The 57,671-nt window shown below is 33.4% G+C and carries 52 protein-coding genes and 2 pseudogenes (2 of these 54 running past the window's edge); 7 read left to right on the forward strand and 47 right to left on the reverse strand.

The genetic code is table 11. From position 1 onward, the window contains the following. The 5 genes in view from KO172_RS00650 to cysS are tightly spaced (at most 19 nt apart) and all read right to left on the reverse strand, a layout consistent with a single transcriptional unit that may run on beyond the window. Window positions 1–1,257: the 5' portion of an S-layer homology domain-containing protein gene (locus tag KO172_RS00650; protein ID WP_215491678.1), read on the reverse strand. 438 nt of this gene lie to the left of the window's left edge; only the first 1,257 of its 1,695 coding nucleotides appear in the window; its start codon is at window positions 1,255–1,257; its stop codon lies beyond the left edge, outside the window. A gap of 19 nt (window positions 1,258–1,276) precedes the next feature. Next, the gene (locus KO172_RS00655) at window positions 1,277–1,795 is read right to left on the reverse strand and encodes an NYN domain-containing protein (RefSeq protein ID WP_215491679.1); all 519 of its coding nucleotides are present in this window, start codon (window positions 1,793–1,795) and stop codon (window positions 1,277–1,279) included. Further along, complete coding sequence (gene rlmB, locus KO172_RS00660) at window positions 1,776–2,522, reverse strand: 23S rRNA (guanosine(2251)-2'-O)-methyltransferase RlmB (protein ID WP_215491680.1); 747 nt, start codon at window positions 2,520–2,522, stop codon at window positions 1,776–1,778. The genes KO172_RS00655 and rlmB overlap by 20 nt, the downstream gene beginning before the upstream one ends. Before the next feature lies 1 nt (window position 2,523). Continuing rightward, window positions 2,524–2,940, reverse strand: coding sequence for a Mini-ribonuclease 3 (locus tag KO172_RS00665; RefSeq protein WP_215491681.1), 417 nt, complete (start codon window positions 2,938–2,940; stop codon window positions 2,524–2,526). After that, window positions 2,925–4,337, reverse strand: coding sequence for a cysteine--tRNA ligase (cysS, locus tag KO172_RS00670; RefSeq protein ID WP_215491682.1), 1,413 nt, complete (start codon window positions 4,335–4,337; stop codon window positions 2,925–2,927). Before cysS ends, KO172_RS00665 begins: the two co-directional genes overlap by 16 nt. A gap of 354 nt (window positions 4,338–4,691) precedes the next feature. Between cysS and KO172_RS00675 the strand changes: the two genes are divergently transcribed. Continuing rightward, window positions 4,692–5,996: a CAP and S-layer homology domain-containing protein gene (locus tag KO172_RS00675; protein WP_215491683.1), complete on the forward strand. Its 1,305-nt coding sequence runs from the start codon at window positions 4,692–4,694 to the stop codon at window positions 5,994–5,996. Window positions 5,997–6,123: 127 nt separating this feature from the next. On the opposite strand, the gene KO172_RS00680 is transcribed toward KO172_RS00675, so the two are convergent. From KO172_RS00680 to KO172_RS00750, 15 genes are all read right to left on the reverse strand, one after another. Next, a complete protein-coding gene (locus tag KO172_RS00680; protein ID WP_215491684.1) occupies window positions 6,124–6,735 on the reverse strand; it encodes a class I SAM-dependent methyltransferase in 612 nt (203 codons plus the stop codon). A gap of 261 nt (window positions 6,736–6,996) precedes the next feature. Then, window positions 6,997–7,197, reverse strand: coding sequence for a hypothetical protein (locus KO172_RS08280; protein WP_445080623.1), 201 nt, complete (start codon window positions 7,195–7,197; stop codon window positions 6,997–6,999). A gap of 233 nt (window positions 7,198–7,430) precedes the next feature. After that, window positions 7,431–9,161, reverse strand: coding sequence for an ABC transporter ATP-binding protein (locus KO172_RS00690; RefSeq protein WP_215491685.1), 1,731 nt, complete (start codon window positions 9,159–9,161; stop codon window positions 7,431–7,433). A gap of 14 nt (window positions 9,162–9,175) precedes the next feature. Beyond that, window positions 9,176–10,897: an ABC transporter ATP-binding protein gene (locus tag KO172_RS00695; protein ID WP_215491686.1), complete on the reverse strand. Its 1,722-nt coding sequence runs from the start codon at window positions 10,895–10,897 to the stop codon at window positions 9,176–9,178. Window positions 10,898–10,909: 12 nt separating this feature from the next. Then, the gene (locus KO172_RS00700) at window positions 10,910–11,488 is read right to left on the reverse strand and encodes an MptD family putative ECF transporter S component (RefSeq protein WP_215491687.1); all 579 of its coding nucleotides are present in this window, start codon (window positions 11,486–11,488) and stop codon (window positions 10,910–10,912) included. A gap of 18 nt (window positions 11,489–11,506) precedes the next feature. Next, on the reverse strand, window positions 11,507–13,672 hold the full coding sequence (locus KO172_RS00705; RefSeq protein WP_215491688.1) for an ATP-binding cassette domain-containing protein: 2,166 nt from the start codon (window positions 13,670–13,672) through the stop codon (window positions 11,507–11,509). Window positions 13,673–13,676: 4 nt separating this feature from the next. Beyond that, the gene (locus KO172_RS00710) at window positions 13,677–14,303 is read right to left on the reverse strand and encodes a TetR/AcrR family transcriptional regulator (RefSeq protein ID WP_215491689.1); all 627 of its coding nucleotides are present in this window, start codon (window positions 14,301–14,303) and stop codon (window positions 13,677–13,679) included. A 188-nt stretch (window positions 14,304–14,491) separates the two neighbouring features. Further along, window positions 14,492–14,785, reverse strand: a complete 294-nt coding sequence (locus KO172_RS00715) for a hypothetical protein (protein WP_251320099.1) — start codon at window positions 14,783–14,785, stop codon at window positions 14,492–14,494. Between the two features lie 345 nt (window positions 14,786–15,130). Next, entirely contained in the window at window positions 15,131–17,026 is a 1,896-nt protein-coding gene (locus tag KO172_RS00720) for a recombinase family protein (protein ID WP_215491690.1), read from the reverse strand. 661 nt (window positions 17,027–17,687) lie between these two features. Next, window positions 17,688–18,104, reverse strand: coding sequence for a sigma factor-like helix-turn-helix DNA-binding protein (locus KO172_RS00725; protein WP_215491691.1), 417 nt, complete (start codon window positions 18,102–18,104; stop codon window positions 17,688–17,690). A gap of 261 nt (window positions 18,105–18,365) precedes the next feature. Next, on the reverse strand, window positions 18,366–18,599 hold the full coding sequence (locus tag KO172_RS00730) for a hypothetical protein (protein ID WP_000908215.1): 234 nt from the start codon (window positions 18,597–18,599) through the stop codon (window positions 18,366–18,368). Between the two features lie 12 nt (window positions 18,600–18,611). Then, window positions 18,612–20,633, reverse strand: coding sequence for a ferrous iron transport protein B (feoB, locus tag KO172_RS00735; protein WP_215491692.1), 2,022 nt, complete (start codon window positions 20,631–20,633; stop codon window positions 18,612–18,614). A gap of 3 nt (window positions 20,634–20,636) precedes the next feature. Continuing rightward, window positions 20,637–20,861 carry a FeoA family protein gene (locus KO172_RS00740; RefSeq protein ID WP_002416391.1) on the reverse strand — a complete coding sequence of 75 codons (225 nt, stop codon included), beginning with the start codon at window positions 20,859–20,861 and terminating at the stop codon, window positions 20,637–20,639. Then, window positions 20,848–22,596 (reverse strand): ABC transporter ATP-binding protein, encoded by a 1,749-nt coding sequence (locus tag KO172_RS00745; RefSeq protein ID WP_002841636.1) that lies wholly within the window; start codon window positions 22,594–22,596, stop codon window positions 20,848–20,850. Before KO172_RS00745 ends, KO172_RS00740 begins: the two co-directional genes overlap by 14 nt. Further along, window positions 22,589–24,355 (reverse strand): ABC transporter ATP-binding protein, encoded by a 1,767-nt coding sequence (locus KO172_RS00750; protein WP_215491693.1) that lies wholly within the window; start codon window positions 24,353–24,355, stop codon window positions 22,589–22,591. Before KO172_RS00750 ends, KO172_RS00745 begins: the two co-directional genes overlap by 8 nt. Window positions 24,356–24,571: 216 nt before the next feature. Here KO172_RS00750 and KO172_RS00755 point away from each other — a divergent pair, with 216 nt between their 5' ends. From KO172_RS00755 to KO172_RS00765, 3 genes and pseudogenes are all read left to right on the forward strand, one after another. Next, window positions 24,572–25,543 (forward strand): helix-turn-helix transcriptional regulator, encoded by a 972-nt coding sequence (locus tag KO172_RS00755; protein WP_000376298.1) that lies wholly within the window; start codon window positions 24,572–24,574, stop codon window positions 25,541–25,543. Window positions 25,544–25,806: 263 nt separating this feature from the next. Beyond that, complete coding sequence (locus KO172_RS00760) at window positions 25,807–26,163, forward strand: plasmid mobilization protein (protein WP_215491694.1); 357 nt, start codon at window positions 25,807–25,809, stop codon at window positions 26,161–26,163. A 2-nt stretch (window positions 26,164–26,165) separates the two neighbouring features. Then, a pseudogene (locus tag KO172_RS00765) lies at window positions 26,166–27,497 on the forward strand (relaxase/mobilization nuclease domain-containing protein). A gap of 25 nt (window positions 27,498–27,522) precedes the next feature. Here the strand turns inward: KO172_RS00765 and KO172_RS00770 are convergent. From KO172_RS00770 to KO172_RS00830, 13 genes and pseudogenes are all read right to left on the reverse strand, one after another. Next, window positions 27,523–29,205 carry a coiled-coil domain-containing protein gene (locus KO172_RS00770; RefSeq protein ID WP_215491695.1) on the reverse strand — a complete coding sequence of 561 codons (1,683 nt, stop codon included), beginning with the start codon at window positions 29,203–29,205 and terminating at the stop codon, window positions 27,523–27,525. Beyond that, window positions 29,205–30,233, reverse strand: coding sequence for a DUF4297 domain-containing protein (locus KO172_RS00775; RefSeq protein WP_215491696.1), 1,029 nt, complete (start codon window positions 30,231–30,233; stop codon window positions 29,205–29,207). The genes KO172_RS00770 and KO172_RS00775 overlap by 1 nt, the downstream gene beginning before the upstream one ends. Window positions 30,234–30,253: 20 nt before the next feature. Beyond that, window positions 30,254–30,358 carry a helix-turn-helix domain-containing protein gene (locus KO172_RS08285; protein WP_445080630.1) on the reverse strand — a complete coding sequence of 35 codons (105 nt, stop codon included), beginning with the start codon at window positions 30,356–30,358 and terminating at the stop codon, window positions 30,254–30,256. 318 nt (window positions 30,359–30,676) lie between these two features. Next, window positions 30,677–30,868 (reverse strand): type II toxin-antitoxin system YafQ family toxin, encoded by a 192-nt coding sequence (locus KO172_RS00785; RefSeq protein ID WP_374047634.1) that lies wholly within the window; start codon window positions 30,866–30,868, stop codon window positions 30,677–30,679. 77 nt (window positions 30,869–30,945) lie between these two features. Then, window positions 30,946–31,218 carry a type II toxin-antitoxin system RelB/DinJ family antitoxin gene (locus KO172_RS00790; protein ID WP_215491697.1) on the reverse strand — a complete coding sequence of 91 codons (273 nt, stop codon included), beginning with the start codon at window positions 31,216–31,218 and terminating at the stop codon, window positions 30,946–30,948. 253 nt (window positions 31,219–31,471) lie between these two features. After that, window positions 31,472–31,935: pseudogene (tnpA, locus tag KO172_RS00795) on the reverse strand (IS200/IS605 family transposase). Between the two features lie 86 nt (window positions 31,936–32,021). Continuing rightward, the gene (locus tag KO172_RS00800; protein WP_445080624.1) at window positions 32,022–32,207 is read right to left on the reverse strand and encodes a hypothetical protein; all 186 of its coding nucleotides are present in this window, start codon (window positions 32,205–32,207) and stop codon (window positions 32,022–32,024) included. A gap of 259 nt (window positions 32,208–32,466) precedes the next feature. Beyond that, complete coding sequence (locus tag KO172_RS00805) at window positions 32,467–34,215, reverse strand: ABC transporter ATP-binding protein (RefSeq protein WP_215491698.1); 1,749 nt, start codon at window positions 34,213–34,215, stop codon at window positions 32,467–32,469. Further along, window positions 34,215–35,984, reverse strand: coding sequence for an ABC transporter ATP-binding protein (locus KO172_RS00810; RefSeq protein ID WP_215491699.1), 1,770 nt, complete (start codon window positions 35,982–35,984; stop codon window positions 34,215–34,217). The genes KO172_RS00805 and KO172_RS00810 overlap by 1 nt, the downstream gene beginning before the upstream one ends. Before the next feature lie 101 nt (window positions 35,985–36,085). Then, complete coding sequence (locus KO172_RS00815; RefSeq protein WP_215491700.1) at window positions 36,086–37,051, reverse strand: helix-turn-helix domain-containing protein; 966 nt, start codon at window positions 37,049–37,051, stop codon at window positions 36,086–36,088. A 10-nt stretch (window positions 37,052–37,061) separates the two neighbouring features. Continuing rightward, window positions 37,062–38,510: an ABC transporter ATP-binding protein gene (locus KO172_RS00820; protein WP_215491701.1), complete on the reverse strand. Its 1,449-nt coding sequence runs from the start codon at window positions 38,508–38,510 to the stop codon at window positions 37,062–37,064. Between the two features lie 18 nt (window positions 38,511–38,528). Then, window positions 38,529–39,248: an energy-coupling factor transporter transmembrane component T gene (locus KO172_RS00825; protein WP_215491702.1), complete on the reverse strand. Its 720-nt coding sequence runs from the start codon at window positions 39,246–39,248 to the stop codon at window positions 38,529–38,531. Further along, on the reverse strand, window positions 39,248–39,844 hold the full coding sequence (locus KO172_RS00830; protein ID WP_215491703.1) for an MptD family putative ECF transporter S component: 597 nt from the start codon (window positions 39,842–39,844) through the stop codon (window positions 39,248–39,250). Before KO172_RS00830 ends, KO172_RS00825 begins: the two co-directional genes overlap by 1 nt. A gap of 433 nt (window positions 39,845–40,277) precedes the next feature. Between KO172_RS00830 and KO172_RS08290 the strand changes: the two genes are divergently transcribed. Next, the gene (locus KO172_RS08290) at window positions 40,278–40,472 is read left to right on the forward strand and encodes a plasmid mobilization protein (protein WP_445080625.1); all 195 of its coding nucleotides are present in this window, start codon (window positions 40,278–40,280) and stop codon (window positions 40,470–40,472) included. A gap of 295 nt (window positions 40,473–40,767) precedes the next feature. On the opposite strand, the gene KO172_RS00840 is transcribed toward KO172_RS08290, so the two are convergent. From KO172_RS00840 to KO172_RS00890, 11 genes are all read right to left on the reverse strand, one after another. Continuing rightward, the gene (locus tag KO172_RS00840; RefSeq protein ID WP_215491704.1) at window positions 40,768–42,024 is read right to left on the reverse strand and encodes a hypothetical protein; all 1,257 of its coding nucleotides are present in this window, start codon (window positions 42,022–42,024) and stop codon (window positions 40,768–40,770) included. A gap of 581 nt (window positions 42,025–42,605) precedes the next feature. Next, window positions 42,606–42,920, reverse strand: a complete 315-nt coding sequence (locus KO172_RS00845; RefSeq protein WP_251320100.1) for a type IV toxin-antitoxin system AbiEi family antitoxin domain-containing protein — start codon at window positions 42,918–42,920, stop codon at window positions 42,606–42,608. 556 nt (window positions 42,921–43,476) lie between these two features. Beyond that, window positions 43,477–45,318 carry a hypothetical protein gene (locus tag KO172_RS00850; protein ID WP_215491705.1) on the reverse strand — a complete coding sequence of 614 codons (1,842 nt, stop codon included), beginning with the start codon at window positions 45,316–45,318 and terminating at the stop codon, window positions 43,477–43,479. Between the two features lie 708 nt (window positions 45,319–46,026). Continuing rightward, window positions 46,027–46,557 (reverse strand): GNAT family N-acetyltransferase, encoded by a 531-nt coding sequence (locus KO172_RS00855; RefSeq protein WP_215491706.1) that lies wholly within the window; start codon window positions 46,555–46,557, stop codon window positions 46,027–46,029. Between the two features lie 137 nt (window positions 46,558–46,694). After that, a complete protein-coding gene (gene rlmD, locus KO172_RS00860) occupies window positions 46,695–48,053 on the reverse strand; it encodes a 23S rRNA (uracil(1939)-C(5))-methyltransferase RlmD (RefSeq protein WP_215491707.1) in 1,359 nt (452 codons plus the stop codon). Next, window positions 48,043–49,158 carry an MGDG synthase family glycosyltransferase gene (locus KO172_RS00865; protein WP_215491708.1) on the reverse strand — a complete coding sequence of 372 codons (1,116 nt, stop codon included), beginning with the start codon at window positions 49,156–49,158 and terminating at the stop codon, window positions 48,043–48,045. Before KO172_RS00865 ends, rlmD begins: the two co-directional genes overlap by 11 nt. Window positions 49,159–49,171: 13 nt before the next feature. Continuing rightward, the gene (gene mgtE / locus KO172_RS00870) at window positions 49,172–50,545 is read right to left on the reverse strand and encodes a magnesium transporter (RefSeq protein ID WP_251320101.1); all 1,374 of its coding nucleotides are present in this window, start codon (window positions 50,543–50,545) and stop codon (window positions 49,172–49,174) included. A 34-nt stretch (window positions 50,546–50,579) separates the two neighbouring features. After that, the gene (gene ftcD, locus KO172_RS00875; RefSeq protein ID WP_215491709.1) at window positions 50,580–51,461 is read right to left on the reverse strand and encodes a glutamate formimidoyltransferase; all 882 of its coding nucleotides are present in this window, start codon (window positions 51,459–51,461) and stop codon (window positions 50,580–50,582) included. Between the two features lie 3 nt (window positions 51,462–51,464). Next, window positions 51,465–52,121 (reverse strand): acyl-ACP thioesterase domain-containing protein, encoded by a 657-nt coding sequence (locus KO172_RS00880; RefSeq protein WP_215491710.1) that lies wholly within the window; start codon window positions 52,119–52,121, stop codon window positions 51,465–51,467. Between the two features lie 43 nt (window positions 52,122–52,164). Then, window positions 52,165–52,350 carry a DUF1858 domain-containing protein gene (locus KO172_RS00885; RefSeq protein ID WP_215491711.1) on the reverse strand — a complete coding sequence of 62 codons (186 nt, stop codon included), beginning with the start codon at window positions 52,348–52,350 and terminating at the stop codon, window positions 52,165–52,167. A gap of 34 nt (window positions 52,351–52,384) precedes the next feature. After that, window positions 52,385–53,581 carry an FprA family A-type flavoprotein gene (locus KO172_RS00890; protein ID WP_215491712.1) on the reverse strand — a complete coding sequence of 399 codons (1,197 nt, stop codon included), beginning with the start codon at window positions 53,579–53,581 and terminating at the stop codon, window positions 52,385–52,387. A gap of 143 nt (window positions 53,582–53,724) precedes the next feature. Between KO172_RS00890 and KO172_RS00895 the strand changes: the two genes are divergently transcribed. Continuing rightward, window positions 53,725–55,149, forward strand: coding sequence for a UDP-N-acetylmuramoyl-L-alanyl-D-glutamate--2,6-diaminopimelate ligase (locus KO172_RS00895; protein ID WP_215491713.1), 1,425 nt, complete (start codon window positions 53,725–53,727; stop codon window positions 55,147–55,149). Beyond that, window positions 55,139–56,338 carry a D-alanyl-D-alanine carboxypeptidase family protein gene (locus KO172_RS00900; protein ID WP_215491714.1) on the forward strand — a complete coding sequence of 400 codons (1,200 nt, stop codon included), beginning with the start codon at window positions 55,139–55,141 and terminating at the stop codon, window positions 56,336–56,338. The genes KO172_RS00895 and KO172_RS00900 overlap by 11 nt, the downstream gene beginning before the upstream one ends. Before the next feature lie 61 nt (window positions 56,339–56,399). Here the strand turns inward: KO172_RS00900 and KO172_RS00905 are convergent, their stop codons facing one another. The 3 genes from KO172_RS00905 to KO172_RS00915 form a co-directional block, all read right to left on the reverse strand. Further along, window positions 56,400–56,828, reverse strand: a complete 429-nt coding sequence (locus KO172_RS00905) for a DUF3021 domain-containing protein (RefSeq protein WP_215491715.1) — start codon at window positions 56,826–56,828, stop codon at window positions 56,400–56,402. 9 nt (window positions 56,829–56,837) lie between these two features. Beyond that, window positions 56,838–57,272 carry a LytTR family DNA-binding domain-containing protein gene (locus tag KO172_RS00910; protein WP_215491716.1) on the reverse strand — a complete coding sequence of 145 codons (435 nt, stop codon included), beginning with the start codon at window positions 57,270–57,272 and terminating at the stop codon, window positions 56,838–56,840. Window positions 57,273–57,406: 134 nt separating this feature from the next. Next, on the reverse strand, window positions 57,407–57,671 hold the 3' portion of the coding sequence (locus tag KO172_RS00915) for an ABC transporter ATP-binding protein (RefSeq protein WP_215491717.1). Its footprint extends 755 nt past the window's final position; the window shows 265 of its 1,020 coding nt (coding positions 756–1,020); the start codon falls outside the window, past its right edge; it ends in the stop codon at window positions 57,407–57,409.

The raw sequence follows: 57,671 nt of genomic DNA on the forward strand, positions 1-57,671 counted from the left end.
TATTGATATAGGTGAGTAGACGTTGAGTCCGTTTTGAAGTTCATAGTTACCTGATTTGTATTGATCGTAGGCATATTTTGTCTTATTAACTATCCAGTCATGTATATACTTTACTTTGTCGTAGTCGCTTCTGCCATTAAGCTCGCGAACCATATCATCGATTTGGCTTAGATACGTCTCTAGTTCATCTTTTGATACTGGATACTCATACTTTAGTGTTACTTTATTACCGCTTTCGCTATAGCTTTTGGGTACGGCTCCAAAGTGTTCTTTGAATTTTACTGCATCGGTTGCTAAGAAAGCACTTGAGTACTTACTCTTGTATGCATATGGGTTGTATGTGAATGTAAATGTCTCTTCACGGTTTCTAAGTGCTACTCTTAGTTTTTCTAGAGCTTCTTCATATGAGTTTACAAAATCTTTTGATTCACGAGCTTTTTCAAGTTCACTTTTTTGGGATATCTCACTTTGGTTTTGCACATTATTTTCTTGTGTAGTATTTGTATCGTTATCCATAAAATTAAAGAGATTTTGTTTAAATTCATCTATCATATTGTTAAGGTCGTTCGCTGCTCCAACATTGTAGTTTTCTCTTAATCCTACTACGTTAAAATCGAAATTAAAAAGATTGTTTTCTTTAGCATGATTTAATTCGTCCCTATCTATGAAGATGTTTTTTGTTTGCATATTATATATAAGACTTGCGACTTCAGCTCTCGAAAGTGGACTTGCTGGATTAACTTTATTTTTGTTATCTCCTCTAACGATGCCCATGTCTTTTAAAATGCAAAAATCTCTCACACGTTTAACTAGCTTACTATCGTTAAATGTTAAATTTGCTTGCGGCGTTTTATTTGGAAATAATTGCCCAAGTAGTCCAAAAGCTTCGTCTCTTGTAATCAAAGCACTGCCATCAAAGTAAATTCCATTTTTTATAAGTCCTAAGGCTACCAAATCATTTAAATATGCTGAGAACCAATCGTTTGGAACAACATCTTGTGACTGAAGAATGTAGTCTTGATTGTCAAAACCTTTTAGTTTTGCAAGTATCGTTACGAACTCTGCTCTTGTAATCTTTTTGTTCGGTTTGAATGTACCGTCTTGGTATCCTGTGAAGTATCCAAGATTCGATGTGTACTCTATATATGGTTTTGCCCAATGCTTTGCTACATCGGTAAATGTTTGTGCGTCTGTCTTATTAGTGAATGTGCAAAGAAGTACAAATGCTAGCAATGCGAGTATAAATTTTTTCTTCATAATTACCTCCAAAGTATATTTATAAATTTAAATCTTTTAGCTTTTCTAGTTCTGTCTCATCGATGCCGGATATCTTCATATTGTTTATCATGTTAATCTTCTTCGAAATTCTCTTTTGTGTTCGCTTTGAGTTCTCTATCTCTATTGCAAGCTCTCTAGAGCTAAGTCTTGAAGCGCCTCTTTGAAAGATGAGGCTCTGCTCTGCAAGGTCACTGGTTGCGACTCTGATTCTATAGCCATATGGCATATTCGCAACTTCTCTTTCGATATATGAGTCTGCTGTAATATTCTCTTTAGTAAAAACTATCTCAAGACCCTTGACTATTTTCTTTTCGCCTTGATTGCCTTTAATGAGGTGACCGTCGTAGACTAGTATGATGCGTTCTTTGTTGTAGCGCATGTACTCTTCTAGGATGTTCTCTAATTCATCGCGAGCTGCCTCTAGCGACTCTTCCTTTCTATCTCTCAAATGCTCCCAAGAGTTGATGATGTTGTAGCCATCAACAAAGAGTATCTGCCTAAGCTTTTTCTTTTTCATCCTTTTGTCTTAAGATTTCATACATGGCAATAGCTGCCGCATTTGATGCGTTTAGTGAGTTTGTTTTGCCAAACATAGGTAGGCTAATGATAGCGTCGCAGTTCTTTCTTACTAAGTCCGAAAGCCCCTTGCCTTCTGAGCCAACTACTAGTGCAACCGGGCCTAATAGGTTTGCCTTTGTGTACTTTTCTCCGTCCATATCAAGGCCGTAGATCCAAACGTTTCTTTCCTTAAGCTCGTTTATGGTTTGGTTAAGGTTTGTCACGTTTACGACTAGCATGTTGTCAACTGCGCCTGCTGATGCCTTGTAAACTGTTTCATTAACCATGGCTGACCTTCTCTTTGGTATGATGACTGCGTGCACTCCTGCGCACTCAGCTGTTCTGATGATGGCGCCAAGGTTGTGTGTGTCTTCTATGCCATCTAAGATTACGAAAAATGGATCCTCGCCCTTTTCTTCTGCAAGCTTAAAGCCATCTTCCAATGTTTTATATTCGAAGCCTGCTGTGAATGCAACGACTCCTTGATGCACCTCGCCCTTTGATAGTGAGTCAAGCTTTTCTCTCTCTACTCTTTGAACTATGATGCCATGTTCATTCGCAAGGCTTAGTATTCTACCTATAGAGCCTTTTAGCTCGCCCTTTTGCACATATAATTTGTCGATGGCTCTATCATTTTTCAAAAGTTCCATAACGGGATTTCTTCCGTATATATATTGTTCTTCCAATTTAATCCTCCAAACATTTCTTAACTAAATCTAGTAGTCTAGTGTAGTCTTTCTTCAAAAACAGATATGCAATGAGAGCTTCAAAGCCTGTTGATACCTTGTATGCACTGTTGTCTGTGTTCTTAGGTGCCTTGTGTGACTTGTGGTTTCTGGCTCTTTTAAATACATAAAGCTCGTCTTCCGTGAGATCTTCCTTAATTTTCTCAAAGGCATCTCTTTGCGCATAGGCACTTACATACTTTGTCGATAGCTTTTGCAGCTCGTACGCCTTTAGCGGTTCTTTCGCAATGTAGTAGCGCACGAAGAGCTCGTAGACAGCGTCGCCAATGTAGGCAAGCCTTATAGGGCTCATCTCGTTTATCTCGGCATCAGAGTACTCTATGCCGAAAAGCTCTGTTATATCTAGATCCTTTCCCATCTTTGTCCGTCTTTGCTATCTATAATCTTTATGCCCATAGCTAGTAAGTCATCTCTGATCTTGTCTGCCTTAGCATAATCTTTATTTGCTCTTGCTTCGTTTCTTTCGTCTATCATCTTTTTAATCTTGTCTTCATCTTCGCCAAGTGATGCATCTGACTCATCTTCTTTCATTACGGCTTCGCTATCGTCAAGACCTAGAACTCTTAATAAATCGTTTAGCTTTGCTTCGATGTACTTCGCGCTTTCGTAGTCGTCGTCTCCAAGCTTGTTTATGATCTTAACTATGTTAAAAATCCTTGTAAGTGCGTCCGCAGTGTTGAAGTCATCGCTCATAGCTGCAATAAAGCCTGCTACTTCATTATCAACGTCTTTGATAATCTCGTCTGAGGCTTTTTTGCCTGTATCCTTAATGGCTTCAAGCCTCTTAAGAGCGTTGTGTATCCTCTTAATCGAGTTCTTTGCGCCTTCCATGCCTTCTTTTGTAAAGTTCATAGGCTTTCTGTAGTGAGTCGATAGTATAAAGAACCTAACAGTATCCTTGTCGTAGTCATCAAGCAAAGCTTTAAGCAAGATGAAATTGCCTAGTGACTTACTCATCTTCTTGCCATCGACATTGACCATGCCGTTGTGTAACCAATACTTAGCGAATGGCTTACCTGTTAGAGCCTCACTTTGCTGAATTTCATTCTCATGATGAGGAAACTCTAGGTCGCTACCGCCAGCATGTATATCAAGCGTATCTCCTAGTATCGCCCTACTCATAGCCGAGCACTCAATGTGCCAGCCAGGTCTACCGTCTGACCATGGTGATGCCCAGTGCGGTTCGTTTGGTTTAGCCTTCTTCCATAGAGCAAAGTCTAGTGGATTCTTCTTCTTTTCATTTATATCAACTCTTAAGCCTGAGATAAGGTCGTCTATGTTCTTCTTTGAAAGCTTGCCGTAGTCCTTCGCCTTAGTAGTGTCGAAGTAGACATCTCCATCGGACTCATAAGCAGCGCCTTTCTCGATAAGACCCTTGATGAAGTCTATGATCTCGTCCATATGCTCAGTCGCTCTTGGGTTGATGTTACGATAGTCATATATGCCTAGTCTAGTAGCAACTTCTTTGAAGCGTTCAATGTACTTTTCAGCAACTTCGTTTGAAGTGATGCCACTTTCGTTCGCTTTATTAATTATCTTGTCGTCTACGTCAGTGAAGTTAAAAACATACTTTACGTCGTAGCCCATGAATATCAAAAATCTTCTAACTGTATCAAATACAACTAAAGGTCTGGCATTGCCTACATGTATATCGTTATAAACAGTAGGACCACAACAATAAAAGTTCACCTTAGTATCGTTTATAGGTTTGAATTCTTCTACTAAACCACTTAGTGTGTTGTGTAATTTAATCATAATTGCCTCCTTGTATAATAATATAGTTATTTTATCATATAAATGGCTTTTAGTCAATCGTTTTGAGCTCCATAGAAGCTAAGTTTTAAGCGTGAAAGACGTTGTATATAGTAGTGAGTCACTTATATATTATGAGGCTTCATATGTAGTATGAGGCTTCATATATAGTGAGTGGCTTCATATATAGTGAGTGGCTTCATATATAGTGAGAGGCGTGCTATATAGTAGGTGGCTACCTATATAGTGAGAGGCTTAGTATGTCTCTTTGCGTTTACTTAAGATGCCCTTTATGATATAATGAAGAAAGTAAGCAAAGAATATTTGCCAAGATTATAAAAAAACATGGAGGTTAAAATGAAAAATTTAAAAAGACTATGCGCTTTAATGCTAGTATTTGCTAGCATACTTTTCTTGAGTGAGAATGCATTTGCGTTTACTGATGTAGACAGCTCTGACTACTACTACAAAGCCATAACTGAGCTTTCAAGTAAGGGTATAATTAACGGCTATGCAGATGGAAGCTTCAAGGTATACAATCAAATCACTAGAGCTGAGGTTGCGGCGATACTTGCAAAGGCCTTTAACTATGACGATGCAAGTGCGAATACATCATTCAAAGATTTGAAAGCTGAGAGCTGGGCCTTTGAGCCTGTTATGAAGGTAGTGAACAAAAACATCATGTCAGGTGTTGGAGACGGGTTTTTCAAACCGCAAAACAATATTAGAGAGAACGAACTTATGAAGATAGCTGTCTCTATACTTGGACTTGACGAGTATGCAATCAAGGCTGGTGCATGGCCAAACGGCTACAGAAACGTTGCACAAGACATCGGCATATACAGCTTTGCCGGTGATGGTAGTAAGTTTCTTAATAGAGGCGAAGTGGCGTTGATCGTACACAATATCCTTACTTACAAGGAGCTAATGAATGCTGATGAAAGCAAGGGACTTGTACTAGGCGGCAAGAATTGCTACATCGGTATGAGTAGTAGTGAGTTTGGAAGTCCTGATGAAGTACTTAACTCTAAATATAAGGACGCTTCATGGTACGTTTATGGCACAGGTGACTACGATAACTTCTACGCTGTCCTAGTGAAAAATGATCTAGCAATAGGTTTCTTGTCTTCTGGCAATGGCTTTAAGTACAAAAATTATAAAGCAGGAGATACTACAAGTGAAGACATTCCTGAGCTAGATACAGATAAAAATGACGGCAATATCATTCACGCACTTTACTACGTTTCAAAAAGTGTTGATTATGATCAAGATAAGAATGATTACTCAGGAGAGGAGAAGATAAACTTCCACCTAGTAAATGCTTTTAGAAAGTTCCACAGACTAAATACTTTGCGTTGGGACGAAATACTAGCTGAAACTGCTAGACGTCATAGTGATGATATGCTTAAGAAAGGCTACTTCAGTCACATAAACCTTGAAGGCAAGAGTCCATTTGACAGGATGCAAGATATGGGCATCACATATTATTCGGCAGGCGAAAACATTGCATATAACTACGGTGATGGCTATGGTTCATATGTTGCCTGGGTTAATTCAAAGGGTCACAGAAAAAATATTCTAAATTCATCTTACAATACACTTGGCGTTGGTATAGCCTGTGACGGATCCTTATACGCTACACAAAACTTCATAGGAAGATAGTTTATAGTAAATTCATAACTATATCGAATAAAAATACCCTCCTTACTGGTTTGTCCAGTAAAGAGGGTATATATCATTTGGGATCTACTTCTCCTAAAAATTTATTTTTCATTATTCACAAATTTTTTTATAATTTTCTAGCTAAAAATACTAGATGCTCTTTCTCGTTCAGATGGTATTCGCATTTAAATCCTATCTTATTTAATGTTTCTGTGAGATATTCGGGAGAATAAACTTCAAAATCTAGCATATCCGCCCATTTTTTTATGTTTTTATGCTCTCTATATGCTCCTTCGTTGCATATTAGAAACTGACCGTCCTTAACTAAAACACGATGGATTTCCCTAAAAGATACTTCTATATTCTTCCAAAAATAAATTGTTTCAAAGGCAGTTACTATATTTATGGATTCATCTTCAAAAGGTAGTTTAGACACGTCTGCTTCAATAATTTTACACCTGCCATCTCTTATAGCTTCGCTATTTACTGAACTTGCTATATCTACACTTGTTTTAGAATAGTCCATTCCATATACTTTTTTAGCCTTTGTTAAGAAGTATTGAACATTACGTCCACCGCCACATCCTAGATCTAAAACTACATCCGAGGTTTTAATATTCAGAAAGGATCTGCCCCATTTAGCCAATTTTTCGTGACCAATGTTCATTCCTTTCACCATGAAGCGACCGCCGAAATTATTTTTAGGATTTTTTACATTTTCAAAAAATTTTTTTAACATTTTTATCTCCTGCCTCCCGTTGATAACTATTATCAGTGTAATTTTATCATAAATTTTACGTTTATTCAATAATATATCCTATCCACCTTGATATTTGCCAGATTTTCGATAATCGAAATTCTTGATTTCCGATTTTCGGAATTCTGGACTTCTGCTTTTCGGAAGTCTTGTTTTTTGTATCTAAGGGTGTAACTTTTCGTTACTCCCTTTAGATTTCTCTGGTCATATCTTTTTTGCTTGGTTTTACTTCTACAATTTTTTCTAAGACTTTTTTTCATCTATGATGTTGTCTACAAAATGTCCTTCATGATCCAGTGCTGAAATTGATATGTCATTGTGCTTCCACTCCTTTCTTTGGAAATACTTTTCATGTTCTGTTATCTTCCAGTAGGCTTTGTAGACTTCTTCGCTTACAGGTACGGCTTTGCCTTTTACATAAAGGTAATATTCTTTATTAGCCATTGTGTTATCCTTCTTTTCTTTTTCTCTGTTTTGCTTTTTGAGAATAAAAAAAGAGGACTTCTACACTTTGGCGTAAAAAGTCCTCCGAAAATAACAATCAAATTAACTCTTATTGTTATTGAATTATTTAATTTTTGTGTGAAAAGTTACTTTCAAAAACTTTTATTATCAAAAAACATCGTCATCTCCCATTAAATACTCATTTATTTAGTCAAAGATCAAAATAGATGTATTTACTTAAAACTCCATTTATTTGCTTGCTCTCTTATTGAAATGAATGATTTATATATCCCATCTTGAGTTATAAGCTCATTATGCGTTCCTTCTTGTACTATTTCCCCTTTATCTAAAACTATGATGTTGTCTGCTTTCCTAACAGTTTCTAATCTGTGTGCAATCATAATAACTGTTTTATTCTGTACTAAATTATCGATGGCTTGCAAAATATGGTGTTCATTTTCTACATCTAAAGCACTGGTAAATTCATCTAAAATCACAATGGGAGCATCTTTGAGTATTGCTCTAGCTATCGCTATTCTTTGTTTTTCTCCACCGGATAAAGTGCTACCCGCTTCACCAATTTTAGTTTCGTATCCTTTTTGCAAGCTTTTTATAAAGTCATGACAGCTCGCTTTTTTTGCAGCGGATATAACATCCTCATCACTGGCATTTGGCTTTGCCAAACGAATATTATTCATAATTGTATCTTCAAACAAATACACATTTTGAAATACCATACTTATATTTTTCATCAATTCTTCGGTGGAGATATTTGTTATTTTTGCTCCACCAATCAGAATTTCTCCTTCGCTTACATCATAAAATCTCGGTATAAGCTTGCAAAACGTTGTTTTTCCTGAACCTGAAGGTCCGATAATCGCTGTAAGTGTGTTCGGTTTAAGAGCTACTGATACTCCCTTTAAAACTTCTACTTTTCCGTAAGAAAAACTCACGTTTTTAAATTCTATTTCGTTGGATTTTATATTTTGAATAGGTGATAATACCTTTATTTCTTCAGCATTTTCCATACTGCTTATATCCTTTAGTGAACTATCTAAAAGTCCAATCATAGAAAGAATAGAACCTGCTTGACTTACAGACTGGAATATTACAAAGCTCATAATCAATAAATTGATGGCTTTTTGAGGAGAAATTTCTCCACTATTCCACATAAAAAACGCATAGCTAATAATCATAATTTCAAACAGCTGTATCGTAAGATTGGCACATATGCTTGAGGGAATAGATTTTTCGGATAAATTTATATTATTAGCACAACTACCATCTATATCTTTTTTTACTCTTTCATCTTTTTCTCCCATACCAAAAGCCTTAATTACGCTTATTCCCTGTATAAATTCAATAGCACTTTCCGTTAATTTTGTTTGTGCTAATTGTCTTTTGGGAGCTTCGCTTCTTGAAATTTTCATTTGATAATTAACTACAAACAAATATGTTAATATGCCTGCAAATATTACAACGGAAACTTTCATTTCATAGTAAGCAAATCCTAAAACTATTGATATAGCAGATAAAATTCCACCTATCACATGAATTAAAATGATTGGTGCAACTTGTTCTACAGTTGAAATGGATGTAGTCAGTGTTGAGTTTATATTTCCTACTGAATTTTTGCTAAAGAACCCTAAATAGAGTTTTTTAAATAATGAGCCAAAATATAACCTTTTATCTTTCGCCATCTCAAATCCAACGGATACAGAACCCAGTTGTGTGAAATAACCAAAACCAAATACGCCGATGATACATACAATTCCGAGTATCATTACCTTATAAATATAATTGTCCATTAAATTGCTATTAAACATGGCGTTTACCGCTAAAATTATTGCTATCATTTTCAGCATAACGAATATGCCTTCTATAAATGATAGAATTAAAATTTTGACTAAACTGCCTTTTCTTTTCTCACTAAAGTTCCATACACTTTTTAGAGCTTCAAACATATTCTCACCTCCAATCAATTTGCTATTTCATATAAATGCTTATACGCAGAACACGACTTAATAAGTTCTTCATGTTTTCCATCGCAAATGATTTTCCCATTTTCCATGTATATGATCTTATCTGCATTTATGACAGTTTTAATTTTATGTGTAATAACAATTAGTGTTTTTTCTTTGGTAAATTCCAGTAACGCTTCTTGAATTTTTTCTTCATTTTCAATATCTGTACTTGCAGTTGCTTCATCTAATATGATAATTGGAGCATTTTTTAGAATTGCTCTGGCGATAGCTATTCTTTGCTTTTCTCCACCGGATAACCTATCCCCTGCGATGGTGTCATATCCATCAGGCAAAGTTACAATAAAATCATGGCAACCGGCTCTTTTAGCAGCTTCTATCACCTCATCATTCGTTGCATCTTTTTTACCTATTCTAATATTTTCCAAAATAGTATCATCAAATAAAAATGTATTTTGATCCACATAGGAGATAAGAGTATTCAGGTCATTCATTGAAAGGTCTTTTACCGCTATACCACCTATTTTTATGTTTCCTTTCTCAAAATCCCAAAATCCGGCTAAAAGTTTCATTAGAGTTGATTTTCCTGAACCTGAAGGACCAATAATTGCAGTCATAGTTTTTTCTTTAATGGTTAAATTCACATCATCAACATCATTTTTTGTCCCATCATAAGAAAATTGTAAATTTTCAAACTCTATGTCGTATGTCATTTTTTCTTTTAAATTAGAATTCTCACTTCTCTTAAGTTCCGGATAATCTAAGATTCCTTTTATTTCCTTAGCAACAGTTCCCATCTGTGCCAATTGGTCAACATAACTGGATGCTTTAACAATCGGTTTAAATATTCCAAGAGAAATCATCATAAACAAAAATAAACTTTGCTCAGTAAGAAACCCATTATTAAAAAATATCAATCCCACAACAATTGTTGGAAATATAGATACAGGAGCTATGCTATAGGAAAGAGACGCATAAATCTGTGAGCTTTTCATCCAGTTTATAGCATACTCCGCATGGCGTATGACTGCATTTTTATATTTAGCATAGGAACTATCTTCCATATTGAAAGTTTTAATTACCTCAATCCCCTTGACATACTCTATAACCGCTTGATTCATATTCTTTTGTGCCTGTACTTGTCCCTCATATTTTTTCTTATATCCAATCATCATAAGCATTCCGATTGATAGTCCAAATATAACCCAAAGAAATATAATCCCGGTAAGCTTAATATTAACTGCAAGCATCCAAACAATCATGGCAATAGGTATCAATAGATTTGCAGTCATCTCAGGAAGTAGATGTGCTAATGTTTTTTCTATATCTTCCACCCTGTCTACCAATATAGTTTTTAATGTTCCACTAGGATTCATATCAAAATATCCCATCGGCAATCTAACAAATTTATCACAAATTGCATATCTTAAGTCCTTTAGTGTTAAGTATGCTGCTTTATGAGATATAAGTGTTGAAATATTTGAAAGCAGCACCCCTGATATTTTGCAGATTATAGTGAAAATCAAGACATATATCATGTTGTTTCCATGAAATCCTTTGAAGATATATCCCGCTAAAATTCCAACAAAAGCATAGGATAACAGTTCGCATAGAACAGAAAGCATACTTAGCATAACAGATAAAATATATCTTTTTTTGTATGGCTTTATAAACGAATCCATTTCTTTAAAAAAGTTTGGTTCTTTCTCTTTTTTCATGACTTTACCCTATTAATTAGCTTCTTTTTCTAAAATATGTTTCCTTACGACCTTGCTACCTATATAAGCTCCTGCGATTGCTGAAACTATAACTAAGGCAAGTAAAATCAGCGTTCCCCAAGAAGAAATCATTTTGCCTGCCGCTATAATATTTGAAGCTAACTCCTTTTGTTTCATGGCTCCTATAGTTTTATTCAAGGCTATTGTATATGGATAAATTACACTTCCAATTGAAGCCAAAGTTTGCTGAATAACATAGCTGATTCCAATAACTTTTAAATTACCATAACCTTTTTTATATAATAAAAACTCTGCTATCAATCCTGAAATTACAAACATCAAAATATATGGTGGATAGAATGCTATCACTCCTTGAATAAGGGAATATATAAAAAACGCTCCTCTTTTTTTCACTTTCACTCCGATAACATAGAAAACAATACCCTGTAATAATGAGTAAAGCACCGGTGTTAAAAGTATGGTAATTGGTGTTGCATACATGAATGTTCCTATCGAAAATATCAAAATGTTACACAATGATAATAAAGTAACTGTAATGATATCTTTCGCTTTCAATTTGTTTTTGTGCATGATTAAGTCCTCCTATTTTTATAAAATATTTATCATCAAAATTACTATCATTCCAATCATCAATATGTAATCGCATAAATTGAACTGTAAAGTAACATAAGATGATTTTTTATGATTTAAAGCAATTCCTCTTGTTTCTGCTGAAGCTGATAAAGTTTCGCCTATTCTTACCACTCGAAAAATGAGTGATACAATCAGAGCCTCAAGATATTCTATTTTTTCTTTTATTATATTTTTATGCTTGCAACTTCCTCTATTTCTAAGCACCTGTCTAAGTAATTTAAAATCATTCCTTAGCACCGGGAAAAACCTGAAAGAAACTGCAAGAATCAATAATAACTTCTCAGGTATTCTTATTTTTCTAAGTCCAGCAAGCATATTTGTTGCCCCTCTACCTCCAAGAATAATAGGAAATAGTAGAAATATTAAAATAAATCTAGGAAACAAATTTGCCGTAAATATTGTAATTTCATTCGGATATATAATCTCAAGACCGTAAATAAGCCCTATAATGACAGAAGTAATTCCTAAAGTCTTGTATCTTCTATTTGCAAGAGAAAAAACGAGAGCTAATAAATTGCATTCAAAAATCAAACTTTTATTGTCGATTCCTACTGCAACCATACAAAGAAGCCAAAACAAAATATTTGTTCTCGGATCTAAAAGATTTTTTTCTCTTTTTGCCGGAGCTTGATCTTCTAAATCTTTTTCAAATATACTTTTAATGCTTTCAATATCTCTATTCTCTTTTACTTCACAAATCCTTTGTATCGTTCCATCATCAAGTTCCAAACATTTATCCGCAACTGATGAAATAAATTCTAAGTCATGGCTAATTGTTATCACGATTTTTTTCTTTTTCATATCGTTTATCAATCCCACTACAGTATCTAAACTTTTTTTGTCCATTCCTGAGGTTGGTTCATCTAAAATAACCACACTTTTATCCGAAAGATACGCCATCATTAAGGTTAATTTTTGCATTTGCCCACCTGAAAGAGAAAATGGATGTCTATCACGATATTTCCACATATCAAACTTTTTAAGTAGAGCTTCTATCTCATCATATTTGTTCCGATTTACACCGTACTTCAGTTCAGATAATACAGAATTTGTAAAAAATTGAAATTCAGCTTCTTGCATAATAAAGAGGCTATCCTGCGATAGCTGCCTATGGCTCAATTCTTTTTCCTTTAGAAAAATTCTTCCCTTTTTTGGTTTCAATAGTCCACATATACATTTTCCTAAGGTGGTTTTACCTGAACCATTTTTGCCAATCAAGCAAGTCACTTCTCCCAAATAAGCTGTAAACGACAAATCATTTAAAATATGTTGTTTTTTATATAAAAAGGATATATTTTTTACCTCTAATTTATCATTGACAACATTAGAACACTTCTTCTGAACCTCAATCTGCTTCAAATCCGTAACTCGTAAACACAAATTATTTAATTCATCCTTAGAAAATATCTTAAAATCGTCCTTATCATACTTTTCATAAAAGCTTCCATTTTTTATTAGCCAGTATTCATCAGCCAACTCTTTCAAATAGTAAAGCCTATGTTCACTGATTATTAGAGTTTTTCCATCTTCTTTTAGAAGCAATAAGATATTTTTCAGTTTTTCTATGGCTAAATAATCTAAGTTTGCAGTTGGCTCGTCAAGTAAAATAATATCCGTATCCATTGCCCAAGCAGACATAATCGCTATTAGTTGACGTTCTCCGCTTGAAAGTTTGAATACTTCCCTGTTTTTCAAATACTCCAAGCCAAATTTTGAAAAAGCTTCTTCTGTTCTTCTTTTTATTATTTCATGGCTTAACCCTTTATTTTCAAGTCCAAAAGATACTTCCGTATCGCTTTCCATCGTAAAAAATTGACTTCTTGGATCTTGAAAAACGGACGAAATCAATTCTCCAACTTCTCCAATGTTCTTGTTTTCTATATTGTTGCTATTTACCAAGATATAGCCATTAAATATCCCATCATAGAACTCCGGTATTAAATGGTTTAAGCACCTAAGTAATGTTGATTTTCCACATCCACTTTCGCCACAAAGAACTATGCAATCTCCTTTTGATATGCTGCCAATTACATCATCTAACGACTTTTCCTTTTTGCCTTCATAGGAAAAATCTATTTTAAAATCTAAAATATTTTCATCCTTCTCGCCTTTATCGTACATAAATTCAATACCTCTTTATAATTTCATCAAATATCTTTCTCCAACCCGCCCCAATAAATTCGCCGAGCATTTTTATGTATTCGATTGTCTCCTCTTTGCTATATCCTTTTTCAACCACTAATTTAAAAGCACTAAATTGTTGATTCATTAAAAGCTCTACCAAATCTAATTTCATCTCACTTATATTCGGATCTATATTTTCCCTTATAAATTGTTTTGTTATGGAAATTTTATTATTCATCATTTCACGAAACATTCCTTCTACAGAACTGCCTTTACTTGAGCAAAGTATTAGTTTGCACTCCTCGTAATATTTAAATAACACATCTACATATCCTTTGGTTTCTTTCTGAATGCTACGCAAAAAATGATCAAAGTTTTTATCTACGCAATATTCCCTATACGAGTATTCGTTCTCTTTTCTTTTCACACTTATAGCTTCTAAAAATTCTTTTATCAAACTATAAAAAAGTTCATCTTTCCCCTTATATCTTGTATAGATTGCTCCCGTTGTAACTCCCGCTCTTTTAGCAATATTGCCTATTGTAGCAGCCTGAAATCCATATTTCAAAAACTCTATTTTAGCAGCTTCAATGATTGGTTTATCAAGTTCATGGTTTCTATTTGCCATGTCCATTCCTCCATTCTTACAAAACTTTAATTTTAATAGTATAATCAATAATCGAATTATCAATAATGATATTATTTATTATACATCATTTAGTGTTATTTAGCAATAGTTGTAAGATGTTTTTTTAGAAAATTTACTGATTTACATATTTATTTATATTAAATAAAATAGTCGGTGCAGTTTTAAAACTACGCCGACCACAAAGTCATAATTTTTTCCATACTAGCTTTTTTCTTTTTTAAATATCTGTAATTATACTCTCTCTTCTTCTCTCTCTTTTTCCTTAGCTTCTCTAGTTCATCAAGTTCCTCTTGCGTAAGTTCCTTAGGTTCTTCTTGTGACAATTCAAACTTGCCAATAAAGTTCAAAGCCAGAATATTTAAGAGGATTTTAAAAGATAAACTTAATTTAAAACTCGGAAATTTCCAGATTTTAATTTTTGATAGGTTGTAACGAATCCTTACTCCCTTTTTAAATTCCATTACATAGCTTTTTATTCTCAACCTAATGAAATTAATCTTTATTTTTTTCTTTCTAAAATTATTCTTTCTTAACTCAATATTACTAATATTTTATAGTTATTCTCCGATTTTTGGATTTCTAGAAATCTGTTATTAGAAGTTCTTGAATTTCGATTTTCGGAAGTCTGGACTTCTACTTTTCGGAAATTAGATTTTGTATTATTAGTATATTTTAAATTTATATGTACTCACTTCCTAGAAAAAAAAGAGCAGCCTTATTTAAGCTACTCTTGTAGAAAGTATAAAATGGGTTTTATTTTATTATATTTTTCTTTGTGTCTCCTCATACCAGTTGCAAAACTACTCTTACGTCCATGTAATTTTTTTGGGTCTTTTTGACGTATCCTTCTTCATCTTTATCGAAGACAAAATGCTTATAACCTCATTAAAATGCAGGATTTCTAAATTTACATCTTTTGTATCAACACTATAGTCTCCACATGTGTTGTCAATAGGATAGGAATACAAATTATTAACCTCGTCGCTTGAATGAGGATACAATTTGTTGTCAGTTTCCTCATTAACTTCCTTGGCATTTTTTCTTCTGCTCTTGAATAATCTTCCGTCCTGAGAATCTTTTTTTCCAGTCTTATATATGATAGTAATCATTGCAGGATCAATTTCACCTTCATCGTTAGTTCCCCCAATGATGATTTTATCTACTATACTTTCAAATACTGCCCTATCAAATTCCTCAAGATATTTATTGGACTCAAGTAATTTTTTAAACCCCTCGAGCCTTTTCTTCAACGCTTTTTCATCAGTGAGTGTTACTTCTAAAGTCCTTTTTTCTGCAAGTAATTTCTCTTTACTAATAGCTATTTCATTATACTTATCCTGATATATATCCATGCTGATTGACTCATTCAGCCTTAACTCAACAAGATCCTTTTCTTTCTTTAGTATCTTATCAAGTTGATTTGTTATCTTCTTCAGGTCTTTAGCTAAACTGTTGTCTTTCAATTCTTCTTCCACAGTTTTAAGGAATTCATTAGTAATTTCAACATTATTGTGGCATACCTGACGATAACTTTCCATGAATGCTTTTTCTATGGCTTCTTCTTCAATCCCTTTACTATGCGGACAATACTTCTTTCCGTTTTTAGTAGCATTGACACACTGCCATATAACTTTTGTATACTCTGAACTCGAATGCCAATTTCTTCTTGAAAGATTATGACCACAAAATCCGCATTCAAGCATACTGCTAAAAGCATATTTTCTTGAATACTTTTCTCTCTTACCGCCATTATTAGCAACGGTATTTCTGTTTTTTGACCTTCTTAATCTAATACCTTGAGCTTTTTCAAAATCTTCTTCCGAAATGATTGGCTCGTGATGGTTCTCTATATAAAACTTATCCTGTTCTCCGAAATTATCCAATCTTCTCTTTGAAATAGGATCAACCGTATAGGTCTTTCCCATCATAAGATCCCCTTTATATTTCTCATTTTTTATGATTCCTAAAACTGTTGTTTCCGTCCATCTTTTATTTCCTCTTGGCGATAAATATCCTTGTTCTTCAAGTTCTCTGGAGATTACCATACCGCCAACACCTTCAATATATCTTCTGAAAATATATCTTACAATCTCAGCTTCTTTTTCATTGATAGAAATGCTTTTAGTTTCCGGATCATAGTCATAGCCTAAACACCCTTGAAAGCCTACCATTTCTCCTCTTTCCATCTTCATTCTCAAACCTTTTTTGACATTGGCTGAAATGTTCTCTACTTCCTGTTGCGCAACTGAACTTAAAATTGTTAAAAGCAACTCTCCGTCCATTGTTAAGGTGTTTATGTTTTCCTCTTCAAAAAAGACCGCAACATTAAACTCTTTCAACTTTCTTACATACTTTAAGGTGTCTAATGTATTTCTTGCAAATCTTGATATAGACTTTGTAATTATCATATCTATATCGCCGTTCATACAGTCATTTATTAATCTTTGAAAGTCAATTCTTCGATCAACCTGTGTTCCTGTTATCGCCTCGTCAGCATATATTCCGGCAAGAGTCCACTCTTTATTTTTCTGTATAAATTCTGTGTAATGTTCTACCTGAGAATTATAGCTATTAATCTGATCTTCAGTATCCGTACTAACTCTGCAATAAGCTGCCACTCTCTTTATTGAGCGTTGAACACACCCTGATGCAGTTCTTTTCAGTGTGGTATCACCTTTAATAACTTTAACATCCTTTTTCACTGCACTGCCTCCTTTTTGTATCTTTCTATGCAGTTCTATTATACCACACTTGCAAAACATTATAAATATAATTCTGTAGAGATATTATACTTTTTTCATCAGCTTTAGTTTTATCTTTTTATATTCAATATCACTGAGCAAGTGCTTAGAAAGTAACATAGACAGCATAGATAATTGGAGGCTATATCTTAATAGTTCATTATTCATTCTAAATCCTCCTCATATAATTTTATCTAAAGTTTTATGACATTAACGGGTGCTTAGGATAAGCAACATTGGAATCTCACCACCGCCCCTGTTAAGATGAGCCGGCTTTCACTAAAGAAGTATCATTATCATTACTTAGGTCATCGCTCGCAAAGTTATCCTCGTTCTTTGCTTTAAGAAAATTTATTTATCGCTCGTTTCCTTCTATCCTTGTCTTTGACAGTATTCATTTAAACCGAATTTCTTCAGCAGGAAAGTCATGGCGTAAATTCCTTTCGCTCACTAAGTAATTAAAAGTCCCGCCATGGTCTATTCAGTTTTCAAGGAACAATAGCCTAACGGCTTTAAGAGAGATTCTCTTCAACTTTATTGTTTTCATCACTTCTTTAAAAAAATATAAGGACAGATCTCCCTTCAATTTATAAAGGAAAATCTGCCCCCATCTACAAGGCGTTTACTTTATAAATTCTTTCAAAAGCACCTTTAGCTTTTTAAGAATATTGTTTTTTCGCCATTGTATAGCTTGATAGCTTACTTTCTTACTTCTTGCTACACTCGATAATGTTTCATCATTAAAATACAAACGCTCTATGATGTCCCTTTCTTCATCATTCAGCCTTGACATAGCCTTTCTGACTGTTTCAATTAAGATCTGAGTTTCAATTATTTTTTCTACATCCACACTTTCATCAGCAAGGTTATCCACAAAATTCCCGTCATGATCCAATGATGAAAAAAAGAGCAAGTGGTTTTTCTTGTCCACCTGCTCTAAATACTTTTCGTGTTCTTTTTCTCGCCAGTAGACTTTATAAATATCTTCACTGACTTTTACCTTTTTCCCTCTGACATAAAGGTAATACTCTTTTGCCATAAAGTTTCCTCCATTTCTTTTTTTGTCTGCGTTTTTAGACAAAAAAAGGAGGACTTCTGCACATAGGCATAAAAAGTCCTCTAAAATGAACGAAACCCGTTCTTTCCTTAATTGTATTTAATTGTTTAGACGAGTGAGTATATGAAAAGACTGACAGATATAAAGTCTATAGAAAAAAGGGCTATTTTTATTGCGACTTATTATTTGAAATAAACATATAGACTTTCCCATTTTATTCCTCCATTTATTTACCGTTTATTATCAATCTTTTACAATCCAAATATCATCTTGATTAACAACACAATTCGAGCATCCCGAACATTGACTTTGGCATTTACTTGTTGCAGACCTTTTAGTTTTTACCAAATATCCATTATTTTCGAGATATTCAATTTTCATTTTTACACTATCTAAATCCTCACCTGTCAGTTCAGCAAGTTCTTGCAAAGTGCAAGTCTTTTTCTTTTTCAATACTTCTAATAGTTGTATAAGCATACTTATCACACCTTAAAAAATCAGTAGTCCAATATGATATGCAACACAAGATATAATTAGAGCCGATAATATATAATACAGTGCTATTTTTATCGTCCATTTTTTTGAATGTGTTTCTTGTGCAGTAGCTGCAAGAGCCATTAAACAAGGCATATTGAAGAAAAAGGCAAAAGTAAATGCTAAGGCTTCCGGCTTTGAAATCATTGTCAACATATTATTGCTTAGAATAGCGGTATCTACTGTCCCTTTAACCTCAACTGCATGCCATATTCCTGAAGAAGTAAATAATGATGCCATTACTCCAAATGCCGATTCTTTTCCCATTGCAGAAGCAACAAAAGCCATAAATAATTGCCATGGTAACCCAAACAATTTTGTTACAGGCTCTATAAATGTTCCTACTTTATAAATAAGGCTGTTAGCTATATTTCCATCAGGCGTATAGGCAAGAATCCAAAATATAACAGAAATAAGGATAATGATACTCAATGCCCTTTTCAGTACATTTCCCATCCTATTCATTACAGAAGAAAGTAAATTTTTCCAATGTGGCTTGTGATATGGTGGAAGTTCCATAATCATTCCAAAATGTTCACTTCCCTCATAAAGCGATTTTCTAAAAATCCTATATGTGATTAGTAAATGTAGAAAAGCAACTGCAAATAGGCTTAATATCACAAATACTGCCTGTTTTCCGAAGAATGTTCCTGTAACAAGCCCGACTACTCCCCATGTTGACCCGCAAGGGACTACCCAAGATAATGCAATCGTCATAACCCTCTGTCCCCATGAATCAATTACTCTCGTTCCTGTGATTCCACCTATATTACAGCCGAAACTTAACAAGAACGGCATAATTGCTTTTCCTTGCAATCCTAATTTCGACATAGTGTTGTCAAAGACATAGGAAACTCTTGCCATATATCCTACATCTTCCAAGAATCCAAATACTAAGCTAATTCCCAATACATAACTTGCCATTTGCAATGCAAAAGTAATTGCAGTCATTACAGCTCCACACAAAAGTGAAATCAGCCAATTTGATACTCCAATGGCGACAAGCCCCTTTGCCAACAATGTTGATATTTTAGGTATAACAAACCCGAACAATCCCATTAGCGGAAAGCCGATAAGCATGGAAACAATCAAACCTAAAATGATAACTCCGATAGCCATAGGTTTTCCGAAAGCTTTACTTGTGGCTATACGATCAAATTTGCTTCTCTTAAATACTCTCTTTTTCTGAATAACATTTGCATTGATAAGTTTATCTATCCAATCGAATTTGCAATTACCGGTTATCAGATTCCCATTTTTGATGCCTCTTAATATATCCTCTATTTCTTTAAATTTGTATTCATCAACATTATCTTTTACCAATTCGATTACTTTCACATCTTGATCGAATAATTTCCCGACAATCCATGATTTTGAAAATACGCCTATCCCTTCATCAGGAATGTAATTTTTCAGCAATTTATATTTATCTCCGGCGACACTTTCATATGCTCTTTCAAAATTATTGTCTGCTAAAATCCTTCCGCTGTCTGAACGCTCCAGAAAAACATAAAACTCTTTGTATTTCTTTTTATCTGCCGCAACGATAGGAATGACAGGTATATTCAAGGATTTTTGTAACCCCTTTATATTTATATTTTTCCCTTGACTTGTAGCAACATCCATCATGTTCATGATTAAGACAACCGGAATATTTATTCCAATGTAGTCAGAGAGCATAAATAGACTTCGATTTAATTGTGAAGCATCTGCCATAATAGCAATTAAGTCTGCGTTCCCGGTTTCTATATATTCTCTTGTTATAACTTCTTCCTCTGAATTTGCTGATAAGCCGTATGCACCGGGTAAATCTACAATTTTGTATTGGGTGCCTTTATGTGAAAATTCACCTTCTTTTTTCTCAACGGTTTTACCGGGCCAATTTCCAACATGTTGATTTGAGCCTGTCAACCCATTAAACAAAGTCGATTTTCCGGAATTAGGCTGCCCAAGCAAAGCAATCGTTATTTTCTTCATATCTCAAAGTACCTCCATCATTATTTTCTCTGCCTCTATCTTATTGACAGCTATCATCGTATCTCTACAATAAATGAGAATAGGTTGCTTTTTATAATTCTGGATAACTTCAACATCGCTTCCGACAGTTATTCCGATAGATATTATTCTGCTTTGAAAATGTGTATCACCAATAATTTCAACAACTTTACCTTTTGTCTTTTCTTTCAAAGTACTAAGCCTCTCCATAACTATTCTCCTTTATCATCCACTTTTTCGCTCTTTCCTGTGTATTTACCATTTCATAGTAATGTCCTTTTTTTCCATAAAGTTCATTATGATTTCCTTGTTCTTCAATTCTTCCGTTATTTATCAAAATAATTTGATTAGCGTTTTTAATGGTATTCAATCTGTGAGCAATAACAAAAACTGTCTTTCCTTGCATTAAATGCTCCAAAGCATTATTGATTTTAGCTTCATTATCAGGATCAAGAGAAGCTGTAGATTCATCCAACAAAAGAATTGGTGCATCCTTCAGAATCGCTCTTGCAATAGCAATCCTTTGTCGTTCACCGCCGGATAATGTACTTCCTCCATCTTTTATTTCCGTTTCATATCCATCCTTCATTTTCAAAATAAATTCATGGCAACAAGCTAATTTTGCAGCTTGATAAACTTCTTCCTTTGTTGCATTAGGTTTTCCAACCCTGATATTGTTATAAACAGTATCGGTTAACAGTACATTATCTTGAAAAACCTGACTAACATATTTAAGCAACACATCAGGTTTTATGGATTTTATATTTTTTCCACCAATTATAATTTCTCCACTATTTACATCCCAAAATCTTGCAATCAAATTAGCGATTGTAGTTTTTCCTCCACCGGAAGGACCAATTAAAGCTGTAGAAGTTCCTTCTTTTGCTTCAAAAGAAATATTGTTCAGAATCGTTTTATTTCTATCATATGAAAAATTTACATTCTTAAATTGAATATCAAAATTTTCTAATTCAACTTCATTTTCAGAATAAGGCAATGGCTTCGTTTCATAAGCTTTCTCAAGATTACTTGCAGCTAATTTCAAATCTTTCAATAGTCCATAGGAATGTTGAAAGGCAATAAGAAGTGCAGATAATGCTAAACTCATAAGCATAAAAGCCACAAACTGTTCAGTTCTAACACTACCATCTATAAGCAAATATCCTCCTATAAGAAGAACTATCGGAAGCAAAAAGTTAACTGTGATAAAGTACATACTTGTAGGTAACGCCATTTTCTTTTCTGCGTTTACGCTTGTCTTTCTAACATTTTCAAGTGTATTTATCATTCTTTCAAAATGTTCACTTGTCATATTAGCTGACTTAAACGCTTTCATACCTTGAATGTACTCTAAAATAATAGAAATCATCTTAGAATTTAAATTTCTTTTTCTTGCCCCGTATTTTTCTATCAATTTGTTGCCCCATATCAACATAGGATATGCGATAAGCAATACTAAACACTCTAATAATGCGAGCTTCCAATCGATAAAAAATGTGCCTAATAAAATCAATATTGCTGTAACTGCCGTTTTAATAACCGATGGCAAGGTGTGCGTTATGATCAGTTCAAAACTACTCAAATCTTTTGTAAGAGTTGATAATAGATAACCACTACTATTTTTTTGGAAATGACCAAGGCTCAAACTCCTATAATGATTTGCTAAATCCAAACGCATATCTCCACACATTTCAGCTCCTCTTGAAAAGCTCAAATAGTATGCATGCCTATAAATCAGTATCCTTGCAATCATACTGATGAAACATATTACCGTATATTCTATGATTAAGGTTTTAGTTAATGTATTTTGCAATATATTAACAACGGTAAAATAGAGCATTAAATACAAAACAATGCTTCCTATCGAATCAATAACCATTAGAAAAATCGGTAAATACAATTTTTCTTTTTTATCTTTCAGAAGTGTTCTAATAATCTTAAGCATTTGCACTTACCCCCTCTCCAAAGTAATCTTTTGTGTATGTATTCCACATACTTTCATAGACCCCTTTTCTTTCTAAAAGAGTTTTATGTGTTCCAACCTCTACGACTTCCCCTTCATCAAATACAACAATTTGATCTGCATTCTTAATAGTATGCAAACGATGAGCAATCATAATGATTGTTTTATTTTTCAACAAGTTTTGAAGTGCTAACTGTATCTGATACTCATTTTCTATATCTGAATAGGAAGTTGCTTCATCAAAAATAATAATTGGAGAATCTTTGAGTATTGCCCTTGCGATTGAGATTCTTTGTTGCTGTCCACCTGACAATTTCACCCCTTGATCCCCGATTCTTGTCTGATATCCATTCGGTAAACTCATAATAAAGTCATGAATTTGTGCTGCTTTTGCAGCCTCGATAATCTTATTTTCATCTGCATCTGTTCCCATACGAATATTCTCATAGAGAGTGTCCTCCAAAAGAAATACATCTTGAAAAACAAATGATGTAATATCCATCAAATTATCTATTTTTAATTCATTGATCGGTATGTCGTTAATTTTAATTGCTCCACTTGTTACATCCCAGTACCTCCCAATCAATTGTGCAGCAGTTGTCTTGCCTGCACCGGAAGGTCCCACAAAAGCATTTATTGTATTCGGTTTTAAGGATAAATTTATATGTTGTAATGCTTTATTTTTTGTTTCTTCATCGTCATAACTGAAAGTAACGTCTTTAAAATCTATTTTCATACACTCATTCTTGTTTATGATTTTTGTTCCGTCTTTCAATTCATCCATATCCATTATTTTTTTTATGTTATCCAATCCGCTTCCAAGCTCCATAGATTGCATAAAGATTGTTACCATATTTAAGAACGAAACAAAAAAGCACATTGTAAGCATAATAAATAGCAAATAGGATGTTGCTGATAAAGAATTTCTCAAAAAGAAATATCCTCCGAACGGCAATGTAAATAAGATTGCTGAATCCAAAATCACTAAAGTTATTGATAAAGGATAGCAAGAACTCACACACATCTTTTTCCAACAAGTAATATACGCATTCAATGAGCTTCTATATTGTTCAAATTTTTCTGCTGTTAAATGATACATTTTTATTACAGGCATAGCCTTTATAAATTCGTTTGCCGAAGCATTTAAATCAGCAATATCTTCGGATAGCTCCGTTGACATATCCGGATAATTTTTTATTAGCATCATAGGAATTCCTAATCCCAAAATCATAGGAATAAGCATAACAAGTGCCATCATCCAATTTAATTTCAACATGAAAATGAACATAATAACCGGAACAACTGCTGCCTGAGCTAATTCCAAAGTGCTATGAGCCAAAAAATTTTCAACTCTATCTACATCATCAAACAACAATGTTTTAATTTCTCCGGGGGCATGCTCTTGAAAGAATCCCAAATTAAATTTTGAAATATGATTTACAACTTTCAGCTTAATTCTGTGTATTGTGTTAAAAGCTGCTGTATGAGATAAAATGCCCGCAAAGGACATTAGTATTGCTTGCAAAACAGCACTTATAATTCCTATACCTGCCCACATTAAAATTTCTGTATACGAAATATTTTTCTGGAATATCATTAGTAATATCTTATAAACTACAAAATAAGGAACTAATGATAAAGCCGCAGAAATGACAGATAAAAACATTCCTAAATGTAGCTTTTTTCTCTCATTTTTTGCTAATTGGAATACATAAGATATCCCTGTCTTCTTTTTTTCCATTAGTTATTCCATCTCCTTTCCTGACCGTTAGCTATATCTAACTAACTACATTTATTATAAAGCTAATTTTTTATAACTCAAAATCTAACCACGAATTTCGGTATTTCTTGTAATCCCTTTATTTGTAAGCTTTTCATCAGTATTTCTATTTACATTTTTATAAATTTGTGATATAATTAAATAAATTTGTGATATTAAAAGAGGTGAGCAGAATTGATGGATAGAACAGTTATTGATTATTTAACAAACTTAGTACATGACGCTCCTTTTATTCCTGTTCCAACTTTATCAACTGAAAACAAACAAATCTTTCAAATAGATCCCCATTTTGGCAAAGGTACTTTTCGCATACTAAAATTTGACAGCAGTTTAATTCTAATTTTAATCGCTAACTTTACTCCAAACAAAACACTTGAAAAAATAACTGAAGTATCTGAAAAGTATTTAGAGATTAGTCAATTTGAAACAGAAAGTAGCTCATTTAAAGTTGGTGGAAGGAAGTTAAATAATGTAGAAAAAGGTATCTATTGCTACTTAAATACAGAAAAGAAAACTTATACCTATTGTGAGGCAAATAAGCCTGTAAAGTTTACGAAAATAATCTTAACCAAAGAATACTTTGATACTTTCTTAAAATTAAAATATGATGATTTTGAATATGAAAAAGCAAAGATTCTCAATTCTTATTTGTTAAAAACTCAAAATTCTCCGCAGTTGAATTTTATATTTCAACAGATAAGAGAATCCCAAGCTGAAGGAAAGATTTTGCCTTTATATTTGGAAAGCAAAGTTATGGAACTATTATCTATCATAATTACAGAGTTAGAAGAAAAGGAAAAAAATATATCCGTTGTCTTAACTAAAAAAGATAAGCAAAATCTGAAAAGGGCTGTATCGGCTATGAAAAAAGATTTATCGGTTCATATTGACGGACTTGAACTCTCTAAAATTGCTTTAATGAGTCCTGCACGATTTCAATTAGCTTTTCGCAAATACTACGGTGTTCCTCCCTACGAGTACTTAAAAGAATTAAGGCTTAATAAGGCATTATTATTGCTGAAAAATCCTGAGTATAAAATATCTACGATAGCAGAAAAAGTTGGCTATACACACACAGGACATTTTGCTAAAATATTCAAATCAACTTATGGTATCACACCAAGTAAATATAGAAGTACAATTACTTAAACTAATATTAGAATTCAATATGTGCTTAACGCTTGCTACCATGATCAGTCTTTTGTAGCAAGCACAGTAAGTGTACGGACACTTACGAAAAAATTGACGAAGCAGCCCTTTGGGATCTGCTTCTTTTTTTATCAATTTTTAACTTGTACCCTCGCCTAATAGTTTCATCAATTCGAGCAAACTCTCATTGGAAACTATTGGCTGGGGCAAACTTTTAGGGAGAACCCTAAGACCCCGAAATACACCTAAAGGAGGAAATACCTATGGCAAATAGAATACGAAACGAAAGACTTGAAATTAAACTAACCGAAGAAGAAAAGGCTCTTTTTGAAGAGAAAAGAAAACTTTCAAAGTGCAGAAATATGAGCCATTTCATCCGCAAATGCGTTTTGGAAAAGGAAATTTATCAAGTGGATTTAGAGCCTTTCAGAGATTTACAAGGCTTACTTTCTAATGCAACAAACAACATCAATCAGATTGCAAAGCGAGTAAATTCGACAGGTGTAATCTACAAAGAGGACGTCAGTGATATAAAAAAAGAGATTGAACATTTCTCAAAAGAGCTGTGGCAAATTCATTCACTACTTCTGAAAAGAACATCTGAAACGGAAGGTGAATAATAATGGCTATTACAAAAATACACCCAATAAAATCGACTCTTAATCTTGCTATCGACTACATTGTAAATGGAGATAAGACAGACGAGCAGCTTTTAGTAAGCACTCATAAATGCCACGAAGCAACTGCTCACACTCAGTTTTTAAGGACACGAAATGACGCAGGAACAAAAGGAACCGTTCTTGCAAGACATCTCATTCAATCATTTTTACCGGGAGAAACAAGCCCTGAATTGGCTCACCAGATTGGTATGGAGCTGTGTAAAAAGATACTCAAAGATGAGTACGAATTTGTCTTATCTACTCACGTAGATAAGGGGCATATCCACAATCACATCATCTTCAATAATGTAAATATGGTAACAGGTAGGTGCTACCAGTCTAACAAGAAAAGCTACCACCAAATCCGTTATCAGAGTGATAAACTGTGCAAAGAAAATAGCCTATCTGTTATTGACGAGTTTTACGAAAGCTATAAGAAAAAATACAAGACTAACGGTAAATCTTGGTATGAGAATGAACAGGCAAAGCGTGGTACTTCTTGGAAAAGTAGACTTCAATTTGACATTGACAGAATGATTAAACAGTCTAAGGATTGGGACGAATTTTTAAAGAAGATGGCTGATCTTGGCTATGAAATCAAATACGGTAAGCACATTGCTTTTAAGCCCAAAGATAAGGCGAGATTTACAAGGACTAAAACAATCGGAGAAGATTATACCGAAGAAAGATTAAAATAACGAATTGCAGAAAGAGAGTTTATCAAGACTCCCGACGTCAAAAAACGCATCGGCAATGTTATTGACATGAACACCAATGCAAAGGTAAAGGAAAGCAAAGGCTACGAATATTGGGCAACCAAACATAACCTTCATACAATGGCTGACTCTGTTATTTATATCAGAGAACATGGCATTAAATCCGTTAAACAGCTTGACGAGTATATTCAAAAAGCAGCCGATGAAAGGCAAAATATACAAGAGAAAATCAAGTCTATTGATAAGGAAATGCAGAAGCTTTCTACCACTATGGAGCAAGTTCATACCGTTAAAAAATACAGAGCGTGCTACAAGGAATATACTGCTAATCCGTCTGACAAGGCATTTTTTGAAGAGTACAAAGCTCAGATTACCCTATATGAAAATGCTCTCTCAGAGCTTAAAAAATCTTATTCCAAGCTCCCAAATTCAAAGGATATTTTAGCTGAGCTTGATAAATTACAAGAAAAAAAGAACACCCTTATGCAAGAGTATTCTTCCTCAAAATCCACTATGGACGAGCTTTATAAGATACGAAAAAATTACGGAATTTATATGGGTAAGGAGATGGAGAGATAGCCATCTCCTAATAACCCCTGCTGTATCAAGCATCATTCATACGTTGTAAAAGCTCATAATTTTGAACATACATCTCACTATTTAGTAAACTATATTTTTCATTTTCTAAAACTTTTATATTTATATTCGAATTGATGCTATAGTCTTTTTCTGAAAATCCTATTGCCGAAACAATTAACTGACTAAATTGATCTGCTGATTCCATAATATACTCGACCAATGCCTGCTTCTTCTCCTGGTCTGTTTCCACATTATTGGGACTATCAAATACCATTGGAAATGTTGTTCCGTCAGGATTAAATTTCTGTTTTAAATCATTGAGTGTTAGATACCATATAACAGTTGATAATGGTTTATTGCTTCCACTTGCACAAAAATTTTTAGATAGTCGCTCATAGCTGTCACTTTCCAACTCATTTAAATTGAATCTTATCTTTAGTTTGTCAATCAAATAATAGTAATTTTCATCAACAGATTTGATTTTATCGTTAACACTTTTAAATTCCTTCTTTAGTGGCTTCAAATCCTCCTTTGTACTATCTATAATTCTGTAATTAATCGCCAAATCATTATTAATCTCATCGATTAGTTTATTTAATCCTCTAAACTTGATATAATCCTTGATTTCCCTTTTGTTTTTACAAATCTTTTTATCATGTTCCTCCAAAGCCATAGCCAAGTTTGAATATACGCCCTCATTTTTCAGTATTTCGTCTTCAATATGGGCATTTTCTGTTTTTATTGCATCTTTCAGACTAAGAGCATTGTCAATATGATTATACCTCTTACTCCTTAATTCCAAAGTTGAATCTAAAACAGAATGACATTCAGGACAAACTTTTGACTTTAAAATGGTTTTTATTTCCTTTTCTTCTTTTGTCTCAAATTTAGATATTTGAGATAAAGTGATATTCTGTTCAACTAATTGATTTCTCAAGTCAACAAGCTTATTTCTTACTGAATTCATTTCATTAATCAGCGATGAATATTTTTTAGTTTCTATATTAAGCTCATTTTCTAAGGCGCTACTTGTTTCCGGACATGAAAAACCATCCAAAATTGAATTGGTTCTGTCTTTCATTTTAATTAGTTCTTCAATTTCTTCTTTCTTGCTTTTAATTTCAAGTTCCAATTCTTCTTTGTGTTTCACAAGTTCGAAATATTCTTTATTGTAAATGCCCAAATGTGAGTAAATAACATTAAGTTTAAAATTACTGAACTGAGCAAGACTTTTAAACGAATTAAATTTTGTACCACTGTATTCATCTTGATCTAAAAAATTCAGCAAAAAACTATATGCAGGTGGTGCTATTACTAATTTATTTGTATTTTTTTGCGGTAACCATATAGAAAAATTAAATAAATTGTCAAAAAAATATGCTAACTCACTTCTGTGAATAGTAGTAAAAATTAGATCACCTTTTAAATTAAATATTTTAAATAATTTTTGAGATCTATAAATCGAAAAATCTTTATCATCCACCTTAAAAAATAATATATAAACCTTATCTTTTTCTCCCCACTTCGAGTCAAAGTGAGAATCTGCACCCAAGGCATGGTACAAGCTCCTTAATAAAACTGATTTCCCTCTATCTGTTCCGTCTATACCACTTGATGTAATAATATTAACTCCTTTTTTAAATTCTGTCGAATAAGCCTCTTTTTTTACAACATCAAATATATATATTTTGTCAAATATAACATTCATTATAAGATTCCTCCTGAAGCATACATATAATAAATCATTATGTATTGAACTGATTTCATATCATTAGTAAATTCCACATCAAAATCGTCATTAAATAATTTTGATATTTCTTTTAAATAATTTTCAATATCATCTAATGAATCCTCATGTTCTGCAATATAATTATAGATTTTTATTTTTATTAATCTTAAAGACTCACTTTGCTGTATTTCAAGTATATTACCAAGCGCTGTATTATATCTTCTTCGCTTAGCAAATGGCAGATTGTTTATATACTCCTGTGTTTCATTGATTCCATTTTTAGATTCTTTTTTATGTGCATTTAACATTTTATCAAATTCACTTCTCGTAATGCCTTTATTTTTTACAACATCTGCATAAGTACCTAAATCAAATTCATAAGAAGCTTTTTCTTTAACAGAATCAACGACCAGTCTATATAATGCATTCGGATTTTGAGGTTCTTCGCCTTTAATATCCACAAAAGACTTTACTAATTTCCCTCTAATAGAATCCTCTGGATTTAATAAATCCATGTTATCAAATATATAAAATACATTATCTAAGCACACTGTGTTTAATTTTAATTCTGCACACAACTTTTCCCTAACATCATCAAGTACATCTTGATCTAAATCTCCAAAACATTGCTCAGGAAAATCAATTTCCTTATTTTTGATTTTAAGTTGTTTATTACACACAATTGCTAATTTTATATTGTAGTTTGGTGAGTATAAAGCATATAATTTTCCTAAAATAGAGTTGTTCTCATTCTTGCCTTTCTTACATAAATTATTCGAATTATAATTACCACTTTTTTTCGTCTTAATTTGGTAAAAATCCAATTCATCATCTTTATGTAATTCAATATCACATTTAAAATCAAAAATTATCGTATATTCATTATTCGCTTTATGCTCATCTATTATCTTACTAATTCCCCATAGTAATTCTAATCTAAAGCGATTTTTAGCGATACTTCCAGATAAATCTTTTGGTAGGTTCATATAGTACTTTTCTTTATCCATAATTAACCTCCTTTCAAAATCTATTTATCAATTCTTATACACTCTACTATTTCCTCAATATCACAATCCAAAGCATTGCAAATTCTAAGCAAAACATCTGTAGTTACATTTTGCCCATTCTTCATTTTGTAAAATGTACTTTTACTCACTTTTGCCTTTTACATCAATTCATTATTTATTATATTATACCATTAAATATCGGTTTAATATAAAACGTTCTCTTTAAAAGAACATTTAAATTTATAAACAGTAGCATATTAACCCATATTATCTAATAATTAATATTTTCTTGTCTATGATTTGCTAGACAGTATCCATTAAATTACATCTCATTAATTCTATTTGAAATAATTATCACTACTTCAATAACCTTATTAGAGGTCAAATCACCAATATACTTATTTTCAAGATATAGGTCATAGAAGTCTCTCATTCATATTGTTTTACTTAAACAAATCTGAGTGTAAGCCTGTTCTTACTAATGATAATATTAAAAACTCTCCTATTTTTTCATATATTAATAAAAAATCGGGCTCTATATGACATTCTCGAGTCTCTTTGTAGTTTCCAGCTAATGAATGGTCTCTATATTTTTCATCAAGAGTTCCATCCTTTGCTATTTTTTTCAATAACATCAAAGAGCTTTTTAATATCTTTTCCTTGCTTTTTAGCCTGCTTTAGGTCTTTTTTAAATCTACTTGTAAACTTTATTTTATACTTCAAGGGCTTTCCTCAAGTCATCCATATTATCATAGGATTTCACATTCGTATCTTTAGCTATCATTCTTCCTTCTTCAATCGCTTTTATAGTTTCACCATCTGGAATATCAAGTTTTAAATCAAAAGGAATGCCACTTTCTCTAATACTTGCCCTTAAAAACATGTTAATTGCAGTGGTCATATTTAAACCTAAACTGGAGTAGATTTTTTCTGCTGCTTCTTTTATTTCTTTATCTGTTCTTATATTCAAATTTGTTGTAGCCATATCCTCATCTCCTTTGACCTTATTATATGTCAAAGTTCGTGCTTTGTCAATACATTGTCATCATTAAATGTTTTTACATTTTATATAACATATGTAACGAATCCTTACTCCCTTCAATCATAACCACCAGCGTAGCCGGTGGTTTGCTCTGCCCCTGCAAGGGGCTTTTACCTGCTGTGCACCTTGTGCACGCTGAAAGTCTACCACTTGCACTACTTTCTCAACTGACGCTAAAGCGCCTCTTTACTTCTTTTTACTTATTTGTCTTTTCTCCAGTGAATGGATCTATATATTCTTTAAGACTTATTTGATCTTTTGTAAAATCTTCTTTAAGTTGATTGCGTATATACTCTTGTATCTTTTTAGCATTTTTCCTGCTGTATATACGTAGTAGCCTCTGCACCAGAAATTTCTGTTGCCATATTTATATTTCAAACTGGCATGTCTATCGAATATCATTAGACTACTTTTTCCTTTTAAATATCCCATAATTTCTGAAACACTATATTTTGGTGGTATTTTTACTAACATATGAATGTGGTCTGGACACAGTTCTGCCTCTATTATCTCTATTCCTTTTCTTGACAAAAGGTCTCTTAATATTTTTCCTATATCTTATTTTATTCTTCCGTAAATTATTTGCCTTCTATATTTTGATGCAAATACGATATGGTATTTACAATCCCAAGTTGTATGTGATAAAATATTCTTATCCAATTGGATTAACTCCTTTCTGATATTTATTGTAGTTTGGTAGACTATTTTTATTATATCATGAAAGGAGTTTTAACTTGAAGCTAAAGCTACTGATTCCCCCAGCATAGCTGGGGGGGGTTATTGTGGTCAACCCACAAGAAAAGCAGGTGGTTTTTTCTGTCCACCTGCTCTAAATACTTCTCGTGTTCTCGTTCTCGCCAGTAGACTTTGTATATCTCCTCGCTGACTTTAACCTTTTGCCCGTTGACATAAAGGTAATACTCTTTTGCCATAAAGTTTCCTCCATTTCTTTTTTGTCTATTTGTTTTTCAGACAAAAAAAGAGGACTCCTGCACTTAAGCATAAGAAGTCCTCTAAAATGGAAGGAACTTGTTCTTCCTTTTAAATGTATTAAATTGTACTGAATAGTGTTTGGAAAGCTGAGCAATTATGAAGCCTATTGAAAAAAAGATTATGCAAAATATTCTGGCTTCCTTCTATAATAAATATAAAAATTTTTTAATTTTCAACCCTCCATTCCTTACAGCTAAATTATGAAATACACCATCCTTCCGCTGATTCTTTTATGTTTATAAAATTTTTATAAATACCATCTTGATTAATCAGCTCAAGATGATTGCCTTTCTGAACTACATCACCATTATCAATAACCAATATCTGATCTGCATCTTGAATTGTTGCTAATCTATGAGCAATAACAATTACTGTTTTTCCTTTTGTTAGTGAGCTTATTGCATTTTGAATTAAATGCTCATTTTCTGGATCAACACTTGCTGTAGCTTCATCAAGTATTATTATTGGAGAATCTTTTAAGATAGCCCTTGCTATTGAAATTCGTTGTTTTTCTCCTCCCGACAAGGTAGCCCCGCCATCGCCTATAATAGTGTCATATCCATTTGGTAATTTTGAAATAAATTCATGGCAATGTGCTTTTATGGCTGCATTTATTACTTCATCATCAGAAGCATTTGGATTGCCAAATAAAATATTATTTTTTATTGTGTCATTAAATAAGTACACTTTTTGAAATACCATTGAAATATTCTTCAAAAGATTATCACAGGTTATATCTTTGATATTTTTGTTTCCAATTGTTATGGTTCCGCTATTCACATCATAAAATCTTGCAATCAAATTACAAATCGTTGTTTTCCCACTTCCAGAAGGTCCTATAATAGCTGTAGTACTCCCTTCTGGAATATCAAAAGATATATTATTCAATATTTGTTTTTTATCATACGAAAAACACACATCAGAAAATTCTATGTTATATTTTTTTAATTCTATATTCTGTCCATTTTTGTCTATAATATCTGCTTTTTCTATCTTTTCTAATTTATCCAATGTTTTATTAACAACTTCTATTACATGAATTGCGTTACTTAATGGCTCTATTTGGCTAAACATAACAAACGAAAACATATCCATCATAAGCATTATGTTTAAATCCATTTTCTCAAGGTATGTCAAATATGCACTAATTGCTATAATTCCAACTGATGTAGCCTTTAATGCAAATTGATGTAAACAATTGTATGGACAATTTTCAAACTCAATTCTAATATTTACATCTTTATGATTCTTATAAGCTCTTTGAATTCCTTCTATTGATACTCCCTCTTGTTTAAATGCTTTTATAGTTTGCATTCCTCTTAAAAACTCAATTGTATTTTCTACTATACTATCTTGAGCCTTTTGATGAATCGCAGCATTTTTATCACTAATTTTAGCTGCAATATATAAAAATAGAGCAGATATAATCACACCACTTAATGCAATAACCCCTGCTAACGGGCAATAGATTAGTAAAAATAATATCATTACAAATACTGTAATATATCCATTCACAACAGTATTAATCATGTTCATAGAGAACATTTCTATAAATGATAGATCTGTAGTTACAGCAGAAGATATTTCACCCATATTGTTGCTATTAAAAAATCCAAGTGAAACTCTTTTAAAGATATTTCCAAGACGAATTCTCTGCTCAGCTGTTGCTTCACAACCAACACTTTCTTGAGTACTGGCTCTTAAATAAGAAAATAAAAACCTTCCTCCGATTACGAGAATCATCAAAATAAAAATGTAAACTATTTGAGCATTGTCAAATGTTTTAATGCCTTTATAATCATCAATAACTAAACCCAACCCATATGTCGCAAGCATGATTGGCATGGAAGTAAAAATACTGTTGATAAAAGCATAGATAAACCCGACATAAATCCTTTTTTTATACTCTCCTGTCCAATTGATAAGTCGTTTTATCATTCCAAACATTACAATTCCCCCTTCTTCTTTGAATTAGCCGACCAGTTTTTCGCTCCGATATGAGATAACCACATGTCATGATACAATTTGCTATTCTGTAACAATTCTTCATGATTACCAATATTCTCAATCTCCCCATTATTTAAAACCACTATCTTGTCAGCATTTTTGATTGTGGATAATCTATGGGCTATTACCAATAACAATTTTCCTTTAGCCAATAACGACAAGGATTGTTGTAACTTATTCTCATTTTCCGGATCAGTAAATGCAGTTGCTTCATCCAGTATTACTATTGGAGAATTTTTCAATATCATTCTTGCAATGGAAATTCTCTGTTTTTCTCCACCTGATAACTTATTCCCTGCATTACCGACAATAGTATCGTATCCATTTTCTAATTTTTTTATGAACTCATCGCAATGAGCCAATTTTGCTGCATTAAATACTTCTATATCCGAAGCATCAGGATTTCCAAGGCGGATGTTTTCTTTAACAGAACAATTAAACAAATAGGTGTCCTGAGTAACAAAACTAATTAATTCATTCAATTTTGAAATAGGTATATCTCTAATATCAACTCCACCTATTAATATACTACCTTCATTTGTATCCCAAAATCTTGCTATTAACCTTGCTATCGTGCTCTTGCCACTCCCAGAAGGACCAACTAAAGCAGTAAATTCATTTTGTTTAAAAATACAGTTTATATCGGACAATACTTTATTATCCAAGTTTCCACTATATGCAAATGAAATATTTTTAAGTTCAATTGTATGATCATTTATCTCAATATCATTTTTTGAATCACTTAAAACCGGTATTTCAAGTTGACTACTTACATCATGTAAAGCATATTCTATTGCCTTAGCCTCATTGATATAGTTTGTGAAATTCATCATAGGTCCCACAACACCTAATGATAAAATCAAACACATAACCAAATTTTGGGGAGAAATCTGCCCATTAACATAAAGAATAAGTCCTATTGGTAATACACCCAAAAAAGTCGATGGAAGAACAGAGTTTCCAAAATTCATGTATTTCCAAACACTTTTATACCATGCTAAAGTCGAATTTCTAAATGTTTTAATTGCATCAACAAATTTACTATATGAGGTTGCTGATTGATTAAATGCTTTAATCACTTCAATCCCCTCAACATATTCAACAATAACACTATTTACATAATTACTCGTTTCCATATATTTGGCATACTCAGAGTTAAAGTTCTTCATCATTATCATATAAGAAGTACCGGCAATCGGTACTGTAATCAGCATTGCTAACGCCATTCTCCAATCAATAAATGTTAAATATGCAAATACACTTATTGAAAGAGTAATATTAGATATACATTCCGGTATTACATGTGCTAAAGGAAGTTCGATTGTTTCTACTCTGTCAACTATTACACTTTTAAGCTTTCCAACAGATTCTCCCATTACATAGCCAAGCGGTGCTTTAACAAATGTCCTTGCCAAACTAAGCCTGATATTTTCCAATATGTTATATGCAGACAAGTGTGATAATGTAGTTGAAATTCCATGGAATAAGTATCTGACAGCATATCCTGAAACCGCCGCCAAACAATAATATGCAACCTGACTTAAAGAAATACCCCCATTAACAAATAATTCAATTATTTTATATGCACACCAATATGGTACAATTCCCGCAAAAACACCAATAATAGCACAAATTACTGATAATAAAATTTTCCATTTGCATTGAACTGCAAATGAAAGAGCTATTTTTATCCAACTTTTCTTCTTCATTACAACTACCCCTCCTAAAAAAATAAAATAGAACCATGATTTTGTTCATAGTTCTATTTTATAGATTTCTAATATATTTCGCTCCCCTGAATAGCTATATATTACTCTGTTTGGATATTTATTTTTCTATATTCCATCGGGCTTTTGCCATAGTTCTTTTTAAAAGCCTCTGAGAACTTACTCATATTAGTATAGCCAACTTTCCCTGCTATTGCTGTTACACTTTCATCTGTTTTTAACAATAAGCTGGCTGCTACATTCATCTTGTAACTACTTAAATATGAGTATATCGCCTCCCCATATACACCTTTAAAGCACTTTTTCAAAGCTGATAATGATAGGTCATACATTTTTGCTAATTCTGTCATTGTATAGTGGTTATCTAAGTTGTCTGTAATCAAACTTTTTATCTCTTTAATTTTTTCCACTTGTGATTTGTAGAAATACTGTTGTGTTTTGTTTACCTGAGTTAGATCAATAGATTTTAACAAAATAAACAGCTCTATTATTTTTATCTGTAAATATTCCTTCTTTAATTTGTCCGGAAGCATATATAACTCTCCAAAAATATGATTTATCATTGCCTCCTTGTGTAATACAAATGGAGTATTGTCTGATGAAAATAGATTCTTAATCTCCATAGTATTAATATTAAAATAACCTAAAAGTTCATTCAATCTTCCCTCTACATTCTCTGACAAGGAAATATTAATAGTTATTCCATGGAAATATGATAATGGGAGACTACAGGTACTATATTCTGAATCTAATTTTTCAATTAGAACATCTCCCGGTTCTAAATATAAATAATCTCCATTTATAGTTTCTGATTCAATTCTTCCTTCCTTACAGTGATGTATGCTAAGACAATTATTTTCTGATTTTATGCGTTTTGAGTTTGTGGTGGCATGAAAATTATTATACATCACCGAAATTCCCGGAAAAACCTGATAACAGATTATTGTACCATTTCCTCTATCTTGTTGCATTTCATACACTGCACAAACTCTATCTTCACAAATTTTATTCATACCTTGCTTTAACATGAATTGATTTATTTCAAACAAACATATCACCTCAGTTCAAAAAATATTCTTTTAGTTTAACAAATCCCTTATTGTCTAAAAGATACTGTTCTTTTATTTGTCCTTTATCTATTTGAATTACATAGTTACAACAGGTAGCTATAAATTCATAGTCATGAGTAATTATTATAACGGTTTTCTTTTTATCCGCTAACTTCTTAATTTCATTAGCGACCTGTATCATATGACTTAAATCTAAACCGCTCGTAGGCTCATCAAAAATCAAAATATCACGATTTGATGTCAAAGCGCTTGCAATTGCAACTCTCTGTTTTTGACCGCCTGATAAAGACATCGGATGTCTTTCTCTTAATTCCAGTAAATTAAGTTCTTCCATTATACTTATTATATCATTCTTTATAGTTTTATCTGCCCCTAATAACAGTTCATCTTCTACGCTTTCTGTAAATAGCTGATGATTTGTGTCTTGCATCACCATATAGCAATTACGCAATCTGTCCTTTTTCTTTAATATTTTATCATTATATTTAATTTTACTTCTATCTTTATTTTCCAAGCCACATATACAGCGTGCAAATGTAGATTTCCCTGCACCATTGTCTCCAATAATTGCCACAACATTATTTAATGGAAATTGTAAATTTTCTATATCAAGTATCATTTTGTTTTTCTTATAAGCAAATCTCAAATTTGATAGAATAAAATTTTCACTTCCAGTCAATTTTCTTACCTCTATCGGATACTTACTTAAAGTAAACGGTCTTATTTTAGATTTATGTTGCTCATAAAACTTGCTTTCATCATCATAGCAATCAACTATTCTACCTGATTCCATATAAAATATGTGATCCAGTAAACCTTGTAGATAATATAATCTATGCTCTGCAATAATAATAGTTTTTCCTTGTTTTTTCCATAACTCTATTATATTCCTTAAATCTTTAGTAGACTGTTTGTCAAGATTTGAGGACGGCTCGTCCAAAATTATAATATCAGGATCTGTAACAGAAACTGAAGCACAAGCAATTTTTTGTTTTTCTCCTCCCGATAAGGAAAAGATGTTTTCCCCTAACAAATTATCTATATTAAAAAGTCTGACCGTTTTCTTTATCTTAGAAATAATTTCAGTCTCAGAAACTCCCTTGTTCTCACTTGCAAAAGCTAATTCACTTGTCGTATCTACAGTGAAAAATTGTGTTTTAGGATTTTGAAAAACACTTCCGCTAATATTAGATATATCTTCCAAACTGTATTTATCCGAATTAACACCATTAATGTATATTTCCCCTACTATATTTCCTTCATAATAGTTGGGTATTAATCCATTGATAAGCCTTACTACAGTAGATTTTCCACAGCCTGAATCTCCACAAAATAATACCGTTTCTCCTTTTTTGATAAAAAAACTAATTTCTGATATACTGTCTTTCTTCTCACTTACATTACCGTAACTAAAGCTTACATTTCTAAATTCGATCATCTATTATCACCACCCTCATTATAGAAAGATAAATCCTAAGAAAAGCAATGATGAATATATTATTAATAACACATCTAAAAGTTTAAATCCAATTTTACATATATTGGTTCTCTTTCCTGATGAATCTAATCCTCTAATTAATGCTGAAGCTGATAATTCTTCTCCTATTTTTGTAATCGAAATCATAAGTGGCACTAACCTGTATTCCAGCAATTTAACAGGATCGCCACATAAATTAATGCCTCGCATTCTCATTGCATCTTTTATATATGAGTATTCTTCTTTTATTGTAGGAAAAAATCTGAATACAACAGAAAGTGGGATAATAATCTTATCAGACAAATGTATTCTCTCCATTGCTGCTATAAACTCACTTACTGTTGTTGTACTGATAAAATAATACCCCATAATGAATCCCGGTAGAATTCTTATATATATGCCTATTAATGCTCCCAAAATAAAAAAGCCTAATCCTGACAATATCGGTAATATTTTTAGTTCCAATATGAAAAGGATACTATATGTTAATAAAAGTTTGCAAACTATATCCCACTTTTTATCAATGCTTAACAACAATAAAGGTAAGATAAGCGTTGCAAAGCGTATATAATACATTATTCCTACTGAACTACCGGCTGTCATTATTGTGGTAACTATTATCATTAAAAAAATTTTGGTTCTTGGATCAAGATATATAGATTTTTTGCTTTCAAATATATAATCTATCTCCATTTTCATTATACTATTCCTGCTTTTTTAAAATGTTTGTTTAAAACAGCTCTGCCTAATATTCCACCTAAAATTCCACCAACAAAACAAGAAAGTACAAAAACCGGAAGAGTCCAATTTGGAGTAAGTTCAGCTAAAGTTTTTGCATACTCCGCTCCATATCCTTCTGATACAGTTTTCAAAAACTCACTTCTCATAAAATATATTCTTGCAAAAAATCCACTGCTTAATAATGAAAAAAAAGAATATCCTAATATAATAAATTTTATATCTTTATACTTACCTGCTCTCATAACAACATCAGCAAGTATTCCACAGATAACACAACAAACCAAAACTAAAATTCCACTACCCATAACCATAAATAATATTCCTATGATTATTCCTGTTAAACTAACCATTCCAAATTTGTTTATTTTAGTAACATAAAGCATAAACGGTATTCCACATACAATTGGTGTAAGGATTCCCAACAAAATCGTAAAAACAGGAATGTATCCCAACATCATAGTTGCAAAATATAAAACAAAATAAATTGCAGTAAAAATTCCTACATTTATTAAATCTTTAGCGTTTAATTTGTTGTTTTGAGATTCTTGATTCATAATAATACCTCCATAAAATTTACAAATAATTAAGTTAGATATTGCTAACTTATAATTGTTCTCATTATACAGGAATATTCTTTGTGTCTCTACTCTAAATAGTTATATTATACTCCAAATGGTTTTGTTTTGTTCATAAAATCATATCAATATCTGTTTTTATATGTTATAATAAAATCCAGATATGCTTAAAGCTTTCTACAAATCATTCTTTTATAGCTTTTATAGCAAGCACAGTAAGTGTACGGACACTTACAAAAAAATTGATGAAGCAGCCCTATTGGGATCTGCTTCTTTTTTTATCAATTTTTACCTTGTACCCTCGCCTAATAGTTTCATCAATTCGAGCAAACTCTCATTGGAAACTATTGGCTGGGCAAACTTTTAGGGAGAACCCTAAGACCCCAAAATATATTTTATAAAGGAGAATAAAATGACAAATAGATTTAGAAATGAAAGAATAGAAATTAAGCTAACTAAAGAAGAAAAAGAAGTTTTTGAAAAGAAAATTAAACTTGCAAATCGCAAAACTATGTCCCACTTTCTTAGAAAGTGTGTATTAGAAAAAGAAATTTATGTTGTAGATTTAGAACCATTTAGAAACCTACAATGGTGCTTTCAAATGTAACAAATAACATAAACCAGATTGCAAAAGCTACTAATACAACTGGTGTTATTTACAAGAATGAAATTGAATCAATGAATAGACAGATAGAAAAATTATCAAAAGAAATATAACAGATCCATTCCCTACTTCTTAATAAATCAAAAGGTAGTTCTGGTGACTAATATGGCAATTACAAAAATACCTCATATCAGTAGGGATGATACACAAATTCTTTACACTATCAATTTGACAATACTTCCATAAAAGAAGATACAAGACCTTTTAGTCTTATGTATCTTCTCTTAAATTTGTTATACTATAATTCACTCGCTGATTTTATAATAATCTCTTCTGATATCACTTTAAGTAATGGTATTTCCTTTAATAAGGCTTTAGAATCTTTAAAAGGTTTATAAATTCCTCTTTCATTCAATCTAACTTCATTAGACTTGCTGTGAACAAGTGAATTTCTAGTTTTATATATTCTATTAGCCAACTTCTTAAATATTTGTTTTTTGTCTCCTATTAAATCTATTGCATCTCCATTTGAAAAATTAACCGTATTATTTTTATAGTATTCTATAATGTCTTCATTAATTTCATTCAATTTTTCTGTTATCTTTTCAATATCTATATACTTTCTTAATGTTAATTCTAGTGCTTCCAATTCACTTCCTACCGTACTTTCAGTTCTTTTTTTGTTAATTAAATCTACAAGTTTCATTATATCTTTTTTTCTTTTTGTAGAAAATCCCGGATCTAGCAATATTTCTTTAACATTATTAACAACACCTTCTTTATAGATTTCTTCATAAAAATATTCCATAATATGATAAAATCCTATAAATTGTACAAAAGGATCTTCTGAAGATACTGCCATATGGTACTGTTCTGTTAAGTCTTGTTTATATAATAATCTTGGTGCATCTAACTCTTCACTTTTGTAAGAGCTATTTTTATTCCTATACCTAATATTTAATAATTCATCTAAGCTATTCATAATCCTGAAGGAATATCCATAGTTATAGCAAAAGTTAAATAAAAATGAATTAATATAATCATTAAGTTTATTTTTATCAATATCTTTATTATATGAAACAATTAATGAATAAGGATTTCTAAAACAAACTCTTAATAAATTAAAAAAATTTTCACCTTCATCTTCTGGCAATCTAGGAGGAAAAATCATAAAATTTCTTTTTAAACTTTCCAAGTCTATTTCTTTAATAATATTCCATACCATTACATCTGATATTTCTTGAAATTTATATTCAATATTATTCATGGAATCTTTAATATTAGTAAATATTATTCGTTCCTCAAATTTATACGGCAATAGTCTTCGAACCATTTTATTTGTTTGATAAATAATAACTTCATAGCTATTATTATTTGATACTGTAAATTGTGACAAATCCGATTTCATTGCATCATTGCTAATATTATTATAGTCAGATTTACTAAATTCAAAACTTTTTTCACCTACAATATAACTAATACTATCTTCGCTATAATCTATATTAAATCTTCTCAATATAAATTTTACTTTATCAATAAATTCATCCCATTCCATATTTACTCTTCTCCTTTAAAATTTGTATATTTTTATAATGTTGAATTTTTATTGCTTTTTCCTCCTTGATATTAGTATCATCTTACTTTATATAAGTTGAAACCACTTCTTTTATCTAGTTTTTAGTCACTTATAAATTTTTTTCTTTGAGGGCTTTCCTTTTGCAATATATGATAGCTCCATTTTCAAACTCTTTGGTTTTTTCTGCTAATTTAATGCATCTACTACAAACGTTATAATGCTAATTCTTTTATGTGTGTCAATAAGATTTTGTTCATCTTCTTCAATAAAACCTTTTAAAATTAAATCTTCGATAATACCTCCATATATTTTCTAATTTCATCTTCTATTTTAAATAGTCTACTGTATTTTATGAATCTTCTTAGGTTTTTATTTGGTGATTTAAAGTATTTTTTTATGGCTTCTGTGAAAATTTGCTTATCTATTTTTTCTCTGTCGATTATGATGTCACAAATTGTTCGATCTATATCATAAACTGGAATAAGGTTGCCTTGTGGTGATTTTATTTCTGTCTTTCCTAGTTCGTATAAATCTTTTTTACATAGTGAACTTGTAGATCTTCATATCTTTTCTTGATATGACTTGCATTGTAACCTTGGGGGTACAGATATATGAAATACATTTGGAGTTCTGTCGGATAGGTCGTGGAGGTAGATGGATGTTTGATGGGAAAATATAATTCGATTACTATTTGATGATATTAAAACAAAATCGTCTATTACTTTCCCTTTTAGTTGATATAGTCCTGGTCTCAATCTTTCTAATTGTCCACTTTTTGTTAATACTGATAAATTATGCCTAGTATATCCAAGTTCTTCTGCTTCTTTGTTGGTTATCACTAAATTTTCTTGTATATATTCTTTAAGTGTATTCATAGTCCGCCTCCTCTCATTTATGCTTTTATTATATATTATAAAAGCGAATATGTAAAGTTGCTTATGAGTTTTCCATTTTTTGAAAAAGGATGTGACGAAACATTACTTCCTTTAATAAAAAAAAAGAGCAGCCTTTTAAGCCACTCTTGTAGAAAGTATAAAATGAGTTTATCTTATTAAATTTTTCTTTGTGTCTCCTCATACCAGTTGCAAAAATACTCTTACATTCATGTAGTTTTTTTGAGTCTTTTTGACGTATCCTTCTTCCTCTTTATCAAATACAAAATGCTTATAAAACTGCTTAAAATGCAGGACTTCTAAATTTACATCTTTTGTATCAATGCTACCGTCTCCACATGAAGCGAGTGAACACTAAGTATGTCAAGTAGCTACGATCGTATGTAGGAACATATCCATGAACTATTTAACGATAGCATAAGGTTATCGTTAAATAGTATCAGACTATAATGTCCCATACATAGAATACTTTTTGAGACATGTTTTAATGAATCTGAGTCTGTTTGTGAAAATATATCTTAAGAACTATTCAAGTAAATTATTTTATACTATTAAATTTATCTTCTTGTTTACAGTACCTTTCTATTCTTCTATCATATGTGTCTTTGTTGAAATTTTGCCGTGTAATATACAATTTATATCTTTTAAAAATTTTCTCTTTTAAAAAAATTTCTTCTATTGCACAACATGGGCTAATTTCATAATTATTGTTATTTCTAAGAAAATCAATAAATGTATTTGCTTTTTTATTTCTAAACAATTCTGGAGATAACATCCCTATTCGGAAATATTCCTTATTTTTATTATCAAAATAATGTACCACGGGCTGATTGGCAGTTATAAAATTGTATAACTTTGTATCATTTAAAATATATATTCCCTCTCTTTCAACAAAAGAGTAAGAAATATTTGTTAATAAAATCGGGACTACATTTACATTATCTATATTGCAATTAATAGCCTTAAGTCTTGAATTAATGCTTTTCTTTCCATTTTCATCCTTGGTAAAATATTTTAAATTGCGTTTAAATTTATCAATGTAATAATCTAACTCCTGAATATTACGACAATATCCTCTCACATTATCATGCTGAAATTGAGTTTTGCACTCAATAACAAACAGTGTATCATCTATATATAGTAAAATATCTAATTCATAACTCTCGCCATTACTACTTGTTTTAACATTCTTAATTGCACTAAGATTGTATCTCAATAATAAATTATGTATGTTTTCTTCATATTTTGAACCCTTTTTCGATATTTCATTATTATTAGTAAAAAGAACCATTACACTTTTTAGTGGTTCAATCATTTTTATTAATGACGGAAGTAAAAGTATAAAATTGTTGTATTCAATTAAAAATGATGAGAATAAATCATTTTTGCTTTGACCAAATACCAGATGCTTAAAAATAACCTTTATTTCAGCTTCACTAAATTTATTTTGAAGTAAATCATTTTTTAATTTTTCTATTTCTATTTTTAGTACGTTTTTCTCATTAATAGCTAGTTTATAGAAATAAGTGTAGATGGAAACCCATCTTTCCAGTTTTATGTCTAGGTATTCTTCAGTTAAGTCTTCGCTATAAAAGAATTCTTTTAATTTTTCTCTAAAGGAATTCGAATATTTAATTATCTCATTTTCATTATCAAAATCTTTCAAATTTTTAGCATTATTTAAATTATAGTACTCTAAAAATGAAAATATTCTATCCGTAATTATTCCATGATTTTCTCTAATATATAATTTATTAAATAATCCAGTATTTACTTCCACATCTCCGAACATCCAATTAACAATTATATCATTTACTAAATTGAGTAACTGAATTAAAACTAGGATATCATTTGAATTTTTATCATCAGTATTTTGAAAACACGTCGACTTGTTATTTTTAAATCCATCTCTAAGCAATGTTCCTAATCCTAAAATGATATTTTCGCTAGAAACTAAATATTGTTCTTGCTCATACTCAGATGAAGCTTCACTTAATTTATCTAAATTCATAGATATTTGATCATTAAACCTTTCCACCAAGTCTAAATATGAACACTTCATCAGCTCAATTTTAAATATATCTTCTTTAATTTGATTTCTTTTTTTATTTAGTTTATTACCCTCTTTAGATAATCGTCTAAATTTCTTATAACTATTATCTGAAAGGTTATCTTTAACCCAATTTTTTATTAGACTTTTAGTATCGTTACTAAATAATTTTTCGTTTCTATCTGTAACAAAATAACCAGAATATTTTAAAACTTTTAATACTTCTTCCTCATTTTTATTTTTATTAATATGATCCAAATAGTCTAAAGCATTATTCTTTATATTTCTTTCAATTGAATTTATTCTCACATCATTGTATTTCTTACTCATATGAATACTCCGTATTATTTTGCCAACGTTTATCAATTTCTATTTCTTAAGTATTTTAAAAGCATAATTATTGTTTTTACAATATATAAATTTTTACATCTATCCCATCAACTGCACCTGTCCGCTGTGATTTTGTAAACTCAACCATACTACAATTTCTTGATGTATGACTTCTAATAAAACAATAACAAGAAGAATACTGAAATCAAACTCATCTACTTAAACTCTCCGATGTCTTAGATTTCGAGATTTTTCTAGCCTTTAGACTCTGCACTTTTGACATCAATACCACGCACTCCCCGGTTCGCTGTCTCCAATCGCCATGTCGCTTTGCTCCTAGCTCTTGGACAGCGTCGCGCGGGAGTGTCATCTACTCACGATAACTTTTAGTCTTGTTATTGAGAGCACATCTATACTTGCAGTAGCACGCAGCCAATCAAACTTCACCTTGCTCATTTTCTTGGGCGTGCCTTGCATAGGACGCACATCTGCTTCTACTACACTACTTAGCAACTCGTACAAGCAGTGCTACCGTCTCCACGTGTATTAAGACTACTCTGATGATAACGGTACTTCAAGAATAGCAGCTTCGCCCTACTTGTGCGAGGGAAACCGGCACCAGAAATGATGTCGGAGAATGTATGTCAACGTCTTCGGAAGTTCATTGAAAGCCCTAAAAAGTGGGAGTTGAAGGATTAGCTTCTCCGTTTAATGGTTTACAGCAAGACGTATTTCCTTTTCTGTTGATTCTGTTAACCACTTGCCAAAAACCTCAGATTCTTTTGATTCGATATACCCCAAATCCCTATATCCAAGTTTTTGAAGGAGTAGCCTGCTCGGATAATTCTCTATTTCAGTGAAGCAGATAAAACCCATTAAAGGGTATAGGCAATGCAAATAATCCGTCAAAGCGGAAAGCGATTCAAAAGCATACCCCATTCTGTGATGCTTGTAGGAAATCGTGTAACCCAAAGAAAATGTCCCTTTATTAGGAAGCACAACAATCTCACCGATCATTTCGTCCGTCGCTTTTAACGCAACAGTCATAATAAACGGTTTATCTGCGGATAGTGTCTCGAATTGATATTTTTTAATCAGAGCTTTAATCCCATCCATATCTTTTGTTTGTCCACGTTGATATTTTGAACAAATTGCATTATTTCGATAGTCTTTCATCTCTACCGCATCTTTCAATTCGACGTTGCGAAGTATAAGCCTCTCTGTTTTCAAAATAATCATAATAACCTCCTTTGATATAAGTATGACAAAAATATAAAAATTTATTCAGTACACCCAATTCAAGTTTACTGTTTTCTCTTCCCTGTACCAAATTAGGACGATTGTCCGAAAACCGCTGTCATCCCAGGCTTTCACGGCTATTTTCTTTCGACCCTTGACATTAATACCACGCTCTCAACATGGCTTGTCTTTGGAAAGTTATCGAAAATTTCTACTAATTTTATCTTGTAGCCTGCCTCTGTAAATTTTTTTAGGTCACTCACCTGTGTCTTGGGGTTGCATGAGACGTAAATTATCTTCTCTGCCTTGTAATCAATCAGCTTCTTTAAAGCTTTGGGATGCACTCCCTCACGTGGCGGGTCTATGACTATAGCGTCTGGTCTTTCTTCTACTTCGTCTATGACTTTTAGCACGTCGCCATTGATAACTTCTACGTTGTCTATGCCGTTATCTTTGCATGTAAGACGCGCCTTCTCTGAAGCTTCTTCGACTATCTCTATAGAGTAGACTTTCTTCGCCTTCTTTGCAAGTATCTGGGCAATGGTTCCTGTGCCGGAGTATAGGTCAAAGAGCACGTCCATGTCTTCTTTCTCTAAGAGCTCTTGCACGCGTTTATACATCCTCTGTGCTGCTCTCGAGTTGGTTTGGAAGAAGGAGAAGGGTCCTATCTTGAACTTTAGTCCAAGAAGTTTTTCGTCTATATCTTCTTTGCCATAAACAAGAATTAATTCATCTGCCTGAACGACATCTGAGAGGCTATCGTTCTTTGTGTGGTAAATGGACTTTATCTCGCCATCAATGTCTAGCTCAAGTAGCATTTTTATAAAATCGTCTTGGGCGATATAGTCGGATGTCGTTACTAGATTGATAAGTATCTCCTTAGTAAAGTATGCCTTTCTGATTACAAGGTGCCTTAGCACTCCCTCGTGAAGCTTCTTGTGGTAGTAAGTGATGCCCTTCGACTTAAAGTAGTCAAGAGTTGCAATCCTTATCTTAGTAAAGTCATCATGCACTATATTGCAATCGTCTGTCGGGGCGACTTCATAAAAGCGCTTCTTCTTATGTAGTCCAAGGCTTAAAGTCCTTTCTTCGTCACCACAATCAGAGAAGGTGTACTCCATCTTGTTTCTGTAGCCTTCTACTTCTAAGGATGGATGGAAAACTACTTCGCCAGTATAAACTTCCCTGTACAGCTTTGCGAGCATATCCTTCTTTATGCGCGTCTCGTCCTCATACTTAAGCGTTTGATATAGGCAGCCGCCGCACTCTTCGTGCGCAGTGCATGGAGCCCCCTTCTCAAGTGGACTTGCTTCAAGTCTTTCGAGAACGTCACAAAGGTAGGCGCCGTTTTTCTTTCTCTTCGTTCTTAGGCGAAGCTTGCGTCCTTGTATTTCATTTTTTACCATATATTTTTTATCTTCATAAAAAGCAAAAGCAAGGTTTGGATACTCTTGCTCTTGTATGATTAAATCTAATTCTTCTCTTTTATTTCTCAAGTTTACTCACCATAAAATCTATAAGTTTCTTTGCTGGATCATCTTTATAGTTTTGCTCCAGGCTTCTTAGTATATTGCCCCTAACGAAGTCATTGTTCATAAAGGTATTAAGTGCTTCAACCTCGCGATACGTTTTTGATGAAGCAAGTATAAGCTGATGATTTGATAAGAACTCTACATTTCTCGCTTCTTGACCTTGTATTGGATCAACAACTATCATCGGTAGACCTTTAGCAATGCACTCGCTCGTTGTAAGTCCTCCTGGTTTTGTTACGATGATGTCTGCTGCGCTGTAGTACTCTTCGATGTTTGATACAAAGCCCACTATCTTTATAGAGTGCCTTAGATTCATCCTCTCTATCCTCTTAAGAAGGGTCTTTCTCTTGCCTAAGAAGACTACAACCTGAAAGTCGTTTGGCAGGATGTCGATTCTTTGCAAAGCTTTGTCGACTCTTACATGGCTCATAGATCCACTCATAAGTAGAACTGTGTCCTTGTTCTCATCTAGCCCAAGCTTTCTGCGCATCTCTTTCTTGTCGAGATGCTCGAAGAATTTCTTGTGTATAGGTATGCCGAAGTGAAGCGCCTTTGTTGTGTCAATCTCTTTTCTGTGCATCTGTATGTCAAGGTCCTCATGTGGCAATACTAAGTAGTCAATGCCGATACTGTCTTCCCAGAATGGATGCACAGTGAAGTCAGTAATGATGCCAACTGTTAAGCCGTCGTAGAAGCCGTCAAGTACTAAGTCGCTTAGAATATTTGCCGCAAAAACGTGTGTTGCGATGATGGCGTCAGGCTTGAACTCGTCTATGGACTTCTTTATCTCTCCCGTTAATGTTTTTTGAGCAAGCTTACGTATCTGTGCAGGGTTTGTCTCTTGTACCTTCTTATCTGCAGAGTCGTATGCAGCTCCGTAAATAGTCGGGAAGTAATTTATGCTCATGTTGTAGAAGCTGTTGGCAACGTCTTTAAGCCAAGTGCTGTTGATTTGGCAAATGTCTATGACCTTGCTTTCAAAGCCGCGGCTTTCAAGCTCGTTGGATAAGCTCCTTGCTACTGAGTTGTGTCCTTCACCTGCAGTAGCTGTTAATATAATAGTTTTCAAATCTCTCTCCTATCTATATACCTAACATCACCTTTGCAACTGCAAAGTAAACAATTAATGATGTTGCGTCAACTATAGTCGTGATTAGTGGGGACGCCATGATGGCTGGGTCAAGTTTGATCTTCTTTGCCCCGATTGGTAGTAGTCCACCAACTAGTTTAGCAAGCATAACTGTAAACATAACTGATATGGAAACAGTTATACCGATCCTTGGGTCTTGGTTTGGATGCAAAATTTTTATACGTACAAAGTTTACTGCTGCAAGAACGATACCAACTAAGATGGATACTTGGAACTCTTTCCAAAGTACTTTAATCGCATCTTTTGGTTCTATCTCACCAACTGCAAGACCACGTATAACAAGTGTCGCACTTTGGCTACCTGCGTTACCGCCTGTATCCATCAGCATTGGTATGAAGATAAGTAGTGCAGGTATTGCTGCTATATAATCTTCGAAGCGTTGCAAGATTGAGCCTGTAAGTGTTGCAGATATCATTAAGAACAGTAGCCACGCTATCCTGTGCTTAGCAAGTGTAAAGGCTGATGTGTCTAGGTACTCATCTTCAGATGGACTTAAGGCAGCCATCTTTTGGAAGTCTTCTGTTGCTTCTTGTTCGATAATATCGATAACGTCGTCAACAGTGATGATGCCGACCATTCTTTCTTCGTTGTCAACAACTGGTACGGCAACGAAGTCATACTTTTGTATTACTCCTGCAACGACTTCTTGGTCTTCGTAAACATTGACATAAACAACATCTGTCTTCATGATGTCACCAATAACCTTGTCGTCGTCAGCTATAACCAATTCTCTTAATGAAACAATGCCTTCTAGCTTTCTATTGTCATCAACTACATATATAGTATATATAGTTTCTCTTTGTAGACCAACTTTTTTAAGTCTAGCCATAGCCTCTTTAACTGTCAGTGTCTTCTTAACCGAGCAGTACTCTATGGTCATTATGCTACCAGCAGAGTCCTCAGGGTAGTTTAGGAACTGATTAATTAATTTTCTCTCACTAGGTGTTGACTTCTCAAGTATTCTGTCAACAATGTTTGCTGGCATCTCTTCAAGCATGTCGATTTTATCGTCGAAGAAGATTTCCTTTAAGATGTACTCAACATCTGCATCTGTACTTGTCGCTATGATGTCTTGTTGCTGCTCCGAGTCGAAGTATGTAAATACATCTACTGCTTTGTCTTTAGGAAGGAGTCTGAAGATAACTGTTGCATCAGTTACCTCCAACTCGTCCAAAATTTCAGCTACATCGGCGGCATTCATATTCGATAGCTTTTGAATCAGAGCCTTGGGCTTTTTGCCTTTGTATAATTCTAATATTTCATTTTTGTCTTGTTCGAGCTCTAACTCTCTTCTGTCGTTTTCCATAATGAATGCCTCCTTTTTATAATATTCTTATATATTAATTGTAGATTTGCTCAGCTGAGAAGCCGTTTCCTAATCTAATGTAGAATCTTAGTAGTTCTTCTAGTGCATATGCTGGAACTGGTCCTACTAGTTCTGATGACTTAACTGTAACACCGTAGCTTTCTGCTTCGCTCTTGATAGTTTCGAATACTCTGTGTATAGGTGTCATTTCATAGTTAACTAAGTTCATAGATACTTGTGTGCACTTTTGATCTTCGATAGGTAGTGCTATAGCTCTTACTGCTGTGTATCCGCCAGTCTTTGCTCTAACAGATCTCATAACAGCTTTAGCGATATCCATATCTTCAGTGTTTAGATATACGTTGAATGCGATTAGTGGGAATCTTGTTCCAGTAACTGTTGCACCGCTCTTAGGGTTGAACTTTCTTTCGCCTTCGTCTGGTGTCCAGTTTTCAGCGTCTTTAAGTCTTTCTTCAAGGCTTTCATACTCGCCCTTTCTTAGCTTAACTAGTGACTTTCTGTCTTCTCTAGTAGCTGAGTCTTCGTAGTAGAATACTGGTACGCCCTTTGAGCCAACATACTTACCAAACTTGTGAACAACTTCGTTCATCTCATCAGTTGTCATGTCCTTAACAGGTACCCAAGCTGCAACGTCTACAGCGCCTTGACGAGGGTGTGATCCGTGTTGAGTAGTCATATCAACTCTGTCAAATGCAACGTCAACTAATCTCTTTGCTGCTTCTAGTGTGTCATCAACACTGCCTTTGAAAGTGAATACACTTCTGTTGTGGTCGCCATCGTAGTTAAGGTCAACCATAGTAACCTTATTGTCCTTTAAAACGGCCTCTTTAATTGCTTCGATAGTGTCCATGTTTCTGCCTTCAGAAACATTGATTTCTGCCATAATTGTTTTCATAATTTACCTCCTATATATCAGACTAGCATATACTTTAGTCTCGTCTTCTGAGTAGAATCTACAAGCTAACTCGTCATCCTTTTCTTCGTAAGCTAGCTTAACATCCTCTCCGAAGAGACACTGCTTTACATACTTTAGTCTTATGTTCTTTATATCTCTATCTATAAGCTTAATAATCTCATCTATATATACTGCGTTGTTGACATGGTGGTACGAGTCTATATGCTCACTTTTAATCACAAAGTCCCTTTCATGCTCATATCCAAGATACTCCTTAGTCTCAAGGTCTTGATCTGTGAAGAGCTTTTGAAAGTCATCATCTAAGCCAGATGCTCTGACTGGTCTCATACTTTCCTTGTCAACATAAACTATCTCGCATGTCGCCTTGATTATGTTTTTGCCAGCGGCCTCAATTAGAAACTGTCTATATGAGAAGAAGCGGTTGACACCTGATGGCGTTGTATGAACTGTGATAGTATCAAAGTCCATAGTATAAAACTCATCAGCGATATCTATGCACCACTTGTATATCATCCAAGCGACTTTATCGTCTTTGATACTGTGTGAGTAGAGCTGCTTAAATGCCGCGTCCACCATCGACTCAACTGCTTTCTTTATGCTTTTTTCTTTAAATTTATAATCTTTTGTATATACTTCCATAGTTTTCCTTATGTAAAGCCCTCAAAAAAGGGCTCTTAATTTCTTAGTTATTTAAAGCTTCCATCAAGCGTGTTAGGTCTAAACCGTGTACTTGGCAAGCTTCTTCGATTGATTCCATTTGGCTTGATGGGCAACCTACGCAGCCCATACCATGTTCCATAAGGATGTATGCAGCCTCTGGTTTTACTCTTAATAGTTCACCTATTAACATGTCTTTTGTTATTTCCATAATATCACCTCTCTTTATTTATACCCAAATGTATTTATTTACCTTCTAATTTGTCTGCTACTTCGTCTGCTATTTGACGCAATACATTGTAATCTTCAGCTGTTGGGCAGCTCTTTGTTTCAACTGTAGTCTCAACTATGTCCATAGCTGATGCGTCTCTAAACTCTTTAAGTGACTTTAATGCACCGCCTGACCAGCTATATGAACCGAAGACAGCAAGTACTCTGTTTTGAAGCTTGTTCATCTTAAGTACGTTGACTAAATCGTTCATTAGTGGGAATAGGTCGTTGTTGTATGTGCATGAGCCAAGAATAAGTGCCTTGTACTCCCAAATTTCGTTTAGGATGTAGGACTTATGTGTCTTTGATACGTCAAACATCTTAATGTTCTTAACGCCTCTTTCAGCAAGTCTTCTTGCTAGAGCCTCAGCCATCATCTCAGTGTTGCCGTACATTGTTCCATAAACAATGACAGCTCCGTCTGTAGTCTCTTGTCTAGACCACTTGTCGTAGCAATCGACAATCTTTTCTGGGTTCTCTCTCCAAACTGGACCATGAACAGGACAAACCATGTTGATCTTAAGTCCTTCTAGCTTCTTAAGTGCTGCTTGCACTTGCTTTGAGAACTTACCAACTATGTTGGAGTAGTAACGTCTTGTCTCTGATCTATATAGATCCCAGTTCATTTCGTCGTCGAAGATAGTTCCATCAAGTGCACCGAAGCCGCCGAATGCGTCTTGTGAGAATAATATGCCCGACTTTTCTTCATAGCTAACCATGGATTCTGGCCAGTGCACCATCGGTGTCTTAACAAATTTAAGTGATACTTCGCCCAAGTCAAGAGTATCAAAATCATCAACAAGCACTAGATTGTCTTTGACATGGTAGAAGTTTTCAAGAAGTTCAAAAGTTTTCTTGTTACCAACAAGCTTAACGTTTGGATAAAGATCGATTATAGTCTCGATGGCACCAGAGTGGTCTGGCTCCATGTGATGAATAACTAAGTAGTCAAGATCTCTACCTTCAAGCACTTCTTTTAATTTAACAAGAAAGTCGTCTACTTTTGTAATTTTTACTGTGTCAAGTAAAGCAGTCTTTGTTGATTTGATTACATATGAGTTATATGATACACCTCTTTCAAGTGGCCATTGATTTTCAAACAATTGAGTTTGTCTGTCGTTAACTCCGATGTAATACAAAAAATCATTTATCTTTACTGATAACGTGTTCATAATATCACCCCAAATCATTATATAATAAAGGAAGAATTTTTTCAAGCACTTTATATAGGCAATGACCTTTATTATAAGAGCTCTTGAAATATAGCCTCCTTCGTTATATAATAAGAGAAAGATTATATGTTAGGAGTTAAACTATGTTACTTAAAGATATATTAAGAGGTGTCTATGACTACAGTGGCACTGAGTCCATAGATGATATTGTATACAATAGTAAAAATGCAAAAAAGGGTACCCTCTTTGTAGCACTTAAGGGTGCACTTAGTGATGGTCACAAATACATTAAGAACGCATACGAGTGTGGCGCACGTGCCTTTGTAGTAGAAGACGATACCATGGCGCGTGACTTTCAAGATGCTACCTTTATAAAACTTGATGATACAAGAAGTGCTCTTGCCATAATGTCGAGAAACTTTTTTAATAAGCCTGATGAAGACATAAAGATGATAGCGATAACAGGCACCAAGGGTAAGACCACAACAGCCAACATCATATACGCCTCTCTTAAGAAGATGGGCGCAAGGCCTGGTATTATAGGCACTAACGGTGTCTTCTACGCTGATAAAGAAGAGGAAGTAAATAACACAACACCTGAGAGTTACGAGGTATATAGGATACTTAATAATATGCGTAAGGCGAAGGTGACTCACTGCGTTTTGGAAGCCTCGTCCATCGGTCTAAAGATGAAGAGGCTACTGGGCATCACTTTTGATATAGGTCTGTTCACAAACATCTCGCACGACCACATAGGCGGCATAGAGCACCCAGACTTTGATGATTATTTCAAGAGCAAGATGCTACTAAAGGACGTTTCAAAAAAATTTATATATAATAAGGACGATGCTAAGCTAAGAGAAGCAATAAAGGACGGACTCAGCTTCTCTATAGAGGAAAAAAGTGACTACAAAGCTGAAAATATTGTAGTCTCTGACGATATATTTAAAATACAAAGTGACTTTGATCTATGCGGCAAGTCTTTTGAGGTGAAGAGTATCTCCTACTACGACATATATAACTACCTTGCTGCCATAGCTGTCTTGAAAGAGCTTGGATATAGCTTTAGCGAAATCGTAAGTGCCGTTAAGAATATATCCATACGCGGCCGCTTTGAAGAGGTCAACGTAGCGGGTAGGCTCTACATCATTGACTACGCGCACAACTACATCTCCTTAAAATCAATACTAGAGACTGTGAGAAAGTATAAGAAGCATAAAATAATAACTGTCTTTGGCTCTGTAGGCGGAAGAAGCGAAAAAAGACGTGAGGAGCTAGCCGAGGTAAGCGACGCACTCTCTGATATAAGCATAGTAACATCTGACAATCCAAACTTCGAAGACCCAACGAAGATATGTAAGGAGATTGCTTCCTTCATCAATGGCACTCACTACACTGAGCCGGATAGAGCTAAAGCGATTGAGCTAAGCTACGAGCTTTCTGAGATAGGCGATATCATAGTCGTTGCTGGCAAGGGTCACGAGACTTATCAGCTAATTAAGGGCGAGAAGGTCCACTATTCTGACAAGGAGTCGATATTGAACTTGAAGGAGGCGCATGATGCATAAATTAAAACGAAGCCTAATAATTTTAATAATAGTACTAATGCTATGTACAAATTTAAGCTTTGCAAAGGACTTAGAAGTAAAGAATACAAGGTCATATATACTATACAACGCAGAGAATGACTCCATAATATCGAGCTCATCAAACATTAACGAAGTCGTACCCATAGCCTCGGTATCAAAACTAATGACTTTCTATATAGCACTAAATAAATTAAAGAGCGGCGAAATTCATGAAAATGACGAGATTGAGATAAAAAATGAGGACTGCTACCCTACTGGTAACAGACTCGGTGTGAAACCTGGCGAAAAATACACTCTTCATAGAATGCTTGAGATTATGATGACGAACTCGTGTAACGATATCACGGCTGCCATCGCAAGGCACATAGCAGGAAGTGAAGAGGCTTTCGTGACTATGATGAACGAAAAGGCGAAGGAGCTTGGCTACAAGGGTGCAGCATTCTATAATGCACATGGACTTCCTCGCCTACCTGACTTTAATCAAAACTCGATGTCTGCAAAGGACGTACTTGATCTAACAAAGAGGATAGTTAAGGAGCACCCAAACTATATTGACTACACCATTACAGTGGCGATTGACTACCCTGAGAAGAGCTACCACGATGACAATACTAACCCGCTTTTTGGTCGTGAAGGCGTTACTGGTATGAAGACTGGCACAACGCGCGATGCAGGCTTTTGCTTCGTAGCGACTTTCCACACTAGTGGTGACGATGTGAAGACAAAGAACAATGAGTTTATCTTCGTAATGCTTGGTGCCAAGACTAAGGCACTGCGTGAAGAAAATTCCGCTGCGGCTTACGAGTACGCTCTAGAAAATTATTCAAAAAAGATACTTCTTTCGAAGAAGCTGGGCAAGATTGCAAAGTATGGCCTTGATGATTACAAGGAAGAAGTACTTGAAATAGAGCCAAAGGATGAGTATACAGTCTCTATCAAAAACGATGTGAAGACCGAGACTAAGTTTATAATGAACGATAAACTAGATTATAGTCATGTAAAAAAAGATGATAAAGTTGGCGAATACAAAGTTTACATCGATAGTGAAGAAGTTTTTAAGACAGATGCCATCGCTATGAACAATCTAACAAAGAAGACCATCTTTGATAAGATATATGAGTTCTTTATGAATGTATGGAGCTTTGATAAAGTAAGTACAGCTGAATAATATAAGTGTAGAGATAAATTAAGGTAGCTAGCAATTGCCAGCTACCTTTTTCGTGTCAAAACTATTTTTTATCTTTTAATTTTTCATTCATTAGCTTTTCTACCCTTTTATAATGCAAATAGTTTAAATACCATAATATAACCGCAATTGCAACTGGCACTATAAGCATTTGAAGTATATCAGCTACTCCGTAGCCGTCTTGTATAAAGCCAAAATTTAGAAAAACTACTATCATAATACCAATACCTGTAATCAAGTAAATAATTGACTGAAGTGGCAAGCTTATTGAATCAATGTTAAATATAAACGAAGGAAGTCCATATCCAAGACCTATTAACAATGCTCCAATCATCGCCTTGGTAAAGCCATATGATCCAAGATCAAGAACTCCGCCTGAGACTTGCTCTTTACCTATAAGGCCAAAGACTGTAAAAAATAACGATATCGCTATCGCATATAACGTAGACTTAAATAAATTTTTAAACTTCATGGTAACACCTCATATTCCTAAATAATTTTTCAAAAGAGCTATATAGTTTCTTGTTACATAATCTTTCAGTGAGTTTTCAAGAAAGACTGTTAAATTGCCACTAAAACCAGCCTCAACACGCTTTAACTTGTCTGCATTGATTATAACCTGCTTTGAAATGCGTATAAAATTCTTGGGAAGTCTCTCTTCGAAGCTTTTCAAGCTGTCCTTAGATAAGTATCTATCACTTTCAAGATATATCGCTAGCCCCTCAGCCTCCACTCTTAATAGATAAATCTCCTCTGCCTTTATTATGATTTTTACATCATCTTTCTTTACTATGATGGGCCTACTAACACTATCAAGCATAGCTACTAATCTGTTGATTTCTTCTGTTACTTTGTCTGTACGTATTAATATCTCAGGCTCTCTATATGCACTTGATACTTCAATATTAACTTTCATACTATATCCCCCTTTCTTGTCTTAATTATACTATGAGTTCTTAGATATGTAAGTATCTTCTTAATAAGATGCATTTAATCACTTCTAAGAAGCATAAGAAAAGCCCCGAAGTGATTCAGGGCTTTATCTATAAATTATTTATTGTCAAAGTGTTGTGTTACCTTTGCATCTTTTAAGTCTATCATGCCGTTGTCATATAGGTGGCATGCGCAGAAGTGCTCAGGTGTTAACTCCTTAAGCTCAGGTTCAATTTTGTGGCAGATGTCCATTGCATATCTACATCTGTTAACAAACTTACATCCTGGTGGAGTGTTGATTGGTGAAGGTACTTCTCCTTCAAGCTTGATTCTGTTCTTAGCAGATCCTGCATGTGGATCTGGTACTGGTATAGCACTCATC

Origin of the sequence: Fenollaria sporofastidiosus, assembly GCF_943169635.2 — a bacterium.
Lineage (GTDB): Bacteria > Bacillota > Clostridia > Tissierellales > Peptoniphilaceae > Fenollaria > Fenollaria sporofastidiosus.

Bases quoted from the DNA above. Each gene is read 5' to 3' on its own strand.
- KO172_RS00690 (WP_215491685.1), bottom strand. From the start codon at position 9,161: ATGTTTGAAGCTCTAAAAAGTGTATGGAACTTTAGTGAGAAAAGAAAA.
- KO172_RS00840 (WP_215491704.1), bottom strand. From the start codon at position 42,024: ATGGAATGGGATGAATTTATTGATAAAGTAAAATTTATATTGAGAAGA.
- KO172_RS00715 (WP_251320099.1), bottom strand. From the start codon at position 14,785: ATGGAATTTAAAAAGGGAGTAAGGATTCGTTACAACCTATCAAAAATT.
- KO172_RS00790 (WP_215491697.1), bottom strand. From the start codon at position 31,218: ATGGCTACAACAAATTTGAATATAAGAACAGATAAAGAAATAAAAGAA.
- KO172_RS00740 (WP_002416391.1), bottom strand. From the start codon at position 20,861: ATGGAGAGGCTTAGTACTTTGAAAGAAAAGACAAAAGGTAAAGTTGTT.
- KO172_RS00675 (WP_215491683.1), top strand. From the start codon at position 4,692: ATGAAAAATTTAAAAAGACTATGCGCTTTAATGCTAGTATTTGCTAGC.
- KO172_RS08285 (WP_445080630.1), bottom strand. From the start codon at position 30,358: ATGAAGAATGGGCAAAATGTAACTACAGATGTTTTGCTTAGAATTTGC.
- feoB (WP_215491692.1), bottom strand. From the start codon at position 20,633: ATGAAGAAAATAACGATTGCTTTGCTTGGGCAGCCTAATTCCGGAAAA.
- KO172_RS00810 (WP_215491699.1), bottom strand. From the start codon at position 35,984: ATGAAGAAGAAAAGTTGGATAAAAATAGCTCTTTCATTTGCAGTTCAA.
- KO172_RS00730 (WP_000908215.1), bottom strand. From the start codon at position 18,599: ATGCTTATACAACTATTAGAAGTATTGAAAAAGAAAAAGACTTGCACT.
- KO172_RS00905 (WP_215491715.1), bottom strand. From the start codon at position 56,828: ATGAAGTTTAAAAATTTATTTAAGTCTACGTTATATGCGATAGCGATA.
- KO172_RS00805 (WP_215491698.1), bottom strand. From the start codon at position 34,215: ATGTTTGGAATGATAAAACGACTTATCAATTGGACAGGAGAGTATAAA.
- KO172_RS00755 (WP_000376298.1), top strand. From the start codon at position 24,572: ATGGATAGAACAGTTATTGATTATTTAACAAACTTAGTACATGACGCT.
- KO172_RS00850 (WP_215491705.1), bottom strand. From the start codon at position 45,318: ATGAGTAAGAAATACAATGATGTGAGAATAAATTCAATTGAAAGAAAT.
- KO172_RS00900 (WP_215491714.1), top strand. From the start codon at position 55,139: ATGATGCATAAATTAAAACGAAGCCTAATAATTTTAATAATAGTACTA.
- KO172_RS00855 (WP_215491706.1), bottom strand. From the start codon at position 46,557: ATGATTATTTTGAAAACAGAGAGGCTTATACTTCGCAACGTCGAATTG.
- KO172_RS00775 (WP_215491696.1), bottom strand. From the start codon at position 30,233: ATGGATAAAGAAAAGTACTATATGAACCTACCAAAAGATTTATCTGGA.
- KO172_RS00910 (WP_215491716.1), bottom strand. From the start codon at position 57,272: ATGAAAGTTAATATTGAAGTATCAAGTGCATATAGAGAGCCTGAGATA.
- KO172_RS00800 (WP_445080624.1), bottom strand. From the start codon at position 32,207: ATGGCAAAAGAGTATTACCTTTATGTCAACGGGCAAAAGGTTAAAGTC.
- KO172_RS00710 (WP_215491689.1), bottom strand. From the start codon at position 14,303: ATGGCAAATAGAAACCATGAACTTGATAAACCAATCATTGAAGCTGCT.
- cysS (WP_215491682.1), bottom strand. From the start codon at position 4,337: ATGATTAAATTACACAACACACTAAGTGGTTTAGTAGAAGAATTCAAA.
- KO172_RS00890 (WP_215491712.1), bottom strand. From the start codon at position 53,581: ATGAACACGTTATCAGTAAAGATAAATGATTTTTTGTATTACATCGGA.
- KO172_RS00655 (WP_215491679.1), bottom strand. From the start codon at position 1,795: ATGAAAAAGAAAAAGCTTAGGCAGATACTCTTTGTTGATGGCTACAAC.
- KO172_RS00705 (WP_215491688.1), bottom strand. From the start codon at position 13,672: ATGTACGATAAAGGCGAGAAGGATGAAAATATTTTAGATTTTAAAATA.
- KO172_RS00750 (WP_215491693.1), bottom strand. From the start codon at position 24,355: ATGGAAAAAAAGAAGACAGGGATATCTTATGTATTCCAATTAGCAAAA.
- KO172_RS00745 (WP_002841636.1), bottom strand. From the start codon at position 22,596: ATGCTTAAGATTATTAGAACACTTCTGAAAGATAAAAAAGAAAAATTG.
- KO172_RS00895 (WP_215491713.1), top strand. From the start codon at position 53,725: ATGTTACTTAAAGATATATTAAGAGGTGTCTATGACTACAGTGGCACT.
- KO172_RS00885 (WP_215491711.1), bottom strand. From the start codon at position 52,350: ATGGAAATAACAAAAGACATGTTAATAGGTGAACTATTAAGAGTAAAA.
- KO172_RS00760 (WP_215491694.1), top strand. From the start codon at position 25,807: ATGGCAAATAGAATACGAAACGAAAGACTTGAAATTAAACTAACCGAA.
- KO172_RS00820 (WP_215491701.1), bottom strand. From the start codon at position 38,510: ATGATCGAATTTAGAAATGTAAGCTTTAGTTACGGTAATGTAAGTGAG.
- KO172_RS00785 (WP_374047634.1), bottom strand. From the start codon at position 30,868: ATGTTATTGAAAAAAATAGCAAAGGATGGAACTCTTGATGAAAAATAT.
- KO172_RS00680 (WP_215491684.1), bottom strand. From the start codon at position 6,735: ATGTTAAAAAAATTTTTTGAAAATGTAAAAAATCCTAAAAATAATTTC.
- mgtE (WP_251320101.1), bottom strand. From the start codon at position 50,545: ATGGAAAACGACAGAAGAGAGTTAGAGCTCGAACAAGACAAAAATGAA.
- KO172_RS00665 (WP_215491681.1), bottom strand. From the start codon at position 2,940: ATGGGAAAGGATCTAGATATAACAGAGCTTTTCGGCATAGAGTACTCT.
- KO172_RS08290 (WP_445080625.1), top strand. From the start codon at position 40,278: ATGACAAATAGATTTAGAAATGAAAGAATAGAAATTAAGCTAACTAAA.
- KO172_RS00725 (WP_215491691.1), bottom strand. From the start codon at position 18,104: ATGGCAAAAGAGTATTACCTTTATGTCAGAGGGAAAAAGGTAAAAGTC.
- ftcD (WP_215491709.1), bottom strand. From the start codon at position 51,461: ATGAAAACAATTATGGCAGAAATCAATGTTTCTGAAGGCAGAAACATG.
- KO172_RS00825 (WP_215491702.1), bottom strand. From the start codon at position 39,248: ATGAAAATGGAGATAGATTATATATTTGAAAGCAAAAAATCTATATAT.
- KO172_RS00770 (WP_215491695.1), bottom strand. From the start codon at position 29,205: ATGAATGTTATATTTGACAAAATATATATATTTGATGTTGTAAAAAAA.
- KO172_RS00880 (WP_215491710.1), bottom strand. From the start codon at position 52,121: ATGGAAGTATATACAAAAGATTATAAATTTAAAGAAAAAAGCATAAAG.
- KO172_RS00830 (WP_215491703.1), bottom strand. From the start codon at position 39,844: ATGAATCAAGAATCTCAAAACAACAAATTAAACGCTAAAGATTTAATA.
- KO172_RS00695 (WP_215491686.1), bottom strand. From the start codon at position 10,897: ATGAAAAAAGAGAAAGAACCAAACTTTTTTAAAGAAATGGATTCGTTT.
- KO172_RS00700 (WP_215491687.1), bottom strand. From the start codon at position 11,488: ATGCACAAAAACAAATTGAAAGCGAAAGATATCATTACAGTTACTTTA.
- KO172_RS08280 (WP_445080623.1), bottom strand. From the start codon at position 7,197: ATGGCTAATAAAGAATATTACCTTTATGTAAAAGGCAAAGCCGTACCT.
- KO172_RS00845 (WP_251320100.1), bottom strand. From the start codon at position 42,920: ATGAATACACTTAAAGAATATATACAAGAAAATTTAGTGATAACCAAC.